Source organism: Nocardia sp. NPDC050710 (assembly GCF_040654375.1).
Lineage (GTDB): Bacteria > Actinomycetota > Actinomycetes > Mycobacteriales > Mycobacteriaceae > Nocardia.
The window spans coordinates 230,687-279,996 of record NZ_JBFAHV010000008.1 but is presented as its reverse complement, the minus strand read 5'-3'; the positions used below and the strand labels follow the sequence as shown (position 1 = coordinate 279,996).

Annotated in this window: 53 protein-coding genes and 1 pseudogene (1 of these 54 cut by a window edge); 24 read left to right on the top strand and 30 right to left on the bottom strand. The window is 64.9% G+C overall.

Features of this window, described 5'->3' with window-relative positions; genetic code table 11:
- Positions 1 to 62 precede the first annotated feature (62 nt).
- From AB0H61_RS17550 to AB0H61_RS17535, 4 genes and pseudogenes are all read right to left on the bottom strand, one after another.
- The gene (locus AB0H61_RS17550) at positions 63 to 515 is read right to left on the bottom strand and encodes a recombinase family protein (protein ID WP_357305174.1); all 453 of its coding nucleotides are present in this window, start codon (positions 513 to 515) and stop codon (positions 63 to 65) included.
- 98 nt (positions 516 to 613) lie between these two features.
- Positions 614 to 1,129, bottom strand: a pseudogene (locus AB0H61_RS17545) (recombinase family protein).
- Between the two features lie 195 nt (positions 1,130 to 1,324).
- Complete coding sequence (locus AB0H61_RS17540) at positions 1,325 to 2,071, bottom strand: SDR family oxidoreductase (protein ID WP_357305171.1); 747 nt, start codon at positions 2,069 to 2,071, stop codon at positions 1,325 to 1,327.
- A 39-nt stretch (positions 2,072 to 2,110) separates the two neighbouring features.
- A complete protein-coding gene (locus tag AB0H61_RS17535; protein WP_357305168.1) occupies positions 2,111 to 2,491 on the bottom strand; it encodes a DoxX family protein in 381 nt (126 codons plus the stop codon).
- Between the two features lie 75 nt (positions 2,492 to 2,566).
- Here AB0H61_RS17535 and AB0H61_RS17530 point away from each other — a divergent pair, with 75 nt between their 5' ends.
- On the top strand, positions 2,567 to 3,430 hold the full coding sequence (locus AB0H61_RS17530) for a sigma-70 family RNA polymerase sigma factor (RefSeq protein ID WP_357305165.1): 864 nt from the start codon (positions 2,567 to 2,569) through the stop codon (positions 3,428 to 3,430).
- Positions 3,431 to 3,908: 478 nt separating this feature from the next.
- A complete protein-coding gene (locus tag AB0H61_RS17525) occupies positions 3,909 to 4,370 on the top strand; it encodes an SLATT domain-containing protein (RefSeq protein WP_357305162.1) in 462 nt (153 codons plus the stop codon).
- 42 nt (positions 4,371 to 4,412) lie between these two features.
- On the opposite strand, the gene AB0H61_RS17520 is transcribed toward AB0H61_RS17525, so the two are convergent.
- Complete coding sequence (locus AB0H61_RS17520) at positions 4,413 to 4,631, bottom strand: hypothetical protein (RefSeq protein WP_357305160.1); 219 nt, start codon at positions 4,629 to 4,631, stop codon at positions 4,413 to 4,415.
- A gap of 11 nt (positions 4,632 to 4,642) precedes the next feature.
- Positions 4,643 to 5,050, bottom strand: a complete 408-nt coding sequence (locus tag AB0H61_RS17515; RefSeq protein WP_357305157.1) for a helix-turn-helix domain-containing protein — start codon at positions 5,048 to 5,050, stop codon at positions 4,643 to 4,645.
- A 137-nt stretch (positions 5,051 to 5,187) separates the two neighbouring features.
- Between AB0H61_RS17515 and AB0H61_RS17510 the strand changes: the two genes are divergently transcribed.
- The gene (locus tag AB0H61_RS17510; protein WP_357305247.1) at positions 5,188 to 6,054 is read left to right on the top strand and encodes an aldo/keto reductase family oxidoreductase; all 867 of its coding nucleotides are present in this window, start codon (positions 5,188 to 5,190) and stop codon (positions 6,052 to 6,054) included.
- Between the two features lie 157 nt (positions 6,055 to 6,211).
- Here the strand turns inward: AB0H61_RS17510 and AB0H61_RS17505 are convergent, their stop codons facing one another.
- A complete protein-coding gene (locus AB0H61_RS17505; RefSeq protein WP_357305154.1) occupies positions 6,212 to 7,219 on the bottom strand; it encodes an ankyrin repeat domain-containing protein in 1,008 nt (335 codons plus the stop codon).
- Positions 7,220 to 7,667: 448 nt separating this feature from the next.
- Between AB0H61_RS17505 and AB0H61_RS17500 the strand changes: the two genes are divergently transcribed.
- Positions 7,668 to 8,189 carry a hypothetical protein gene (locus AB0H61_RS17500; RefSeq protein ID WP_357305151.1) on the top strand — a complete coding sequence of 174 codons (522 nt, stop codon included), beginning with the start codon at positions 7,668 to 7,670 and terminating at the stop codon, positions 8,187 to 8,189.
- Between the two features lie 54 nt (positions 8,190 to 8,243).
- On the opposite strand, the gene zomB is transcribed toward AB0H61_RS17500, so the two are convergent.
- Positions 8,244 to 10,127, bottom strand: a complete 1,884-nt coding sequence (gene zomB / locus AB0H61_RS17495) for a flagellar motor control protein ZomB (RefSeq protein ID WP_357305244.1) — start codon at positions 10,125 to 10,127, stop codon at positions 8,244 to 8,246.
- A 390-nt stretch (positions 10,128 to 10,517) separates the two neighbouring features.
- Entirely contained in the window at positions 10,518 to 10,859 is a 342-nt protein-coding gene (locus AB0H61_RS17490) for a hypothetical protein (RefSeq protein WP_357305149.1), read from the bottom strand.
- A 443-nt stretch (positions 10,860 to 11,302) separates the two neighbouring features.
- Between AB0H61_RS17490 and AB0H61_RS17485 the strand changes: the two genes are divergently transcribed.
- The 3 genes from AB0H61_RS17485 to AB0H61_RS17475 are packed head-to-tail and all read left to right on the top strand — an operon-like array spanning position 11,303 to position 12,758.
- The gene (locus AB0H61_RS17485; protein WP_357305146.1) at positions 11,303 to 12,064 is read left to right on the top strand and encodes a helix-turn-helix transcriptional regulator; all 762 of its coding nucleotides are present in this window, start codon (positions 11,303 to 11,305) and stop codon (positions 12,062 to 12,064) included.
- A complete protein-coding gene (locus AB0H61_RS17480) occupies positions 12,048 to 12,521 on the top strand; it encodes an NUDIX domain-containing protein (protein ID WP_357305143.1) in 474 nt (157 codons plus the stop codon). Before AB0H61_RS17485 ends, AB0H61_RS17480 begins: the two co-directional genes overlap by 17 nt.
- A 30-nt stretch (positions 12,522 to 12,551) precedes the next feature.
- The gene (locus AB0H61_RS17475) at positions 12,552 to 12,758 is read left to right on the top strand and encodes a hypothetical protein (protein ID WP_357305140.1); all 207 of its coding nucleotides are present in this window, start codon (positions 12,552 to 12,554) and stop codon (positions 12,756 to 12,758) included.
- Between the two features lie 444 nt (positions 12,759 to 13,202).
- Here the strand turns inward: AB0H61_RS17475 and AB0H61_RS17470 are convergent, their stop codons facing one another.
- Positions 13,203 to 13,841: a helix-turn-helix domain-containing protein gene (locus AB0H61_RS17470; RefSeq protein ID WP_357305136.1), complete on the bottom strand. Its 639-nt coding sequence runs from the start codon at positions 13,839 to 13,841 to the stop codon at positions 13,203 to 13,205.
- Between the two features lie 152 nt (positions 13,842 to 13,993).
- Here AB0H61_RS17470 and AB0H61_RS17465 point away from each other — a divergent pair, with 152 nt between their 5' ends.
- Genes AB0H61_RS17465 through AB0H61_RS17455 form a run of 3 tightly spaced genes read left to right on the top strand, consistent with a single transcriptional unit; the run spans position 13,994 to position 16,246 of the window.
- On the top strand, positions 13,994 to 14,902 hold the full coding sequence (locus AB0H61_RS17465) for an alpha/beta hydrolase (RefSeq protein WP_357305134.1): 909 nt from the start codon (positions 13,994 to 13,996) through the stop codon (positions 14,900 to 14,902).
- Between the two features lie 4 nt (positions 14,903 to 14,906).
- Complete coding sequence (locus AB0H61_RS17460) at positions 14,907 to 15,398, top strand: hypothetical protein (RefSeq protein ID WP_357305131.1); 492 nt, start codon at positions 14,907 to 14,909, stop codon at positions 15,396 to 15,398.
- A gap of 38 nt (positions 15,399 to 15,436) precedes the next feature.
- Entirely contained in the window at positions 15,437 to 16,246 is an 810-nt protein-coding gene (locus AB0H61_RS17455; RefSeq protein WP_357305129.1) for an SDR family NAD(P)-dependent oxidoreductase, read from the top strand.
- Between the two features lie 183 nt (positions 16,247 to 16,429).
- Here AB0H61_RS17455 and AB0H61_RS17450 read toward each other — a convergent pair whose 3' ends face one another.
- From AB0H61_RS17450 to AB0H61_RS17430, 5 genes are all read right to left on the bottom strand, one after another.
- Positions 16,430 to 17,182 carry a TIGR02206 family membrane protein gene (locus AB0H61_RS17450; protein ID WP_357305126.1) on the bottom strand — a complete coding sequence of 251 codons (753 nt, stop codon included), beginning with the start codon at positions 17,180 to 17,182 and terminating at the stop codon, positions 16,430 to 16,432.
- 135 nt (positions 17,183 to 17,317) lie between these two features.
- Complete coding sequence (locus AB0H61_RS17445) at positions 17,318 to 18,187, bottom strand: metal ABC transporter permease (protein WP_357305123.1); 870 nt, start codon at positions 18,185 to 18,187, stop codon at positions 17,318 to 17,320.
- 1 nt (position 18,188) lies between these two features.
- On the bottom strand, positions 18,189 to 18,938 hold the full coding sequence (locus AB0H61_RS17440; RefSeq protein WP_357305121.1) for a metal ABC transporter ATP-binding protein: 750 nt from the start codon (positions 18,936 to 18,938) through the stop codon (positions 18,189 to 18,191).
- Complete coding sequence (locus AB0H61_RS17435; protein WP_357305241.1) at positions 18,935 to 19,810, bottom strand: metal ABC transporter substrate-binding protein; 876 nt, start codon at positions 19,808 to 19,810, stop codon at positions 18,935 to 18,937. Before AB0H61_RS17435 ends, AB0H61_RS17440 begins: the two co-directional genes overlap by 4 nt.
- A gap of 390 nt (positions 19,811 to 20,200) precedes the next feature.
- Entirely contained in the window at positions 20,201 to 20,497 is a 297-nt protein-coding gene (locus AB0H61_RS17430; RefSeq protein ID WP_357305118.1) for a hypothetical protein, read from the bottom strand.
- 308 nt (positions 20,498 to 20,805) lie between these two features.
- Here AB0H61_RS17430 and AB0H61_RS17425 point away from each other — a divergent pair, with 308 nt between their 5' ends.
- Positions 20,806 to 21,732, top strand: a complete 927-nt coding sequence (locus AB0H61_RS17425; RefSeq protein ID WP_357305115.1) for a methyltransferase domain-containing protein — start codon at positions 20,806 to 20,808, stop codon at positions 21,730 to 21,732.
- Positions 21,733 to 22,247: 515 nt separating this feature from the next.
- Here AB0H61_RS17425 and AB0H61_RS17420 read toward each other — a convergent pair.
- Positions 22,248 to 23,213: an NAD(P)H-binding protein gene (locus AB0H61_RS17420; protein ID WP_357305112.1), complete on the bottom strand. Its 966-nt coding sequence runs from the start codon at positions 23,211 to 23,213 to the stop codon at positions 22,248 to 22,250.
- On the opposite strand from AB0H61_RS17420, the gene AB0H61_RS17415 reads away from it, so the two are divergent.
- Entirely contained in the window at positions 23,194 to 23,547 is a 354-nt protein-coding gene (locus AB0H61_RS17415) for a helix-turn-helix domain-containing protein (protein WP_357305109.1), read from the top strand. The genes AB0H61_RS17420 and AB0H61_RS17415 overlap by 20 nt on opposite strands.
- Positions 23,548 to 23,913: 366 nt before the next feature.
- On the opposite strand, the gene AB0H61_RS17410 is transcribed toward AB0H61_RS17415, so the two are convergent.
- The gene (locus AB0H61_RS17410; protein ID WP_357305107.1) at positions 23,914 to 25,164 is read right to left on the bottom strand and encodes a hypothetical protein; all 1,251 of its coding nucleotides are present in this window, start codon (positions 25,162 to 25,164) and stop codon (positions 23,914 to 23,916) included.
- 538 nt (positions 25,165 to 25,702) lie between these two features.
- Between AB0H61_RS17410 and AB0H61_RS17405 the strand changes: the two genes are divergently transcribed.
- From AB0H61_RS17405 to AB0H61_RS17395, 3 genes are all read left to right on the top strand, one after another.
- Positions 25,703 to 26,461: a type 1 glutamine amidotransferase domain-containing protein gene (locus AB0H61_RS17405; RefSeq protein ID WP_357305104.1), complete on the top strand. Its 759-nt coding sequence runs from the start codon at positions 25,703 to 25,705 to the stop codon at positions 26,459 to 26,461.
- 434 nt (positions 26,462 to 26,895) lie between these two features.
- Positions 26,896 to 27,951 carry a hypothetical protein gene (locus tag AB0H61_RS17400; RefSeq protein ID WP_357305101.1) on the top strand — a complete coding sequence of 352 codons (1,056 nt, stop codon included), beginning with the start codon at positions 26,896 to 26,898 and terminating at the stop codon, positions 27,949 to 27,951.
- Positions 27,952 to 28,467: 516 nt separating this feature from the next.
- Positions 28,468 to 28,764, top strand: coding sequence for a hypothetical protein (locus AB0H61_RS17395; RefSeq protein WP_357305099.1), 297 nt, complete (start codon positions 28,468 to 28,470; stop codon positions 28,762 to 28,764).
- A gap of 267 nt (positions 28,765 to 29,031) precedes the next feature.
- Here the strand turns inward: AB0H61_RS17395 and AB0H61_RS17390 are convergent, their stop codons facing one another.
- Genes AB0H61_RS17390 through AB0H61_RS17375 form a run of 4 tightly spaced genes read right to left on the bottom strand, consistent with a single transcriptional unit; the run spans position 29,032 to position 33,566 of the window.
- The gene (locus tag AB0H61_RS17390; RefSeq protein ID WP_357305097.1) at positions 29,032 to 29,343 is read right to left on the bottom strand and encodes an antibiotic biosynthesis monooxygenase; all 312 of its coding nucleotides are present in this window, start codon (positions 29,341 to 29,343) and stop codon (positions 29,032 to 29,034) included.
- A 2-nt stretch (positions 29,344 to 29,345) separates the two neighbouring features.
- Positions 29,346 to 30,602, bottom strand: coding sequence for a hypothetical protein (locus tag AB0H61_RS17385; RefSeq protein ID WP_357305095.1), 1,257 nt, complete (start codon positions 30,600 to 30,602; stop codon positions 29,346 to 29,348).
- Between the two features lie 7 nt (positions 30,603 to 30,609).
- Positions 30,610 to 32,538, bottom strand: coding sequence for a hypothetical protein (locus tag AB0H61_RS17380; protein WP_357305093.1), 1,929 nt, complete (start codon positions 32,536 to 32,538; stop codon positions 30,610 to 30,612).
- A complete protein-coding gene (locus AB0H61_RS17375) occupies positions 32,517 to 33,566 on the bottom strand; it encodes a DUF2235 domain-containing protein (RefSeq protein WP_357305090.1) in 1,050 nt (349 codons plus the stop codon). The genes AB0H61_RS17380 and AB0H61_RS17375 overlap by 22 nt, the downstream gene beginning before the upstream one ends.
- A gap of 264 nt (positions 33,567 to 33,830) precedes the next feature.
- Between AB0H61_RS17375 and AB0H61_RS17370 the strand changes: the two genes are divergently transcribed.
- Positions 33,831 to 35,021, top strand: a complete 1,191-nt coding sequence (locus AB0H61_RS17370) for a glycosyltransferase (RefSeq protein WP_357305087.1) — start codon at positions 33,831 to 33,833, stop codon at positions 35,019 to 35,021.
- Positions 35,022 to 35,080: 59 nt separating this feature from the next.
- On the opposite strand, the gene AB0H61_RS17365 is transcribed toward AB0H61_RS17370, so the two are convergent.
- Positions 35,081 to 35,488 (bottom strand): hypothetical protein, encoded by a 408-nt coding sequence (locus tag AB0H61_RS17365; protein ID WP_357305084.1) that lies wholly within the window; start codon positions 35,486 to 35,488, stop codon positions 35,081 to 35,083.
- 232 nt (positions 35,489 to 35,720) lie between these two features.
- On the opposite strand from AB0H61_RS17365, the gene AB0H61_RS17360 reads away from it, so the two are divergent.
- A complete protein-coding gene (locus AB0H61_RS17360; RefSeq protein WP_357305081.1) occupies positions 35,721 to 36,476 on the top strand; it encodes a hypothetical protein in 756 nt (251 codons plus the stop codon).
- Between the two features lie 6 nt (positions 36,477 to 36,482).
- Here the strand turns inward: AB0H61_RS17360 and AB0H61_RS17355 are convergent, their stop codons facing one another.
- The 3 genes from AB0H61_RS17355 to AB0H61_RS17345 form a co-directional block, all read right to left on the bottom strand.
- The gene (locus AB0H61_RS17355) at positions 36,483 to 38,027 is read right to left on the bottom strand and encodes a serine/threonine-protein kinase (RefSeq protein ID WP_357305078.1); all 1,545 of its coding nucleotides are present in this window, start codon (positions 38,025 to 38,027) and stop codon (positions 36,483 to 36,485) included.
- Between the two features lie 165 nt (positions 38,028 to 38,192).
- On the bottom strand, positions 38,193 to 38,522 hold the full coding sequence (locus tag AB0H61_RS17350) for a hypothetical protein (RefSeq protein ID WP_357305075.1): 330 nt from the start codon (positions 38,520 to 38,522) through the stop codon (positions 38,193 to 38,195).
- 62 nt (positions 38,523 to 38,584) lie between these two features.
- Entirely contained in the window at positions 38,585 to 39,067 is a 483-nt protein-coding gene (locus tag AB0H61_RS17345) for a MarR family transcriptional regulator (RefSeq protein ID WP_357305072.1), read from the bottom strand.
- Positions 39,068 to 39,142: 75 nt separating this feature from the next.
- Between AB0H61_RS17345 and AB0H61_RS17340 the strand changes: the two genes are divergently transcribed.
- The gene (locus AB0H61_RS17340) at positions 39,143 to 40,579 is read left to right on the top strand and encodes an MFS transporter (RefSeq protein ID WP_357305069.1); all 1,437 of its coding nucleotides are present in this window, start codon (positions 39,143 to 39,145) and stop codon (positions 40,577 to 40,579) included.
- A gap of 29 nt (positions 40,580 to 40,608) precedes the next feature.
- On the opposite strand, the gene AB0H61_RS17335 is transcribed toward AB0H61_RS17340, so the two are convergent.
- Complete coding sequence (locus tag AB0H61_RS17335; RefSeq protein ID WP_357305066.1) at positions 40,609 to 41,592, bottom strand: WYL domain-containing protein; 984 nt, start codon at positions 41,590 to 41,592, stop codon at positions 40,609 to 40,611.
- A 93-nt stretch (positions 41,593 to 41,685) separates the two neighbouring features.
- Between AB0H61_RS17335 and AB0H61_RS17330 the strand changes: the two genes are divergently transcribed.
- The 4 genes from AB0H61_RS17330 to AB0H61_RS17315 all read left to right on the top strand — a co-directional run bounded on the left by AB0H61_RS17330 (position 41,686) and on the right by AB0H61_RS17315 (position 45,427).
- The gene (locus AB0H61_RS17330) at positions 41,686 to 42,324 is read left to right on the top strand and encodes a TIGR03086 family metal-binding protein (protein WP_357305064.1); all 639 of its coding nucleotides are present in this window, start codon (positions 41,686 to 41,688) and stop codon (positions 42,322 to 42,324) included.
- Positions 42,325 to 42,454: 130 nt separating this feature from the next.
- Positions 42,455 to 43,075, top strand: coding sequence for a CHAP domain-containing protein (locus tag AB0H61_RS17325; protein ID WP_357305061.1), 621 nt, complete (start codon positions 42,455 to 42,457; stop codon positions 43,073 to 43,075).
- Positions 43,076 to 43,318: 243 nt separating this feature from the next.
- A complete protein-coding gene (locus tag AB0H61_RS17320; protein ID WP_357305058.1) occupies positions 43,319 to 44,464 on the top strand; it encodes a hypothetical protein in 1,146 nt (381 codons plus the stop codon).
- A 258-nt stretch (positions 44,465 to 44,722) separates the two neighbouring features.
- Positions 44,723 to 45,427, top strand: a complete 705-nt coding sequence (locus tag AB0H61_RS17315; RefSeq protein WP_357305238.1) for a DUF1906 domain-containing protein — start codon at positions 44,723 to 44,725, stop codon at positions 45,425 to 45,427.
- A 19-nt stretch (positions 45,428 to 45,446) separates the two neighbouring features.
- On the opposite strand, the gene AB0H61_RS17310 is transcribed toward AB0H61_RS17315, so the two are convergent.
- Both AB0H61_RS17310 and AB0H61_RS17305 read right to left on the bottom strand, forming a co-directional pair.
- Entirely contained in the window at positions 45,447 to 45,806 is a 360-nt protein-coding gene (locus tag AB0H61_RS17310) for a hypothetical protein (RefSeq protein WP_357305055.1), read from the bottom strand.
- A gap of 160 nt (positions 45,807 to 45,966) precedes the next feature.
- Positions 45,967 to 46,725, bottom strand: a complete 759-nt coding sequence (locus AB0H61_RS17305) for a hypothetical protein (RefSeq protein WP_357305052.1) — start codon at positions 46,723 to 46,725, stop codon at positions 45,967 to 45,969.
- Between the two features lie 389 nt (positions 46,726 to 47,114).
- On the opposite strand from AB0H61_RS17305, the gene AB0H61_RS17300 reads away from it, so the two are divergent.
- The gene (locus AB0H61_RS17300) at positions 47,115 to 48,407 is read left to right on the top strand and encodes a mannosyltransferase (protein WP_357305049.1); all 1,293 of its coding nucleotides are present in this window, start codon (positions 47,115 to 47,117) and stop codon (positions 48,405 to 48,407) included.
- Here AB0H61_RS17300 and AB0H61_RS17295 read toward each other — a convergent pair.
- Together AB0H61_RS17295 and AB0H61_RS17290 are read right to left on the bottom strand one after the other, a co-directional pair.
- Entirely contained in the window at positions 48,346 to 48,642 is a 297-nt protein-coding gene (locus AB0H61_RS17295) for a 4a-hydroxytetrahydrobiopterin dehydratase (RefSeq protein ID WP_357305046.1), read from the bottom strand. The genes AB0H61_RS17300 and AB0H61_RS17295 overlap by 62 nt on opposite strands.
- 122 nt (positions 48,643 to 48,764) lie before the next feature.
- On the bottom strand, positions 48,765 to 48,941 hold the full coding sequence (locus AB0H61_RS17290) for a hypothetical protein (protein WP_357305043.1): 177 nt from the start codon (positions 48,939 to 48,941) through the stop codon (positions 48,765 to 48,767).
- Between the two features lie 156 nt (positions 48,942 to 49,097).
- On the opposite strand from AB0H61_RS17290, the gene typA reads away from it, so the two are divergent.
- Positions 49,098 to 49,310, top strand: the 5' end (the start) of a protein-coding gene (gene typA / locus AB0H61_RS17285; protein ID WP_357305040.1) for a translational GTPase TypA. Its footprint extends 1,686 nt past the window's final position; the window shows 213 of its 1,899 coding nt (coding positions 1-213); it begins with the start codon at positions 49,098 to 49,100; the stop codon falls past the right edge of the window.

Sequence of the window (49,310 nt, the reverse complement as noted above, 5' to 3'; positions counted from 1 at the left end):
ACCGGCACCACCTCCACCGGCAGCATCACCGGTCCCCGACGCCGGAGCAAGCCGACACCCGATTACCGCAGCAAGCTATCCAGACGCGGCACTAGGTCGGGCTGGGCCAGGCGACGGGATACGTATTCGAGTACCAGGCTATCGATTTGAGCTCGTGAGCGCATGATGTGGCCAGCGCACCTGTAGCGGTCATTGTGCGATTTCACGCGAGCGTCGCATACTCCGCACAGGTACAAGCCTGATCCGAGGTGGCGCCGCTCGGTCCCCACGCGGTTCGACCGCCGCGCGTCGTCGTCCAAACGCCGCTGGACTTCCAGCCAGATGCCGTCGGGAACGATAGGTTCCCACTGTCCGCGAATCGGGGCGCCCGCCAAGTCACGGACGATTTCGCCGTCCAGCATGCTCCAACCCGCGTAGCGCGGAATTCGAAGGATCCCTACCACGGTGGACGGGTTCCAGGCCTTGCCGCTTCGTGTGGGTAGTGCCGGAACGGTCTTGGGTAGATCTTGGACCATCGTGAGATCTCCGACCGGGCGAATCGATGGCTCGACACCCGATAGCGCTGCGGCGAACGCGTTGAATACCTCTCGAACAGCGTCGGATTCGGCCGGAACTATCTCGCCGTCGAGCGTGTAGCCCGTCGCTCGAACGCCTCTGGGTGGCCGGCCTTTGCAGCGTGCTGACGCTGGGCGCGGCTCTGTCTAGCGCCCTTACGTCCCATCTCGGCCCGTGCGACCGCGGCCTTGATCCGCGCATACATTCGCCCGCCGTCGGTCTGTAGATCAGCCTCGCCGTTGGCCGTGACGAGCCGAAGTCCGTTCGTCTCAGCAGCATCGATCCAGTCCTTGAGCTGCCGCGGCTGGCGCGTGAGGCGGTCGAGGTCCCAAGTGACGAGAGCGTTGAACTGTCATGCTCGGTAGTCGTCGACCATCCGGTCATATGCCGGGCGAGACTTGGATCTGTTGAACGCAGAGATCGGATCTTCGGCGTACACCTCGACTAGATCCCACCCACGAGGGGTGACAATGTCTAGACAGTCTTCCCGCTGGCGTTCGACGGCTAGGCCCTCGCCGGAGTGATCCAGGCTCACGCGCAGGTAGATCGCGGCGCGGACGGGGATGATCGGCATACGTTATTCTACTTCGGAACGTCGTCGAGTTCCGCTTCAACGTATAAGCCTCCGGGAAGAAGTAGCCCAGCGCGGGTATCGCTGCTGGCAGAGACTCTGCTGAGCCCCCATCCGGTGTCCGGGTGGGGGCTCAGGCGTTTCGACAGGGCCGCGCGTTGGCTGGTTCGGCGAGCGCGGTACGCGGCATGCGGGCAGTTACCAGGGAACGGGGCCGAGGCGGTCGATGAAGGTTGCGGTCGGTCCGTCGGCGCCGATGGTCGCGAGTTCGATGATCGGGTCACTGCCTTCGGTGACGGTCAGTTGGCCGGTGTGATTGTTGATGTCGGTGGCGGTGTATTTGCGGTTGGCGACTTCTCCGGGTGTGAGGACGTTGAATCTGATCTCAGGGAGGGCTTGGGCGTACCTGATGGTGATCATGTTCAGTGCGGCTTTGGAGGAGCTGTAGGCGAGCTCGTGGAATGTCGCGGGGGGCTGCGTCGGGTCGGTCGCGATCGTCAGGGATCCAATGGCGCTGGACACCATCACGACTCGTGGGTTGTCGGCCACTCGCAGCAGAGGGAGGAACGCGTTGGTGACTCTGATCGGCCCGTAAACGTTGGTGTCGTAGACGGAGTGAACTTCCTCTACCGTTGCCTCCGCGGGAGCCATGATGGTGCCCGCGGCGCCCGCGTTGTTGACGAGTACGTCAAGCCGGTCGGTGTGCTGGCGGACGCGGACCACGGCGTCGGCGACCGATTGGTCCGAGGTCACGTCCAGCGGGATCATGGTCACGTTGATGCCGCGGCCGGTCAGATGGTCGGCGGCGGCTTGTCCTCGTCCTGGGTCACGCGAGCCGAGAAAGATCGTCCAGCCCAGTTCTCCGAGTCGGCGGGCGGTCTCCAGGCCGAGTCCTTTGTTTCCGCCGGTGATCAGAGCCGAGGTTGGGTGCGGGGTCATGGTCATGCGGCTTCTCCTTTGTGGTGGTTGCGGTTTGGGGCCGAGTCAGGCGAAGGGCTCGAGGCCGAAACGGCCCCAGGCCAGGAACACGGCCATGGCCAGGTAGAGCACCTCGGCGATGGCCGTCGTCCACAAACCGCGCTGCACCCGCACGATGATCGCCCCGGCGAAGAGCAGGGCGGTGCCGGTCGCCGCTACCGGTACCAGGATCGGTGCGATGTCGAGCACGGCGGGCAGGATCAGCCCTACCGCGCCCAGAAGGTCCACGACCCCAAGAGCTTTCAGAGCGCCGGGGCTGAAATCCTCTGCCCATGAGGCGTAGTCGCCAGCGGCCAGAATCTTCTCTTTGGGGATCACCAGCTTAGCGCTGCTGACGAGGAGCACGGCCGCCAGCACTCCGGCAACGATCCACAGAGCGACGTTCATGATTTACTGCCTCCAATATTCATGTCGGAATGGCTTCCTGCTTCTCTGACGGGTGACGGCGAGGAAACCAGACACATGAAGGGACACGAACTGCTCGCGCAGCGCTTCGAGGAGCATCGGAGCCACCTGCGGGCGGTGGCCTACCGGATGCTGGGGTCGCTCAGCGAGGCCGACGACGCCGTGCAAGTGACTTGGCTCAAGGCGGCCGGTGCCGACACCGGCGACGTCGCGAACCTGGCCGGCTGGTTGACGACCGTGGTGGGCCGGGTGTGCCTGGACATGCTCAGGTCCCGCGAGTCGCGCCGCGAGGACTCCCTCGACGAACACGGCGCAGGCCTCGAGCCGCGACTTCGGACCGATCCCGAGGAGGAGGCCCTGCTGGCGGACTCTGTCGGCCTGGCGCTGCTGGTGGTCTTGGACAAGCTCTCGCCGACCGAACGTATCGCCTTCGTCCTGCACGACCTCTTCGCCGTGCCGTTCGCCGACATCGCCCCGATCGTCGACCGCAGCCCCGAGACGACGCAGCGGATCGCCAGCCGGGCGCGTCGACGGGTGCGAGGCAACTCCGGGTCGGGCAGCGACGACCGGATGCGGCGATACCGCGCCGTCGAGACGTTCCTGCGTGCCGCACAGAACGGTGAGTTCGAGGCGCTCCTGGCGATGCTCGACCCGGACGCGAGCTACCGCACGGACGAGGCCGCGCGCCTGCTGGGAGCAGGGACCGATCTCGACGGCGGCCGAGTCCTCGCCGCAGCGTTCTGCGGAAAGGCGCGGCCTGCCCGCGCGATCATGCTCGACAGCGAGCCGGGCATGGTCCTGGCCCCGCACGGCATGCTGATGCTGGTCATGACCTTGCGATTCGCGGGCGAGCGCATCGCGGAGATCACCGCGGTCGCGGACGACGACCGATTGTCGAGAATAGAACTCACGCTGCCATAGTCCGAGCTCGAACCTGCCTGCAAATGGTCGCTGTGGCGGCGGCTGGGGGCAGGGGGGTTGCGGGTAGAGGTTATTCGGCTTCGGAACTTGAGCCAGGCCCTGAACAGGGCGCTTGACGTGCAGATGCTTCTCACATTCCAACCGGCCATTGGGGCGTGCTGCCATGTCGGTGACCGGTCCCCGATGACGGCTGGACGACATCCAGAGCAATCTGGCGGCCCTGTCACATCAAGTGCCGCAGCGACAGACGGTCACGGGATGCGCCTTGCCATATCGTCGGGTGTCCGGGCCTGAATTGCATCGCGTGGATGGGGTACAGAAGGCGTTGATCGAGCGGGCCGTCCGTTTCGGCTGCCAGTATCGGATGGAATGCGTTTGCCGTGCGTCGGTGCGGCCTCGCCAGAACGGCCCGAGCGACGGACTACAGCGTGTCCGAATGTGGCGAGCGTGGTCAGTGACTGCCCGCTACTGTCAACGCGTGAGCGACTTGCCATCTGGCTTAACACCTTTGGAACTTGCTACCTATGTCCGCGCTCAGATCGACGCTGCTCACGCATACGCTCGGCGCCGCAAGCGCGGATTCCGGTGGCGAGCCGTTGTACTGCGCGTAGCCTTGGTTGTCTTCTCTGCCGCGTCGACGATCATCCTCGGGCTGCAAAACCTCGATCCGTGGACCGGCACCGCATTCGCACTGGTGGCCGTTGTCACAGCTTTCAGCGCCCTCGAGCCATTCTTTGCATGGCGACCCCTGTGGGTTGCCATGGAGGAGGCTTCGTATCGATTCAATCGCCTCAGGGATGAGTTGGCGTTCTACGTCGCCACAACCGCCGCCGACCAACTTGATCCCCAGCGAGTCCGCGAAACCTTCGATGAGTACCAGCGAATCTGGGAGAAGTTGGGTACCAGTTGGATCGGACTCCGCGAACACTCCGAGCGCTGATGCCTATCGGTCTCGTCGTTCTAGCCGCGCGCTCACCCGCAGTCAATTCACCACCGCGACAAAAGGCACGCTGAAGTCGAGAATCTCCGCCTGCCTCGGCTGCTTCCGCAGTACAGGATGACCGCCCCCGGGGACCGCGCCGCAACGCTCTTTGCCAAAGTTATCGTCTTCCGTCGGCAAGCGCGCGCTGTTCACCGCCGAGGAGCGGATCGCCATGACCCGCAAGGTCACTGGCGAATATTTGAGCAGACGTGCAGGCATCTGCGGCTTGATCAGGCGGTGCCGGTGTCGTAGCTCGCTCGGTTGTCGAGCACGTCGTCCATGTGTATCTCGGCCCAGCTCTTCACCCCACGCATCATCTGGCGCAGTGAGAGACCGAGTTCGGTCAACTCGTAGCAGACCGTGACGGGCACAGTCGGCGTCACGGTGCGGGTGATCAGACCGTCTCGTTCCAAGGAGCGCAGTGTCTGGGTGAGCATCTTCTGGCTGACGCCGGCCAGTTGGCGGGACAGCTCCGAATAGCGCATCGAACCACCGTCACCGTCGAGCGCACACAGGATCAGCGTGACCCATTTGTTGGAGATCCGGTCGAGCAGCTGGCGGCTCGGGCATGCCGACAGGAATGCGTCGTATTGGGCCTTGATCTGTGCCCGTTTCTGCGCCGCTGTCTGTGTTGCCATCGACCGCTCCTGTGATCCGCGGGTGCATTACGCACTTCGAAGTGCGTACTTCCTATCCGAGAGTTACACCTCCATTGTGGAGCAACGTTCAGTTGTGCACCACCAACCAGCTCGATACGAAAGGAACAGTCATGGGCATGCAGTCCACCGCGCTTCCCGGCGGTACCTGGTCCCTGGGGGATCTGACCGTCAGCAGATTCGGTTACGGCGCAATGCAATTGGCCGGTCCGGGAGTCTTGGGGCCACCGGCCGACCACGACGGCGCACTCGCGGTCCTTCGCGAGGCGGTGGACCTGGGCATCACCCACATCGACACCGCCGATGCCTACGGACCGCATATCACCAACCAGCTGATCCGGCAGGCGCTGCACCCCTACCCCGAATCACTGCACATCGTGACCAAGGTCGGCGCGATCCGTGACCGGCAGGGCGGCTGGCCCCCGGCCCGAGAGCCTGACGATCTGCGCCGCGCCATCGACGACAACCTCGAAACCCTCGGCGTCGAGGCGCTCGACCTGGTCAACCTCCGACTCGGCGACGCCCAGGGGCCCCAATCCGGCTCGCTCGCGGCGGCGTTCGAGACGCTCGTCGAACTCCAGCAACAGGGGCTGATCCGGCACCTCGGGGTCAGCAACGCGACCACCGAGCAGGTCGCACAGGCGCAGTCGATCGCCCCGATCGTGTGCGTGCAGAACATGTACAACCTGGCCTACCGCCACGACGACGAGCTGATCGACCGGCTCGCCGACGAAGGCGTCGCCTACGTTCCCTTCTTCCCGCTCGGCGGATTCAGTCCCCTTCAGTCCTCGGCACTTTCGGCCGTGGCCGCCAGGCTGGACGCGACACCGATATCAATCGCTCTGGCCTGGCTGCTACAGCGGTCGCCGAATATCCTGCTGATCCCGGGTACCTCCTCGGTCGCGCATCTGCGCGAGAATGTCGTCGGCGCGAAATTGCCGCTCTCCGATAAGGAGCTCGTCGACCTGGACAAGATCGGCCACTAGCCACCGATCCACTTTCACCGCAGCCAAAACAACAAGGCAGGAAAAGCGTCCCATCGCTACACGCCCCGACAGCCGACTACACGCCATTCGGCATGAGTGCGCCCGGGGGCCGCAACGTTTGGATGCTCGCTGTGCTAGTGCTCGGAGATGCGATTTGTCAGTGCCAGTCGCGGTTCGGGAGGCGTAGCCAGAGGTCGGGCGGTCCGACGAAGGCGCGCGAGTCGGTGAGCCGCAGGCCGGTATACGCGCAGCAGTACGCGATGGAACTGTGCTGAAACAGGTATGAGGCGAGAATTTCCTCGGCTGAGTCGTCCTCCCCGCGCGGGTAGCTGGCGGGGTACAGGCCTCGGCCGGTGATCTGGCCGTTGTGGACGATGCTGCCTTGGTTGCCGCTCTTCGGGTTGGCATACATCGCATAGCATGTTGTGCCGGCCGAAAGGAGTGTTGAGACGCCGGTCATCCAGGCGCCGTAGGCCCAGGGTTGGACGATCACGCAGCCGCCGGGGACGTCGGTCGCCCACAGCGTCAACTCGACATGGTTGGCCAGTGGATACGTCCCCATTTCCTCCTCGGTCACCGAATCCGCCGAGACAACTTCGGCGTTCAAGCGGCGGACGGCCTCGGCGATGTCGATGCCGGCGACGCAGGCGAGGCTCAGCCCCTCGTACTCGAACTTGCCCAGTGCGCTCGTCAGGCGGTGCCCCTCGTCGACTGCGGCTTGGTCCGAGGCGGACAATGCGTCAGCGATCATCGGATGCGGACCGGCCAGGCTCAGTTTGCCCGAGGACCAGCCGGCCATCATCGGGCGTGACAGATCAGCGCCTGCCTCGACCAAAGCGCGGGCGGTGTCGATGCGGTTTTCGTGAACCGCCCGCCACAATGCGGTGCGGCCCCACGACACCGCGTCGACGTCACTGACCCGGGTCGCCAACTCCGCCACTACTTCCGGGGAACCGTATTCGGCGGCCGCGTCCAGCGGCCGAATCTGGTCACGCAGTAGGAAGTCGGGGTTCGCGCCTGCTTCCAGGCGGGTCCGCACCAGCTCCAAGTTGGTCCACGCCGACCAGTAGATGCCAGCCCAACCGCCTTGATTATCAAGCATGACCGACAGTGTGCCGACACCGAGACGCATCTGGCAAGCTTCCGGCTCGAACCAATGCGTCACGGCCGCTTGCTGCGAAAGTCGGTGAGCGACGGCACTTTTGGATTGGAGGGTTGGATCGGTCGGATCTTTGGTACACATCCTGAGTGGACGTCAATGAGGTCGAGTTCCGAAGCGGAGTAGCCTCACCTTCGAAGAACAAGTAGCCCGCGGTCGAACCACCACGCGCACAGACTCATTGAGCCCCGTCCAGACATCTGGGCGGGGCTCAGTCGTACCTCTGTCAGGCGGTGATGCCGATCGAACCGCGCACTATGCGGCGAAAGAGTGCGTTTGCTATGAGCGGCTGGTGCCGTGTCCGGAAAAGGTTGATGCTGCAACCGTCACCCGGGGTGGCTTGGAGCGGCGCAGACCGTCCGGTTCGTATACCCTCCTCCAGGTCCACTTCGGAAGGGGCGATCCAGCGTGGCTCGCACTCTTCTTCGCGTCGATGGTTGTATGGGGTAGAGAGATGGCGAGTAGCGACGTCGAGCTGGCAGCTCGTTGGTGGCAGTGGGCGATGTCGGTGCCGAACGCCAAGAATCCGGTAGTGGACAAGACCGGAGAGTTCGCCGCGATCGATCAGCCGACGGATGTCTGGTTCCTGGCAGGCACCTTCGGTGGGCGAGTCGAGCGGCAGTGCACGATTCCGCACGGCCGGCCGATCTTCTTCCCGGCTTTCAATATGTTCCAGAAGGTTCCGGACGGATTTTTCGCGCGTGGCGAGGTGCCGGTTGCGCCCGCGGCGTCCGGTCACGCCGCATTGAACGGAGTCCCACTGCCCGTGCGAGCAGTGACCAACGACAAGGCATTCCGGATCACGGCGGCAGCGGGCGGTCCATTCGGTCACGCCGGCCGGTTCAAGGCCAAAGCTTGGGGCCTGTGGGTCCGTCTCGATGATCTCGCGCCTGGCGACTACGTCCTCACCTTCGGTGGCGAATACGAGCCCGGCGGCTTCTGGGTCGAGATCACCTATCAGTTGGAGATCCGCTAGCGCCGCGTCAGGACCCGGTTCATCTTCTCGATGCACGCCGGGTCGTTGCTGGACTCAACCCACGTCGCACCGCTCGATCTCGTACTCCGGCACCCGGTCGATGCGGTACTTGGCGTATTCCACCGACCGCTGGATATTGCGCCGGAATCGGTCGAAGGTGAGCGGGGCGCGGGTAGAGGCCAGCATATCCCGAGTTTCCGGGCAGCTCAGGGCGGTTCGGATCCGGGTCACCCAGCCCTCGTCCAGGAACCATGGCATCCAGGGATGCTCGTCCACCATGCCGGCATCCACGACCACCCAGTCCGAGTCGAGGTTCTTGTCATGGCCGATACGGGCATTTGGGAACCGAAAAGTGTGTGCAGCAAGCGGATACGACAGACCCATCGGATCGAGGACGCGGACATCGAGGGGCATGTTCATGCCGATCATGCCGAGGTTCACGAAGAACACGGTATGCCCGGCGCCACCATCTGGGATCGGTGTCGGAGGAGGGACGATGGTCCAGCTCCAGGACGGCGAATTGATGAGCAGACCGCCGTTCGGGCTTCTTGCGATATCGCCGACCATGGCGCGCATACGCGGGTAGTCCAGGTAGTCCTCGGCGCGGAGCGGGTGATCGTGGCCGGTGGTCTGGACGTAGTAGAGCCGCTCGTCTGCGATGCCGGAGGTGCTGATCTTGGTGTCGGTCTCGATCGCGGTGGCGTTGGCCGCGAACAGCGCCCAGCCCGCGGTTCCAGCGAAAGCTGCTGACACGATCAGGAAGGCCCGGCCGGTGCGGCGCGGGTCCGCCTGCGCGGCCGAAGACTTCAGCGGCAGCACCATGACGGGCAGCAGCAGGCAGAACAGCTGCGGCAGCAGCATCCGGCCGTGCATGAAGTCGCCGCCGACACGGATCTCGTAGAAGGCCAGCAGGACACCGCTGCCGAGCATGAGTGTGACCACCGCGACGGGGGTCCGCAGCCGCCCGCTGAGTCGGTGAATGCGTTCGCGCAGACCCGGTTCAGCATTGCGGTCGGACGCGATAGCGGCATGACCACCGATACGTCGGGACCGCACCGCCACCACCGCCGCCACACCCAGCATCACCAGCGGCACCCACAGCCAGTACGGCCCAACCAGATTCCACAGGTAGACCAACCCCTGCCGCCATTTCGCGCCGCCCGCATCTTTGGCAACAGCCGTATTCGGGTACGGCAGACCGTAATAACCCATGCGCCAGATCTGATAGGTGACCGGCACCACACCCGCCATCGTTACCATCAGTGCACGGAACATCCACGGCCGCACCCGGATCCCAGGCTGTGGCGCGCAGCAGATTATGAGCAGCGCCAGCGCGCCGACCAGCGTCATCTCCGGCCGGATCAGCGGCGCCAGACCTGCGACGAAGGCCAGGCCGAAAATGCTTGCTAAGCAAACTGTTTCGGCGCGGCTCCAGCGGATCAGCCACCACCACAGCACCGCCAGCCAGCAGATGACCAGGCTGGACTCCAGTCCCGAGGTGGCATAGTCGCGGGCGGGGGGCACCGCGATATAGACCAGAGCGCCTGCCGGAAGCAGTAATTGGGTACCGCCGCCATCCCACAACCGGGCCGCGCCCACCATCGCGAAGACGATGGCCGTGACCGACAGCGTCAGCGCGATACCCAGCACCACGTACTCCAGCCGCGCCTGTGTCAGCCAGCTGAAGAACCAGATGAGGTAGGTCCAGGCCGTACTGGTGTTGACTTCGACGCGCTCACCCGCATTGAAGACTGGGCCGTTGCCCGCCAGCAGGTTTCGCACCGTACGCAGCACGGTCAAGCCGTCGTCGGCAATCCAGCGCCGCTCCCAGCCGCCGATCGCGAAAAGCGCAGCGGTGAGCACAATTCCGCCGATGAAAATCGTGCGAAATGGTCGCTGTGTCGGCGGCGCAACCGCAAGCTCTTCGCTCACCACCATGTCGGGCGAGATTGTCAGCTTCACCTAAGCGAACCGAACGCCATTATGGGCAGGAACCATCGTGGACAGCCGGATACCGGCGACCATCCCGCCGGCTACCGCGCTCAGCAGGAAGCCGGAGGACACGAGACCGCCGCGCTGTCCGCGCTGCCAGAAAGGTAACTCATGGATCTCCCCTTCATTGGTACGGACGAACCATACCGTGCGATCCAACGAGCGGCCAAAATCTCGGGGTCAGCCATGCGGCCGGACCTACGTCGAGAACCTTTCGTGTGCAACCACTTTCAGAGCAGCAGCACCGAGCCTGCACCAGCCGGCCGGCTACGGTCGCGGGCCGATCGGCGAGCATCCTGGTGCGCGGGGATTCTGTTTTCGGTGGTCGTGCCGTGATCAGCGCGTGTCACCGGCGAAGATCTGCGGCGCGGAGTTCCGCGCGTGGGTTGTCTCGGGGTTCACGGTGAGTACGTCACAGGTGTTGATCAATTCCTGCGGGATCTCGCCGCCGTCGAAATGCGCTGTGCTGGGCACGATCACGGCGTCCAGGTCGACCGTCCGCGCCGCGTCGATCAACCTTGGGACGGGTCGATCGGTCTTCGCGCTGAACACCACGATCTCGAGCAGGTCGTAGCCGAGTCGCTTGGCGAGACTGCGGATGTGGGTTTCATCCCAGACCTGCGAGACACCGGAGACATCCCGGCGCAAGTATCCGAGTGCAATCGGCGTTGGTCTCATGACCGCCGCCTGCGTCGGCGTGGAACGTCCATCAAGGCGCGTCCCCGTGCGGTATCTGCGAGCCGCCGCCCGGTCTGGCTCAGCTCCCAAGTCTGCGGGTTACGCCGCTTGTTGATCTCTACTAGACCGCTGTCGTGCAGCGCCATCGCGGCCACCCGGACCGTTTTCTCTGTCAGAGCTGCCCTTTCGGTCAACTGGCTTATCGACAGTGGCCCAGCACCCTTCAGTGTCGCCAGCACGATGGCTTCAGCTTCGGTGTGTGGCATTCGTTGCCCCCTAGAGCTTTGTTGGCTAGCACTCGGCACCGGGTCAATTGACGGCCGGTACCGAGCGCCTGACCTGACGCTATGGTCAAGATCTGGACGCCTGAACTGCGCTGAGGACGTTTCATCGGACACTTGGAAACGCCCGAAGCGTCCCCGTTTGTCCCGTAGGGTTCCGGTATGAGCCAGCGCCTCGAATCGGCAATGCTGCGAGCACAACTGGACTCAGCGATGCTTGCCGCAGCTGTCGGCGTAGACGTGAAGACAGTGAACCGATGGTTGGCCGGTCGGATACCTCACCGAAGGACCCGACTCGAAGTAGCACGGGTCCTGAACGAGTCCGAGGAGACGTTGTGGCCGCAGACTCGGCCGGATCTGGGCGCGGGCGCACCGGCCACCGCTGAGGTTGTCAACGCCTACGCTCACCGCGCCGACATCCCCAACGATCTCTGGATGTCGCTCATACTCGGAGCGAAAGAACAGATAGATATCATCGGGTACGCATACCCGTTCGTATTTGAGCTGTTACCCGATGCGGCAGACGTCATCGCTCGAAAATGTCGAAACGGCGCCCAGGTGCGCTTAGCTTTCGCGGACCCTGATTGTGGCCATGTCGCCGAGCGGGACTCGCTGGAACAAATGAATGGCACTTTACCCGGTCGAATCCGTAACGCCTTGAGCATGTTGGGTCAACTTGCCAATGGCCCAGGGTGTCAGATCGGCTTGCATTCGATCCATCTTTACAACTCGGTGTTCAGATTTGACGATCAGATGATCGTCACTCCGTATCTCATCCGCGCTCGCGGCTACCAACATACGGCGCTGCATTTGAGACAACTTTCGCCACACGGCATTTTTTCATCGTTCGCCGATCAGGTAGAACAAATCTGGGGCACCGTAGCCCCTTACGGCCAAGGGGTTATTCATGGGAAAACGGCGTGACTACTACCGGGACCCCAACGCGCCCAAGGCGAACAGTCTGGTGCCAGGAGGATCAGCCCTGGTCACAGACGATCAGGGGGCTATCCTCATGCAGCGTCGCAGCGACTCTGGCAACTGGTCGTTCCCGGGTGGCGTAATGGATATCGGGGAAACCCTCGAACGGTGCGTGATACGGGAAACCAAGGAAGAGACGGGCCTAGATATCGAGATAACCGGCCTTCTCGGAATCTATACCGATCCCGAACACATCATCGAATATGCAGACGGAGAAATCCGTCAGGAGTTCAACATCACGTTCTACGGCCGCGTTTGCGGCGGGGAAATCAAGGTCAGCTCCGAGTCGACAGAGGTTCGATTTATTCAGTTGGAAGAATTGGCAGGACTACCGATACATGACACCGTGCGACTACGGCTAGGGCATCATACCGAAAGGCGGCCCCAGCCTTACCTGGGGTGACAGCAACGCCTTGATTTGCAAGAGTCTCTGGTGACGCTTCGCCTCGATGATCACAAAGTTTATGCCCGCAAGCCGGTATCGGACCATCGCTCGGCGCAGTGCGCTGCGGATGGTTTCGAGCGACAGCGAGGGCATCAATTCGCGCAACGGCAGATCAGCCGCAGCTCCACCGAGACCGCTCGCAGTCGCGCCGTGGCCGAGCAGCATGTGACCGATCTCGTGGGCGATGATGTGTGATCGGCATGCCATTCGGTGTCGGTCCGGTACATGATCACGTCGTTACCATCCCAGGCAATCCACAGGCCACTTCCGGTGCCGCATCCGTTCCCAAGAATGCACCGACGTCGACAGGGCACAATGTGATCGGCAGTCCCCGGTATTCTGCCACCCGCGCGACGTAGCTGTCGCGCAAGCTTTCTCGCATCCGCCTTCGCTGCGACTGTCGGTCATCTCCAAAGAGACGCGAGCCCAACCCGACCACAAGACATCCGGATCGCACAGCGCGCAGAGACGATCTCGCCGCTTGCCGCCATTGCCCGTGGGCGCGGAGAGACCAGCCCCGGTCTTCGTCGGGCACTGGCGGTGCGGGCATTTCGACTCGTCTGCCCGTTCAGTGAATCGCAGGTCCACCGCCGAATGTGTTGGGGTGAGGGGTTTGTCGGCTCGGGCGTGGCTCGTCTGTCATCCAACGGTGTTCAGTACCGCGCCGACTGCTTTGACCATCAGGTCGGTGGTGCGCTGGAGAACGTCGGTGAGTGGTTCGGTGAATTCGGTTGCGGCCCAGTATTCGAAGGCGGCGAAGTAACCCCAGGCGGCCTGTGCGGCGGCGTAGCGGATGGCCAGATCGGCCTCGTCGCGCGCGAGCCGGAGGGCGAGTAGGCGCCGGATGTGGTGTTCCAGACGGTGGATCTGTTGGAACTCACCGGTCCGGACATCGGGTTCGGACGTCATCAGTCGGACACGCCGTCGGATGCGGTGCTCTTCGCCCGGATGCGTGACGGCCGCAATGACGATCGGTGCCGCCGCTGTGACCGCGGCCAGCAGTTCGGCTGGCGTGACCACGCCGGTGTCGGCGGTCAGCAGGGTGAGGGCTTGGGTGTCGACGTGGTCCCAGACGACCAGTTGTTCCTTGGTGCCGAAGTAGCGGTAGATCGTGCTTGCCGAAATTCCCGCTGCGGCGGCGACCTGTTCCACCGACACCTTGCGGTAGCCGTCGGACTCGAACAATTCCAGAGCCACATCCTGGATCTCCAGCATCGCCTGGATCTTCCGGCGCTCGAGCAGGCCGGGTTGTTGTGGTTGGTGGACGGGATCGGGCACCCCGAAACGATACGTGAATGGCTGACAACGACTTGCGGGGCGATCCGAGCAGCGCTAGTCTCTGCAAGTGACTTTCAGTGGGAAAGTGACATTCAGTGGTGGTGGGTCGCGGTCAGGCCGCCGACAGCGGACAGCGCGAGACAGGAGCCGGGGTGGGCAGAGATTCCCTACTCAGCGTCGAATCGGTGAGCGAGCCGGAAGCGGAACGACGCGACCTCGTCGTCAACGGACGCCGGGTCGCTTTCGTGCAGGCAGGCGACGGTGAGCGAGTGTGCGTTCTCATTCACGGCCTGGGCGGGTGCTGGCGGCACTGGGCCGCGACGATCCCGGCATTGGCGCGCACACACCGGGTAATCGCGGTCGATCTGCCGGGATTCGGCGATTCCGAGAAACCGCGCGCATCGACCATCGGCAACGCCGTGGCCGTGATGGACGCGCTGAGGGTCTCGTGCGGGGTCGAGCGGATCGACGTGGTCGGGCATTCGTTGGGCACGTTGGTGGCCTGCGAGGCGGCAGCCCGGCTCCCGCGGACGGTGGACCGGGTTGTGCTGGTCGGGGGTCCGATCACCTCGGTGCTGGCGCTGTTCGACGCGCCGATCGCCACGCTGCGCCGCGACCCTGGGCTGGCGAATTTCCTCGTCGAAGCGGCTACCGCGGGTCTGCCGCTTCCCGCCGCGATCCAGGCGCTGATCACCCGAACGCCGTGGGCGCGCAAATTGGCGCTGGCACCCTATGTGCCGCACCCGGACGACATCTCCGAGGAAGTATTCGGCCACTTCCTGGCCGGTGTGGGCGGTCCCGGCACCCTCTCGACTCTGCGACAGGGATTCGGCCACGACTTCACCGCCGCGCTCACCCTCACCCGCCCGACTCTGCTGATCGGCGGCGAACTCGACCGGATCACCCCCGCGGCCGACTTGCGGCGCTTCGCTGCCGCCAACCCGGCGGTGCAGCGGGTGGAAATCCTTCCTGGCACCGGGCATCTGCCGATGCTCGAGCGGCCCACCCGATTCAATCGGCTCGTCGCCGAATTCCTTTCTCTCGCTCCCGAATACAGGTGAACTCATGACAACGATCCCCGCCAGCGTCGCAGCCGACCTGCACCGTCTCGTCGAATCCGAAGAACTCGGCTCGTCCTTCTTCGCTGCCGCCGCCGACCGCGCCAAGTCCACGCGTCACCGCGACGCCTGGCAGGCCCTGTGCGAGTTGGAGATCCGGACCCAGGCGGGTGTTACCGCCTTCCTCGAACGCGCCCAGCCGCATATTCCACCGAGCAACACCGTCGCGGACACGGTCGGCCGCATCGGCGGCAGCGGATTGCCGCTATTGCCGTACGGACTGCAATTGCGCGCGGTCCGCGAAACGACAACCCGCTACCTGCCCGCCTTCCATCGCCTGGCCAGCTACTACGAAAACACCTCCGAGGCAGCGTTTTTCGACTACGTCGTACGCCACGAACTCGCCATTATCGAATTCACCAGCCACGCCCTCGCCGACGCTCCCGCCGCCCTCGACCCCGTCCTTCGCCTACTCGACCAGCCGGTCCCACGCACCTGAACCGGCTGGCCCGCACCGGACTCGCGAGAGGATGATCGATGGAATACGAAACCGCCGGCAGTGACCTGGAACGGACAGCCCTTATCACGGGTGCCAGCAGCGGTATCGGTGCCGCCTTTGCGCGAATACTCGCGAGGCAGGGTTGGCATGTTGTGGCAGTGGGGCGCGATCGCCGCCGCCTCGACACACTTGCCCGCGAGATAGGAGCAGAGGTCCTGGTCGCGGACCTCTTGGACGAGCATGACCTCGGTGTTGTCGAAGACCGCGTCCGGGATCGGGTGCAGCTGCTCATCAACAACGCCGGTTACACCACCTACGGAGCCTTCGCCGACCTGGAGCTGCAACCCGAACTCGGACAACTGGTCTTGCATGCGGCCGTACCCCTACGGTTGTGTCACGCCGCCGCACAAACGATGCAACGCGGTGGCCGCATCCTCAACATCGCATCCCTAGCAGGAATTGCCGCGGCTCCCGGCCTTGCCTCCTATGGCGCCAGCAAAGCAGCACTGATCTCGTTGAGCGAGTCACTGCATCACGAGCTGCGCGACAAAGGAATCACGGTGACCTGCGTGTGCGCCGGATATACCCGAACCGAACTGCAAACCCGAGCCGGAGTCGACGCCTCAGCACTGCCGTCGATGATGTGGACCGACCCAGAATTTGTAGCCGAGAAAGCCCTGCTCGCAAACGAGCGAGGCCATGCCATCGTTTCCCCCGGCCGCATCAACACCCTGACGGCAACGCTGCTGCGACTCCTGCCGCGCTCTCTGGCCCGGCATGCGGCGGCCAGCACCTACGCAATGGTTGCTCCCGTCGGACAGGATGAACCAGCCAACAGGATGCCCTGAGCCGCACCTCGGGCTCGTCCGCTCGCCAGTGCGTCGCGCCCTTCCTGCACGTCATAGTCGGCTCCGACAAGTACGCACCTCAGCATGAGCGAATGTTCGTCTGCCGCTGTTGTTCCGATTTCATCGGCAGAGGTTGTTCGGCTTCGGAACTCGAGTGCGTTGCACCGTCGGCTGCGGCACGAATCAGCCGTGCTCGGTGCGCGGCGAGCTTGTCGGCGGGTCAGGAGCAGGTGACGTCGGCGTCGCCGGGGATCGGACCCAAGGCCAGGTCATCAAGGCCCAAACCACCAGCAACACCACAGCCACCGTGCCCAGGTACCAGGGCCACGGTCCGAGCACATCGAGTAGCGACGGCGTCGAGGGTTTCCGGTTGACGAAACCGTAGTTGCTGTCGGCGAGAGAGTTGAAGACGAACGTGATCGCGACCCACGCGACGGTGACCGCCACGGTGAACCAATAGCTGCGCCAGTCCGGACGCATACCTATGCCCCAGGTCAAGTAAATCGCGGCCCAGACCACGGCCAAGTGGATCGCCCAGAAGGCCAGGAACTCGTAGTGCGGGAAGTCGGGGCTCTCCAGAGCCGGTGATATGAGCGCCTGCGTACTCAGGGTAAGACACCAGTAGTAGGTCAGCGCGTATGCCCAGTGTCGGTGTGACCACAGCGCGTAGCCGGCGACGAGGGTCGCGAGGTCGGTCAGGCGCAGTGGAACCGAGCGGCCGAGAGTCGGAGGGAACATCGTGGCGAGGTAGATCGCCAGATACAGCGCCAGCGTCACCGCCCCGAAGGTGCGGCTGAAACGCCGTGCGGCGTCGGCATTTCGATGTGTCCGTCCGATGACGACGACCTGCACCGCGCCTACTGCGAAGACGGCGAGCACAATCCAATGCGACAGCCCGTAAGCGGAGAACTCCCGCTGCGCCGTGGGTGCGTCCACCTATCCAGTTTAGTGGCGCGGCCCCATGGGTTTCGGGGACGCGCAGCGGGGCGAGTCCACGTGCGTGCCGATATGTCCCGCCGGTCCGTCTGCGTTCACCCGGTCCAGGTCAGCGCGGTTCCACGATCGCGTCGATCAGGCCGCGACGGCGGTGCGACGGCGGGCTGCGGCGATGCGGCGGCCGATAACGCCCTGGCGCGGGGCGAATAGGTACACCGCGGTGAAGGCGACGCCCTGGACCACGACCACCATGCCACCCGGCGCGGTGTCGAGGTGGTAGCTGACATACAGGCCGATCACCGAGCACAGGGCGGAGATCGAGGGGGCGATCAGCAGCATGCGGCCGAAGCGATCGGTGAGCAGGTAGGCGGTCGCTCCGGGAATGATCAGCATGGCCACCACCAGGATGACTCCGACCGCCTGGAGCGCGAGGACCGCGGTCAGGGCGAGCAGCGCGAGCAGCGCGGTGCCGAGAAGGCGAGGTCGCAGGCCAATGGCGTGGGCGTGGGTGGTGTCGAAGGCGTAGAGGGTGAAGTCGCGTCGTTTCAGGATGAGGGCGGCGAGGACGATGACGGCGAGGACGGCGATTTGGATGAGTTCGTCGCTGCTCACGCCCAGCAGGTTGCCGAAGATGATGTGGTTCAAGTCGGTATTACTCGGCGTCACCGAGACCAGGACCAGACCGAAGGCGAACAGGGTGGTGAAGACGATGCCGATGGCCGCGTCTTCCTTCACTCGACTGGTGTTGCGGACGATGCCGATCAGTGCGACGGCGAGGAAGCCGAAGACGACCGCGCCCACCGCGAAGGGCGCGCCGACGATGTAGGCGAGGACGACACCGGGCAGCACCGCGTGCGACACCGCATCGCCCATCAGGGACCACCCGATCAGCACCAGCCAGCAGGACAGCGTCGCGCACACCACGGCCGTGACGAGGCTGGTGGCCAGCGCCCGGACCATGAACTCGTAGCGCAGCGGATCGACGAAGAACTCCACGAGGGACATGTCAACCCGCCTTCGGGAGCGCATCGCGCTCCAGCACATCGAGGCCGAAGGCCAGTGCCAGCTTCTCCGGGCGCAGGACCTCGCGGGAGTCGCCGTGCGCGAGCACTTTTCGCATGAGCAAGACCGATTCGTCGGCGAGGTCGGGCAGGGCGTGCAGGTCGTGGGTGGACACCAGGATGGTGGCTCCGTCCACGGCGAGCTCACGCAGCAGCGTGGTGATGGTGGCTTCGGAACGCTTGTCCACTCCGGCGAACGGTTCGTCGAGCAGCAGAATCGTTGCACCCTGGGCGATTCCGCGCGCCACAAAGGCGCGCTTGCGCTGTCCGCCGGACAATTGCCCGATTTGACGGTCGGCCAGGTCGGTCAGTTCCACTCGCTCCAAGGCGTGTGCGACAGCTTCGCGGTCCGCACGACGGGCGCGGCGAGTGAAGCCCATGTGGCCGTACCGTCCGGTCATCACCACATCGCGCACCGAGAGCGGGAAACTCCAGTCGACGGCCTCGCTCTGCGGCACGTAGCCGAGCGTTCCGGCGCGACGCGCGACCGCGGGATCGGCCCCGTCGATGCGGACCGTGCCCCGATCGGGGCGCACCAGACCCATGATGGTCTTGAACAGCGTCGACTTGCCGGAGCCGTTCATGCCGATGAGTCCGCACACACGTCCCGGGTGCAACGTCAGATCGACGCCGTCGAGCGCCTGCACCTCGCCGTAGTGCACTGTGACATTACGGATTTCGATGCTGGGAGTCATGACCGGGCGCCCGTCAGCGCGGCACTGATGGTCTTGGCGTCGTGCCGGATGAGATCCAGGTAGGTGGGCACCGGCCCGTCCGCCTCCGACAGCGAGTCCACGTAGAGCACACCGCCGAACCGCGCACCGCTCGCCTCGACCACGCGCTGCATGGGGGCATCGGACACGGTCGACTCGCAGAACACGGCGGGCACCCGGTTCGCGCGGACGAAATCGATGGCCGAGGTGATTTGCTGCGGCGTGGCCTGCTGTTCGGCATTGACCGCCCAGATGTACTTCTCGGTGAGCCCGGCATCGCGAGCCAGATAGGAGAACGCGCCCTCGCAGGTAACGAGTGCGCGCTCGTTGGGCGGCAGCGTGGCGAGGGTGCCGACCAGTTCGTCGTGGATCTTCTGGAGCTCGGCCTGGTAGGCGGCGCCAGCGGCGCGGAAGTCGGCGGAATGCTCCGGATCGAGGTCGCTGAAGGCGCGAATCATGTTGTCCACGTAGGCCTTCACATTCAGCGGCGACATCCACGCATGCGGATTCGGCTTGCCCTGGTACGCGTCCTCGGTGATCGACATCGGCGTCACGCCCTCGCTGACGACCACATGCCGTACGTCGACATCCTCGACGAACTGTGCGAACCATGCCTCGAGGTTCATGCCGTTGTCGAGGATGAGATCGGCGGTCGAGGCCCGGCGAACATCTCCCGGAGTCGGCTCGTAGCCGTGAATCTCCGCGCCCACCTTGGTAATCGATTCGACGGTGAGATGTTCACCCGCGACCTGACGGGCGATATCGGCGAGCACGGTGAATGTGGTCAGCACCACCGGCTTCTCATTCCGGTTCGCGGACTCGCCACATGCGGCAAGCGTGGCAGTCAACGCGATGACGCCGAGTAGCGCGGCGAACACGCGAGCCGGAGTGCGGAACAACGGGTGGAGCAAAACCTTCACACGACGAATGATAAATTTCGGCTCACCTAAATTTCAAGTTCAAGGACTCCGAACAGCGCTGGTGATTGCCGTCACACAGGGCCTAGCCGCGACGACTTCGCCAACCGCAACTCGAGCGCGGGCAATCGACCGGGACGGAGTGTGGCATCGCATAGGCGAGCCCGAGGTGGGAGGCCGCGGCCCGGTTTGGCGGGCCCAGCGCGGAAGTCCAGGCAGAAAACGTGGCATCAGATATGCGGACTTCGGGTGGGGTCCGGGCGTGGCATCGGGTTGAGCTCGAAGTGGGAGGTCGCGGTATTGGGATTGCCCGACCTGGATCGGGCCTCATTCTGGTCGGAAGGCGCCGAACTGGTGCGGGTCCTGCTCCTCGACGATGTGATCGAGGGTGACCTCGAACTCGGTTTGCCCGGTCTCTGACGCCATGGCCCATGGTCGCTCGGTGGTGATGGTGAGCGCCGTCCGCCCGTCTGACAGAACCCGTGTACTGAGGACCTCGCAGCCCAGCGAGACACGCACTGGGTAAGCCGTATCCGGACGCAGGCTCCAGTCCGGGGTGAACATCGGTTCCTTGTCGATGAACAGGTGCTCTGCACCATGCATATCGGTCAGCCGGACCTCCACCACGCCAGGCTGTGGCTCGTCGTCAACCCACCGCAATGCCTGGCACCAGACTTTCTCACGAGATCAGCATTTCATGGAGCCCGCCGCCGTGCTCATCACCAGAAGGTATTCGGCTTCGGAACCTGGCTGGGAGCGCTGACGGGACCGTATGCCCGCGCTGTCACCGGTAGCCGTATAGAACGCGTAAACCGATATCGTATGGCGCAGGGGATATTCGGTAGTTTGTTGAATCAAATGACAAGAAGGGCACGCCTGTTCAGGACGGAGACCGGTAGTGGGTGGCGATCTGCTGCCCACTCGGGGACTCCATGCTGCGCAGTATCAACCACTCGTCGGGCAACCTCCTCGCCGATCGCCGTGCGAGCTATGCTGCGGCGCTCGGCGCCGAGCACGCCTTCTCCGAGGCCGCCGAACTCATGGCGCAGGCACTCGAACTGGTGCCCGGCTGGGTGGCGGGCTGGCACCTGTTGGGCGGCTACCGGGCGGCGGGTGGCGACATATCCGGGGCAATCGCGGCGTGGCACGAGCTGCTTACCTTGGATGAGCACGGCGTGTTCGCGGCGCGGCTGAAGCTCGCGGCGCACGGAGCGATCGTCGATGTGCAACCGCAACCTGCCTACGTCCAGACGCTGTTCGACGACTACGCGCCACGATTCGAGGAGTCGCTGGTCGGCAGGCTCGCCTACCGGGTCCCTCAGCAGCTGGCGACAGCGATCGAGCAGGCGAGCTCGGGGCGCGGCTTCGGCCGGGTCGTCGATCTCGGGTGCGGGACGGGGTTGATGGGGCAGCTGCTCAGACCGCTGGCCGACCGGCTCGAGGGCGTCGACCTCTCGGCCGGGATGCTGGCCGAGGCGCGTCGCAAGGGCATCTACGACCGGCTCGAGCAGGACGACCTCACGGCGTTCCTTGCCGACGAGGACGAGGCGTTCGACTTGATCGCTGCCGCGGATGTGCTCAACTATGTCGGGACGCTGGAGCCGGTGCTCACAAGTGCGGCGCGAGCGCTGAGTCCCAATGGGCTGATTGCCTTTTCGCTGGAAACCCATGCGGGCGACGAGCCGGTCCGGGTTGCGACTTCACTACGGTTCCAGCACACGCCGACGTCCGCGCTCGCCGCTTGCGAGGAGTGCGGACTCGATGTGCGCGTGTCCCGGGCGACATCCCTGCGGCTCGACCGCGGCGAGCCGGTCGACGGGATGATTGTCGTGGCGGCGAGCCGATGCGATCGGCGTTGAGCCGCAACTGCCGGAAGATCGCCAGCCCGCAGTCGTGGCAGAAGGGGCCGGGCTCTTTGCGGAAGCGCAGCGGCACGATCAAGCCGAAATGCGAACGAAAGGTAGCGCGCGCCGCGGGCATGACCCCGCAATGGACGCACCGCATATCTGTACCGGGCTGCGACGCCGCGTCCTCACACCGCATGTCGGACGTAGTCACCTGATCGATCCCCCGGGATGAAAGTGGAACCGCTGTATTCAAACATCGCACATGAGTACAGCGACATTCGCTGCCGAGAGTTCGCCGCCCACCACCTCAGCTGCTCGCACATCGGCAGAGAGTGCGTTGGATGGGGTCGAGTTCCGGTTCAACGTATGAGGCTCTGGGAAGAAGTAGCGCAGTCGGCGTATCGCTTCTGGTAGAGACTCGGCTGAGCCCCATCCGGAGATTTGCGGGCCTCAGTCGTTTTCTTGGCCGGCGGTCGTGGCCGTTCCGAACCGCGCACTAAGCGGCAGAATAGGATGTTCACAGTCGCTCAACGGAAGTCGGCTGCATGGTCTTCGGCCCACTGCGCATAAGTCCGTGCGGGGCGACCGAGGATGTCCGCGATTGTGGTCGACACCGACTGTGGTGACTCAGCTGCGGCCTTCCATCCGTCCAGGATCGCCTCGGCGACGAAGGGTGGCACGGTTTTGACCAGTTCTTCGCGCGCGTCGTCGACGGAGGATTTCTCGATGGCGATGCCGCGGCCGAGGGCCTCGCCGATGTGTTGCACTTGGCGACGCATGGTGACCGCCTCGGGGCCGGACACGATGTAGGCGTGGCCGTGGTGGGTCGGCTGGGTCAGCGCGGCTACGGCGAGCGCTGCGACGTCTTTTTCGTGGACGGGTGCGGTCTGCGCGTCGGGATACGGCAGGCGGATGACGCCCGCCTCGCGGATGGCCTTCTGCCACAACCATAGAGTGTTGGTTGCGAACATGCCGGGGCGGATGAATGTCCATTCCAGATTCGATGCCTCGAGGGCGGATTCGACCCGCATGTGCATCCAGGCTGTGGGATTGCTGGTGGGGTCCAGGTCCACGACGGCCACCGACGATAGCAGCGTAACATGTTGCACACCAGCGGATTCGGCGGCCGCTACGAAGCCGTCGATTCCCGCGGGCTTGGCGTAGAGGAACACCTTGTGTGCGCCATCCAGTGCGGCGGAGAGAGTTTCGGGGCGTTCCAGGTCGGCCGCGACAACCTCAGCTCCCGGTGGAAGTGTCGTCATGTCAGGGTTGCGGCTGGTCAGACGGACTTGCGCGCCAACGGAATTCAGGCCGTTCGCGACGTGGCGGCCAATATTTCCACTGGCTCCGAAAACGACTGTCAACATGGCCAGAAGAGTAGGGCCGAGAATTTGCCTTTGGTAAGTACCTACCTGCAGGTAAGCTGCCGGGATGGCGGTAAGGTCGCAGGTTCGACGCCCCACCGCGTCCGGTGTGAGTGACGTACCTAACATCGAATGCTCGGCGCGTGAGCTGGTCGATGTCACCAGCCGCTGGGGCGGCCACATTCTGAACGCATTGCAGGATGGGCCGTTACGGTTCTCCGAGTTGCACGCTTCGATCGACCGGATCAGCGACAAGATGCTGTCGCAAACGCTGCGCATCCAGATCCGTGACGGGCTGGTCACGCGCACCGTGGAACCCACCACACCGCCACGGGTGAGCTACGAGCTCACCACCCTCGGATACGGCCTCACCGAGTCGCTGCAACCCTTCCTGGCATGGGTCCGCGTCCATGCCGCCGAAGTAATGGCCGCACAACAGCATTACGACCAATGCCACACCTGACCGAACGGTGCACATTCACACAATGTCTACGCGAATGTGCGATACGTTCGGCCGCAACAGCCCAGGGTCACTTGCTCAACCGCACTACAGGGCGTCCGGCGCGGTAACGGAGTAGCGGTTCTCGCCTGCAGAGGTTATTCGTCTTCAGAACTCAACGCGCCGGCAAGTGATGGATGTCCCGGTGTGATACGGATCCAATGCGGCTGCCTTGCAATGCTTTCTGGCGTAGCGGGCCGTTCACGGTCTCTCTGTCGTGGGTGGTTTACGAATGCACGGGTACCGGCTGATGTCAATGGGGTCGAGTTCCGGTTCAACGTATGAGCATCTGGGAAGTGGTCGACGGTCCGCGGCTTGCGAACGAGACCGCTAGAGGCCGGTTGCGGACTTGATGGCCGCGGCAGCAAGTGCGGTGCCGATTGCGGTTGCCGCGCCCAGTGCCCAGGTCCCGAGCTTTGCCAAATGGCTCATGACTTTTGGGCCATCACCTTCGTCGGCGGCCGTCGCGGCGGCTCCGACCTCGGCAACGGCTGCGTCCTCCTCGCGAGTGGAGGCGAGACCTCGCAGATGTTGGCGAAGACGCTCGAGCTCAGCTGCGAGAGCTGGTAGATCGCTTGATTCGTTGTCGTTGCTGAATGCGTTCCAGGTCTGTTGAAACTTGACGTGGTGCACATGGGCATTCGGGCCCTGGATTGCCTGGCCGGATGACTGATACTTATCGCCCATCACTATCTCCTGAACGTATGAGCGGGTGCGTTCGTCGTAGACCCCTTGTAGGTCCACCAGCGCCGAAGCATAACGGTCGACGGCTTGCTGATCGGGCAGATCCAGGAAGTCTTCTTCGAACAGCTCGAACTCGCCGTGCAGGACGGTCTGCAAGGTCTGGTCCGGCGGGATCGGCCGAGGTCGATATTCGGGCGGTGGCCATCCTTGGGTGGCGTGCGGCCGCTCGGTCAATGTGATGGTCGGGATCGCGATCCCCGCGAGCAAGCCGTCAGCGTAGGTCGGGTATGGCCCCTGGAGGGCGACCGCGACGTTCGCGTTCCGCAACAGTTCGTAGCTCGCGTAGGGATCTACATTGTGGGGAAGCGTGAGGCAGTCGTAGTCGGCATCGGTTTCAATCCATTCGCGCAGCCCGCCTGCCATTTCGGAGGGGAGATTCTCGAGCCCGACGAGCACGCATGCTCGTTTCGCCGCGGATGGGCGAAATTTTGGCGGATCGAACTCGTGCATAAAAGTCTTGAACGCCTTGAGGACGTGACGATGCTCGCGGACCTCACGGAGATACCAGCGAGATGAGAACCGTTGCTGGGCCAGTCGCGCGGAGAGGGCGGAGGTCGGGATCGTGTCCTCGACGAAGACCAGAAGCGGAGTTCCGGTCTTCACGGCAAGGTTGATCTCATAGAGGATGTGCGGGGACGTGCCGTCGGCCCGGCGACTCAAGACTGCGATCATGCCATCGCTCGCATTGAGATGTCGCTGGAGCTTCGCGCTGTTGACTGCGTCGGAGGGAGGATCGAGGCTGAGGCTCAATCCCTCACTGCGGATCAGCCTGGCGAAGAAGTCGACGACCGCGGCGTCGCGCTCTCGGTAGCTGTGTGCGAAGTAGACGATGCTCATCTGACCGCCGAAGGGTTGCCGTTTCCACCGAATGCTAGACGAGCGGACGGCCGGAGCGGGTTAGGTATGTACGGCAAGTCGACGTGCCTATCGACGGGGGCGCCGACAGGCGGTTCAAGGGATTGTTCGGCTACGGAATGCGGTCGTGAATGCCAGGCCGGATCCCCGAAACCTCTCGCCGATCGAAATGTCGTCTGGCGTCCTGTCTGCTCTGATCGCCCGGCGCGCAGAACGACGAAACTCACGGCGGCATCTCGGCCACCGGATAATCATCGTGCAATTTTCCGTATGTTCGGTAGGCCCAGATGATCTCGGCCAGTTGATATTTGGTCGCCTTCCCTACGTTCCTCCGGAGGATCGATTACCCGCATTACGCCGCCACGTCCGGTCGATCTCGTGGCCGTCTTTCCCGAGCTGTCACCACTGGCGCGCACCGCGATGACCGAATTTTGGTTGCTGCGACCACAAGGTTGGAGCAGGAAGGCGTCTGGCCTGCGGGTCCGCTGGAAGCCGGCTTGTCGTGTGCAACCATGATCGAGTGCAGGTCTTGATGCCCCTTCCCGACCGCGATTTCGATGTCACCGAGGTGGCGGTTCCGTGGCGGTTGCTGCGAGATGCGGGCCATACGGTCACCTTCGCCACCGAGCGCGCCGGCACACTGCCTGCGGCTGACCCCAAACTGTTGACCGGGGTGATCTTCGGACAGCTGGGGGCCGACCCCGAACCCCGGGCGTTCTACGAGGAACTCACCCATTCGGCCGAGTTCGCCTCGACCGTCGCGTGGAAGGATCTGGACCCCACCGCCTTCGACGGGATGATCCTGGCGGGTGGGCATGCGCCGGGGATGCGTCAGTATCTGTCCTCATCGGTACTTCAGGAGCGCGTCGCCGAATACTGGGCATCGGGCAGACCTGTCGGCGCCATCTGCCACGGGGTCGTGGTGCTGGCCAGAACAATGGATGGCACCGGACGCAGCGTGTTGGCAGGTCGCCGCACCACGTGTCTGCCGAAATATATGGAGCGGACGGCCTACCTGAGCACGGCGTGGAAACTGGGCCGCTACTACCGCACCTACCCGGCCTATGTCGAAGACGAAGTCAGATCTGTCCTAGGTGACCGCGGTGTGTTCGAGCGAGGTCCTTTCACCCTTGTCGCTCGCGGCACCGCCGACGATGACACCGCCGCGTTCGTGGTGCAGGACCGTAACTATCTGTCGGCGCGGTGGCCCGGTGATGCGTACCTGTTCGGCCGTCGATTCCTGGCGCTGATGGAGGCATCCCACCACCCGGACGCATAGGCGTACGGGTGGACGAATGCCGTCACATGGCGACCCTACCGCCTCCGCACTCGACCGGGTCAGTGGTGGATCACCTCACCGAGCCGTGGCAGCACGAGACGCCTCCAACTGCGTTCTGCAGCATTGCGAACCATCTTCTGTCGACGGTCTTCGATGTCGAAACCCGTCTACGTCAACAGAAGTCGCGTGCCACGACCCTGCGGGTGCATTGTCCAGTCGACAATCCACCGGGCGGGGTGCGCGGCCTGCAGATGTATCCAGCTGTAGGTCAACTGTTCACACGGCCGGGCCGCCAGCACTTCGCAAACAATCTCATCGATCGATGAGTCCGGGATGGTGAATCGGAAGCGAAGTCACGATCCGCATCGAGACGGCACCCGGGCCTGCGTGGTGGTTGTCCGAGGGGACCGATAGATTTTCGCGAACGAACGAGGATGGAAATGGTTGTGGCTGACGATGCTTGGGCGAGCCTGCTGGCGGACCTTCCGCACGTGTTGTTCCCGGAATGGGATGATGACGAAGAGCTGCTCTGGCCCGAGAATGGCGATAGCCTCCAGGTGCATGACACCCGGACTGGACAGCAGATAGTGTTCTGGGCCGAGGACAAAGGCCTCGATATCCGAGTGACTGTGCCAGCGGATGAAACGGCGGCTGCCCGTCTGAGGACAGTGCTCGAATCCCAGCGAACGAACTCCTTCGCGATGGTTCGTGACTATGAGTCCGGTCGTATGGTGCCACTCGAGGAACCGTTATGGAGCCCCGTCGAGATCCGGGCTGGCGGTGATCGAGCCGTCGATGAAAACCGCGCGCACTGCGCCGATTACGCGCGGGAGTGGAGAACCGGATGGCGCCACGGCGCCGACTCTCGGAACGAGGTTGCAGCAGCGATCGTGGCGGTGTTGCGTGACGGTCTGGGTACGACACCCGAGCAACTACGGGTGACCTCTTACAACGACCGAGGTCCGACCACGACGCAACGTATGGGTGGGGTCGCGTCCAGCCGCCCGACTTCGTCCGGCTTACCGGCACGGTGCTCAGGATGGGACGAGTTCGTCACCCGGTTCGAGTGGATACTGACCACGCTGCCTTGGTTGGGCAATGTCATCCTGTCCGTTCGGGGGAAGAGCACCCAGGACGCTCAGTTCATGCAGTTCTGCAACACCGGGGGAAATGTCGACACCGAGTGCATCCTCTGGGACCAGGCCGGTTTGGAACTTCACGAACTCGACCGGCGTATGGGCGCGCTTGGATGGCGTTGGGCACCAGATCATCTCGGGAGCCGCGAGGATCCGGTCTGGCTGGGCCCGCCGTCCGGAAGGCAAACCAGACACCCGGCCATGAGTGACCTGGCAGTCCTGACGATGACGACGCTCCGGGACGTCGCCGGAGTCGAGGATCCGAGCGGGCTCGTGTTCGAAGCGTTCTCGAATGCCCGAGGAGTCGACGACATGTCCTATGTAGGGGCTGAGCTCGGCATCGATGCCGGATGAATCGTGCGAGCGCCGAAGGAACGCCAGCATGCATAGGGATTACATAATCGGCATTCCAGAGCGATCGTGCGAACCGCCTCGATCGAACACGCTCTCACGAACAGGTTGTTCTCACTGCCGATACCTGCCGCTGGCTCGGTGATCCGCGCTGCCGCGTCGGCGTTTGCGAAACAGCCCACGTCCGAATCGCCGACCGGAAAGCTCATCAACGCAGCCCCGATCCGCAAACACTGTTCACCGAGTTCTGGAAGCAGAGCTTCCATGATGTCGGCCTGCGCGGTGGCCGGATAAGGGTTCTGGACTGGTGAAGTTGCGTATTCAACTGTCGCGAGCTGTCGATGGTCAACTGTCGGGTGACCGGAACCGAAGCCCACCTAGGTGGGATCGAACCACTTCAAGGGTGCATGGTCGTGCACCCTCGGTGCCCTTTCGGCGCGGTCCGGCGTCAATGAGGCTGGACCGCGTCACCACGACAGCGGGACCGCCTCGCCGTGCGAACACGAAGGAGCACCCCATATGACGACCGATCAGCACTCGACCCGCCGCACCCGCCGGTCTCTCCGCGCCAGGGTGGTTGCTGCGGCATTCGCCCTGCTGGGCGTGGGCCTGGTGACGGCCAGTGTGGCCCGGGCCGATCAGGAACCCAACCCGCGCACCTGCTCCTCGCCCAACCTGGCGTGTGGCCAGCAGCCCGATCGGCCCCCCGGCGGCCACTCCAACCTCACCCCGGACGGCGGCAGCCAGAACAACCTCACCCCGGGCGGCGGCATCAACCTCACTCCCGGTCCGTCGACCGGATTCCACGGCCGCTGACCATGGTGTCAGCGTGTGGCCCCGCCGCACTGGCGAGGCCGCACGCCGTCCGGTCGCCGTGCCGTGCCGGTCGAGGTAGCCCGCAGCGCGTTGAAGTGCGGGTTCGCGGGTACGAATGACCCCCGCCCGGTTCCTGGGCTCGAAAGAGTGCGTCGCTCGGGTGAGCGAGTGCGCTGTTTCGATACAGCATCTGCCGGATGAGTGCTGTAGCCACTGGTGAGCGGTTCTCGCGTCGATAGTGGGTGTCGGTCCGGCCGACGACGGTTTTCATCGGAGCTCCCCGTTCTTGACCGCGATGACCGACAGGGGCGCTACGACCGGCGGTTGGGCGAGCAGTTCGGAACCCTCGCCCAGGATCAGCTTCGCGGCCTGCCCACTCATATGGGCCTGCTGCGCCTCGGGTGAGGTGAAAACGTCGACCAGGTAGAACGTGGACGGATCGGTGGCCGAACGACTTGCCAGCCACACGGGCGTCCCGTCCTCGGCCTGGATGTGCGGCAGGGCGCGTTCGAGGATATCGACGAAAGCATCGGCCTTCCCCTCGGCAGCGGTGAAGGTGACCAGGATGGGTGTGGCCATGATCAGGCCTCGAGCGTTACCTCGGTCCACATGTCACCGTTGACGGCGATCTTGCCGGGTACGACATCGGGTGCCACATCTGCTCTGATGACGGTGTGATCGTGACTCGTGAGTGAATCGACGAGCGATTTCTTCGGTATGGTCTTCGCCCATCGTTTGACGAGCCCGAACGGTATCATCGCGTAACCTTGTGTCTGCCAATCCTTTTCGACAAAACGCCGCGGCGTGGCATTGTGCGAACCGTGATGTCCGACCTTGTACAGGGCGAGGCGGGAAACGAGATCGACGTTCCGCGTGTCGGACAGTACGTGCTCCCATGCCCCCTGCTGCGCGTCTCCGGGAAATAGCAGCCGGGTTCCGGAGATATCGAGGACGAAGAAGATGCTGGTGTTGTTGACCGCGTTCTCGAGAATCGAGGCGGCCCGTAGTAGGCGGTCGTCGTCATCGATGAGTTTATCCAGCTCCAGATCCGCCTTCGCTCGAGGCAGCCTGCCCGGCAATGGATTCCGCGCGATATAGCGCGGGTTGAACAGCAGTGTGGGCCTGCCGTCGGTCTCCGCCGAGGTGCCTGCGCGTACCAACGGCCACGACTGCTTCGCCGGCGGATCCATTCGCTTGAGGAATCGGGCATCGCGGGGAGGCCCGAGGATGTGTGCGACGAGCCCGACGCGATCCACGGCGATCTTGTTCGCTGTTTCGTCCTTGCTCGGCAAGAAACGCACCCGGTGGGGTGCGGCGAACCCGCTGTGATTGCGACCCAACAGACGATCGGTCGCGGCGGCGTTGCCCCGCGAGTTCAGCGCGAATCCGTATGCCTGTTCGACGATCGCCGACATGTGACCGTCGCCCAGTTCGTGGACGCGCCTGTCGATGAGTCCGAGCAGGCGATTGGCGGCGTCGTCCTGTCCGCCGCGGATTCGTCGCGCGTCCTCGTCCGCGGGGTCCTCGACGAATGGCACCCACACCTCGTCCACTGTGACCTGCTCCCATTCCTCGCAGGCGAATCCGGTGATGTGATCGGCGTGGTGATGGGTGGCGACCACGATGTCGAGATGCGGTTGGTGATGGGGATCGGCCTCGGTGAGGTCGGCGATGATCGCCTGCACGGAGTCACGGATCGGGCGCGCCTGGCCCTGACTGTGGACGCCGCAGTCGACCAACATCCGCCACGTTTCATGCTTGTGCCGGACTGTCACGGTGAAGGCGTCACCGAATCCGACGTTGTACATCCGGACGGCAATCGTTGTCGGCGTTGACATGTCGTACCTACTCACCTGTTTGCGAGTGGATCGCGGCGAAATCGAGGCGATGGATCGCATGCTCGGTAGTCCATGCGCTCAGCGTGTCGTCGGCTTCCAGTTGGTCGAACCATTCACACATCGCGGCGAGCCGCAGCTTGCCCGCTCGGTGGAATGCGGCGGCGGCGTCGTCATCGGCCAAGGACTCGTCGCTGAGCGGCAGCGGCTTGGCGATTATGTAGTCCACGCTCCCGTCGGCGCTCACGACGAGCGCGGTGGCGGCGCGGATCACCGGTTGCCTTCCCTGCGTCGAGTTTTCGAGATCCGTACGGCGCTGAAGGAGTTGGATCGACAATTCGGGCCGCGGTAACCGATCACCCGCCAATCGGTAGGAGACGTGGACTCCTTCGCAGCTGATCGGGAAGGTCGGATCGAGCCCGAGTTGGGGCGCGTTCGCTCGCGCCCACGCGGTGAGGTCCGCGGCAACCTGCGAGAAGACGGAACGCCTCGTCCGGGGATCGGCGAGACCGGAGGTGCCATTGCCCTCGGGTATCGGGGGTGTGCGTAATTCGCCCGGATTGCCTATCGGGTCGAGATCCTTCGACGCGGACAGAATGACCCTGGACAAGTCCACCGGGTGATCGCCGTCGCCGAGGTTCAGCCGGGTATCCGGCTGATGCCAGACCAGAGCTTCGTCGGTCAATGAGGTGACACTTTTCGGCCAGATGCCGCGGCGTCGAAGCGCCTCTACGAGAGTACTGCGGAGGTGCTGCCGATCCTCGGGGTAGAGGCCGCGATCCGCGGTGACGATCGCGCGGACGACATCGCCGAACGTGACATCTACCACCGGGAGGTAGTCGAAACTGCGCACGACCATCCCGAGAATCCGGTCCGCGGTCTTCACCGCCTCGTCGGCGATCCGCGATACGAGATCCGGGTGCAGGTGACCCGGCGGGAGCACTCCGGTTCCTCCGGTAGCGATCCGCAGCAGGTCGGCGATCCCGTGTTGGTACGCGTCGAGGTACGCGTCGAACACCGCCGCCACGAAACACGCACCTCGTTCGTGTGGCTCTTCGGCCGCGCGAAATCTGTCGGGCGTTCGGTTCCGGTCCTTGATCGCCGAACGCAATGCCGCTCCGCGCCCGGTGGATTCACCGAACTCCCTGGCCAGATCCAGCAGACCCGCGCTGTTCTCCAGTTCCCCCGATGTCGTCGCGATTGCCTCGAGTACGACATCTCGGTGTGCGAAGTGCTGGAACAACGCAATCAAGTCGGCAACGGCCTCGTGCCAAGCGAAGACATCCCGGTTGGTGGATTCGTTGTACCGTCGCCTGATTCGATGCACGATCGCGTGCGTCACCTCGTGCGCGATAATGTCACTCGACAGGCACGTGAAGATGACTTGGCCGGGGAGATTCGCGCCCGGATTTTCGGCATCGGCCTGGTAGTAGCCGAACAGTACGGCGCGGCGGCGAGGATCGAAATAGGCGTTCTGTCCCTCGAAGGCGTGGGGGACCAGGCGAAGGATCTGGTCGCCGTGCCACCGGAATCGGCGTCCCATGAACCGTTCGAACCGCTCGATGACACTCATCGCGACCGCGTACACGACCTGTTGGTGCGCCCGGGGATCACTCTCTATCGGACGAATTCCGTCCTGCGCCAACAGAAACGGATCGTCGAGGTCGATAGGCTCGTACCACGTGTCACGGCTGGCGTCGAAGTCGACCACCTGCACGAGGCCGCCGTCGGGGCCCGGTCCTCGGATACGTTCGAACGGGATGTCCAGGGTGAGGAACTGTCCCGACAGCCGCGTCGACATCGGGTCGAATGCGAAGGTACGCAGTCTGCGTCGGGCCGGCGGGCAGATTCCGCTGTTGCCGTAGACCGGTGTTCCGGGGCCGGGCACGGGAGTACCGGCCTCGGTCGCGCGCTCCGCTACATCCGTAGTCTCGTCCATTGCTCGTCCTCCCACAGGATGTCTCGGGGGATTTGTTTCCCATAGCTGGTGTCGGCCTCGCACCGTGACCGCACGCTCGCGTGCACCCGGGCGCCCGAGGGAACCGTCCGCCGGCGGTACGTGAGCAGGGCCCAGATCCACCCCATCCGGTGCACTTCGCCCTTCGCATGCGCGGGGCCGACGGCGCAGGTGTCGAGGTATGCGTCGGCCTTCAGCATCAATCCGGCCTCGAGCGCACCGTCGGTGATCCATTTGAGTGCGATCTCGGCCAGTTTCGGATCGTCCTCGAATGTTCCACCGACGTCGGAGTGGACACCGGCGAACCAGGCCTCGGTGAGAACCGGCCGATTCCCCTTGGGTGTGACCAGATATTCCTCGTACGGACGGCGCTTCTCATCGATGGAAACGGCGTGCCATGCCCGCACCACATTGGGAACCTGCCGGGTGAAGGGCCATCGAAGTTCCCAGCGGAGCAAACCAGCCGCCTTGACCGTGTCCCATACGCCGAGATATTCGATCGGAATCGAGAAGCTGTTGTCCGCGGACTTCGAGCAGAAGGTGCGGGCGTATCGGCGAAGTTCCGGCCAATCCGTGGCCTTCCGCGTGTACGCACTGACAACATATTGGACGAGGTTCTCGCTGCCCGGACGTAAGAGGCCCGGCTCATGCAGCAGTCCGGCCAGGGCTCGGGCGGTGTATGCGCCGCGACTGAATCCGAAAACGAATACCCGGTCGCCGACCTGCCAGTGCTCTATCAGATAGGAGTAGGCCTCGGCGAGATTCGAACGCAGCCCGCTGCCGACAGCCAGTCCGAGCATTCGCGAGAACCACCGGGCCAGGGGCGACCACGCCCCTCGTGCACTGAACGTGCCGACACCCGGGTCGTAGTAGGCGATCTGCTTGGCGGAATCGCTCAGGTCCAGCATTTCGAATAAGCGGACCACATTCGTGCTACCGGTGGCACGGAGCTGATTACCTGTCCCGTCGAGACAGATGACGATGTTCTTACCCGTGGATCCGATGGACACGCAACGAGTGTGTGCCCGTTGAGCCGGAAAGTATCGAGTAGTGCTGTACCCGAATTTCACATCGATCGCCGATCGGCTTACCAGCGCCCGTTGGCGTTATGCGTAGTCGACGATGTGAGATTGTCCGCCCACAGCGGACCGGAAAGGGAATCTCCACTTCATTCCCCCTCAACATATATCGCACCCGGGGGCTTGCGGCAAGACCCGGGCTGTGCTGCAGAATCGCTGGCCGAAGCCGGAATCTGTCGAAACGGGAGTAGCGATATGCGTGTGTTGTTGTCGACGTATGGGTCGCGCGGGGACGTCGAACCGATGGTGGGCCTGGCGGTGCGTTTGCGGGAATTCGGCGCGGAGGTGCGGGTGTGCGCGCCCCCTGACTTCGCGGAGCTGCTGGCGGGTGTCGGCGTCCCGCTGGTGCCGTTCGGTCGGTCGGTGCGCGCGTTGGTGACCGGGGCGACGCCGGCGGCGAGCGCGTCCCGGATCGCGGCCGACTTGGTCGCCGCGCACTTCGACATCGTTGCCGCGGCGGCCGAGGGATGTGATGCGCTGGTGGCGTCCGGCTTGATGCCCGCCGGCGCGCGGTCGGTGGCCGAGAAACTGGGCATCCGCTACGTGTACGCCTGCTTCCATCCCTTCGAACTCCCGTCGCCGCATTACTCGCCGTCGCAGCGGCCGGGCCCGCCGTTCCCACCGGACGCCGACAACCGGACGCTGTGGGACCTGGACGCCGAGAAGGTGAACGCACTCTACGGCGCGGCGCTGAACACCCACCGGGCAGCGATCGGACTGCCACCGGTGGACAATGTCCGCGACCACGTCTTCACCGACCAGCCGTGGCTTGCGGCGGACCCGACCCTGGGGCCGTGGCAGGAGCTGACGAATCTCGACGTGGTGCAGACCGGCGCGTGGATCCTGCCGGACGAACGCCCACTTGCGGACGAGTTGGTGGCGTTCCTGGACGCAGGCGCACCACCGGTGTACGTGGGCTTCGGCAGCATGCCCATGCGCGCCTCGAAGGATGTCGCCCGGGTGGCCGTCGAGGCGATCCGCGCGCAGGGCCATCGCGTGCTCGTGGGCCGTGGCTGGGCCGACCTGGCCCTGATCGACGATCGGGACGACTGCTACGCCGTCGGCGAGGTCAACCAGCAGGCACTGTTCGGCCGGGTGGCCGCCGTCGTGCATCACGGCGGCGCGGGCACGACAACGACGGCGGCCCGGGCCGGCGCGCCCCAGGTGGTGGTACCCCAGCTGGTGGATCAGCCGCGCTGGGCCGCCCGGGTGGCCGAGCTGGGCATCGGTGCGGCACACAACGGTCCGATCCCGAGAACCGAATCCCTCTCTGCCGCACTCGAAACGGCCCTGGCCCCCGAAACCCGCGCTCGAGCGACCACGGTGGCCGCCACGATTCGTACCGACGGGACGACGGTGGCCGCGAAGCTGCTGCTCGGTTCGTGAGCCGAATCAGTGACGTCTACGATCGCGCCCAGCACTGCGGTGATCGGGCGCGCGAACGTTCAGTCCCCGCCGCTGCGCCACATGCGGAACAGCCGATCGATTTCTTCGGCGACGGCGTCGTAGGTCTGCCAGGAATCCGGGGCCTCATAGCTCGAGTCGAGCGAGGCGATGACCGGAATGCCCAGGTAGGCACCGAGATAGCTTCGGTATGCCGCCTTGGTGAACGCATTGCCGGTGTCGTTCAGCATGAATGGGTCTATCTCGCCACAGCAGTCCGAGGACAAGTACTGGCCGGGCGTCACCGATCGGTCGCGCAGACCGCGCCCGCGCGTACTCTGGTCCTCCGTCGCCAGATCGTGCAGTACCAGCCACGCCATGAACATCGCGATGTGTGTGCCCGCGGCTGCCAGCGGAAGTCCCAGATCCACAACGGAATCCGTGTGCCACCCGGCGTCGTCATATGTCATTTACGAATCTCCCCTCCCGAGGTAGACCCTATCGCGACTCGAAGGGCGAGCGGCGCATCATCGCGGTGTCGTCGGTAATGGCACCGGCGACTCGTGTCGAGGTGAAACCCGCTGAGAGCCTTTGGGTCTATGTGGGAATCGGTTGTGGTGATTCCGCTGTGGGGTGAGGGCCGGTCGAGTACTCTCCGATTCGGTCGGGCATTGAGCGGCCGACCAGTTTGGCGGAGGTACTTTGCGCGCACGAACGATATGGTCCGGGGTTATCGCGGCGCTGGCCACCGCCCTGTGTTCGACAATGCTGGCCGCACCGCTGCATGCGGCGCCGGGCGGCGGTATGTCGAGTCCCGATCCCGCGCCGCTGCAATCGACAAGCCTCACTTTGACGACCGATCGACCGGGCTCCGCGACCGGGCTGACCGCTCGGATCGACTTCCTCTCCTCACGGCCGTGGGTGCGGCCCTATTCGGTGCGGCAGATAGGCGTTCAGTTCCCGCCGGGGTTCGGTGTCGACTTCGCGGCAGCCCCGGTGTGCCGCGCCTCGGATGCCGAGCTCTATCTGCGCGGTGCGCAGGTATGCGCGAACAGCATTATCGGGACGGCGACGGCGAAGGTCGACTTCGGCTGGCCGAATTCCGATCGAGTCGGCGCCCCGTTCGAGCAATTCATACTCGGCGACGGTGAGTTGATTATTTTCGAGTACAACCAGCTCGGCAAGTCCGCCGCCGACGGCTTCACGGTGTTTCCGTTGATATTCCGGACTCCCCTGAACGGCGCGGGCTTCGTGATGTCGATCCCGGAGGCGCCGACTTTGGCGCTCCCTGACATGCTCTGGGCGTTGAAATCCGTGGATCTGACATTCGACGGTCGCGGGGTGTTTCGCACACCGGCGACCTGCGCCGAATCCGGAACATGGCCTATGACAATGACATTCAGCTACTACATGGGTGTCGAAGAACGTATGACGACTCGGATTCCCTGCCGTCGCTGATCGCGACTATCGGCCCCTGGGGTACATGCTGACGACGGTGCCGTCGACATCGGCGGCGAGGTAGGCGCCACCGTAGTCGTCGGTGAGGTAGACCAGAAGGGTGGGTCGATCGTCGTTGAAGGTCCAGGCGGGGTTGACGATTACGTAGCGCAGTGTCGGTTTCGGGACCCCGAGCTTCTCATCGGCCGTGCGGAGAAGGGTGGGGAGGATATTCCAATCGATCGAGCTCAGGCGGACAGTGGCGGTTTCGGATAGTTCGCCTCCGGCGCCTTTGCGGCTGCCGACACCATTGCGGTAGACGTATTCGTCGTAGAGGGTGGGTTGATCTCTGACGGGGGCTTCGGCGTTGACGTAGGTCGAGTAGAAGGTGACCTTGGTGAATTCGGTTCCACCGGAAGCCTTTTCCAGTGCCGCGATCGCCTGTCGGACACCTTCCGGGGTGAGCAGATCCGTTGCGGCGGGGGAAGGGCTGGGGCCGACGGAGGAAGGGCCGGGGCCTGCGGAGATCGCGCTGGTTTGGGGACGGCCGGTAACGGGGGGATTGGTCGGTTCGGCCGCGCTTCTGGTCGATTCGGGTCGAAGCGCCACCATGGCGAGCACCACCGCCGTCATGATGGCGACGGCACCGCCGATCAGTATTCCGCGCGGAAATGGTTTCGGCGCCGGGTGATTCGCGGAAATCGGCGGAACCGGAACTTGGACCTGGACCGGAACCGCAGATGCACCGGGTGCGTTGACTACCCGGGTCAGCATTCCGTCCACCTGTTCGGCGGGCGGGCGATGATTCGGGTCGGCTGCCAGCAGCGCCTGCAGGATCGGGGTCAGCGGACCGGCCTGGCGGGGATGGGGAACCGTGCCCTGGAGGACGGCCGCGAGGGTGGCGACGGTGGTGTCGCGGCGCATCGGGTGATAGCCCTCCACCGCGACGAAAAGGACCAGGCCCAGCGACCACAGATCCGACGCGGGGTTGCCTTCCTGGCCGCTGAGGCGTTCCGGCGCAACGTAATCCAATGACCCGAGCAGGTTCCCGGTGGCGGTGAGACTGGTCGCGCCATAAATGGCTGCGATGCCGAAGTCGGTTAGCACCGGTGAACCATCTTCGCGCAACAAAATATTCGCGGGTTTGATGTCGCGATGCAGGACACCGACCTGATGCGCGGCGCGCAGTCCCGCGAGAATGCCGCGCCCGATCTGCGCCGCATGGGCCGGACTCATCGGGCCGAGGGCGAGCTGCTCGGCGAGGGTGCGTCCCCGTACCAGCTCCATCACGATCCATGGGTGTGCCGCGGCGGGCGAATCCACAATGTGGTGGACGGCCACCACATTCGGGTGGCCGATGCGGGCCAGCGCTCGTGCCTCCCGTAGCACTCGCTCCCGCTGTACGCCCGGCGCGCTCGACGCATCGTCACCGTCGGCCGCGCGCACCTCCTTCAGCGCTACCTCACGGTGCAGGGCCAGATCGTAAGCCCGCCACACCGTACCCATACCGCCGCTGCCGAGCGGCTCGAGCAACTCGAAACGCCCGTCGACCACTGTCCGCCCGGAAATCACGGCGCAAGCCTATGTGTATCGCCGAACCCGCGCGAGATGCAGTATCGCCGCCTCCTCCGGCGGAACGGCCCCGCCCAGGATGCCACCACCGAATGGTCGCTCTCGGCGGCCGCGACATCGAGGCTTGCGGGGTGATCGGCATGCGTAGCGGATTCATTCCCATGGTCAGCGCCAGGCGGTGGTCCAGCGTCGTTTTGCCCAGCGGCGCGTGGAGGGACTCACCAGGATGGCGGGGAGCAGGAGGGCGGCGCAGACGAGCATGCCGATCAGCAGGAGACCGGCCAGTAGTTCGCCGATGACCTGGAGTGCGGCCGGGATCGCGAAGGCGAGGGCGACGGTGGCGAGGGTGATAGCGGCGGCGTAGTGCCCGGACAGGGCGATGGTTGCGGCAACGGTGCCGAGGGCGGCCGCGATGATCAGGCCGAGTACGCCGACCAGGTAGTTGTCCCAGGTGAGCCAGGTGAGTTGCGATGTGCTGCGGCGCTGATATCCCACCGTGCGGAGCCTAGTGGGATGTGCCGCGAACACATCGGAATCCGCGAGATTGTCGCCCCGAACTAGCGGACCTCGGGTGGCCGGGGCCAGGGGTTGGCCTCGATATGTTCGATGGATTCGTTGAAGCGGGCGACCAGTTCGCACAATTGGGCGATATCGGCCGCGGACCAATCGGCCACTACCGCGCCGATGCCTTCGTGGCTCTGCTCGCGGTCGGAGGCGAGCAGTTTCAGACCCTTTTCGCTGGCGCGGACCTTGCGTGCGATGCCACCGTCCGGGTCCGGTACCCGGTCCACCAGTCCCTGTTTCAGCATGGCGCCGACCTGGCGGTTGATGGTGGAGATGTCGAGTTGGAAGGCGGCCGAGAGTTCGCGCAGGCTCAGCGGCGCATCGATCTCCAGCCTGGTCAGGATCACGAACGCGGAGCGATCGAGCTGGAATCCGGGGCGGCGCAGTAGCGAGGCGGGGAAGTGCCGGGAGAGCAGGGTCAGCTCGAAGACGAGGCGCCGCAGCGCCGCGGTGTCGTCGGGATCCTGGTCGGGCATGGCACCCACTATGTCGTCTGGATCACGTCGATAGCAAATTGTGCACCATACACACCATATGTAGCGTACACATTCATGTCTGTTGCCGCCGACGCGTCCGACACCGTCTCGAGTGCCGATTCCCGGCGTCGCCCCGCGCCCGCAGTGCTCATCGCGGCGCTGGGCATGGTGGGTGTCGTCGTCTCCCTGATGCAGACGCTGGTCATTCCGATCATCCCGTCGTTGCCGGCCCTGCTGCACACCTCCGCCTCCAACGCCTCCTGGGTGATCACCGCGACGCTGCTCGCGGGCGCGGTGGCCACCCCGATCAGCGGTCGGCTCGGTGACATGTTCGGCAAGCGCCGGGTGCTGTTCGTGAATCTGCTGTTCCTGATCGCCGGTTCGCTGATCTGCGCCAGCTTCTCCTCGCTGATCCCGGAGATCGTCGGACGCTCGCTGCAAGGCGCGGCGGTCGGCGCGATTCCGCTCGGCATCAGCATCATGCGCGACGAATTGCCCACCGAGCGAGTGGGTTCGGCGATGGCGATCATGAGCGCCACTCTCGGTGTCGGCGGCGCCATCGGGCTGCCGATCGCGGCGTTCATTGCGCAGAATGCTGACTGGCACATGCTCTTCTGGAGCGCGGCCGGGATGGGTGCGCTGTGTGCGGTGCTGGTCTTCGTCTTCGTGCCGGAATCGCCGGTGCGCACCCCGTCGCGGTTCGATTTCGGTGGGGCGGTGGGACTTTCGATCGCGCTGCTGGCACTGTTGATCGCGATTACCAAGGGTGCGGACTGGGGTTGGGCCAGCGCCTCGATTCTGACGCTGTTCGCGATCTCGGCGGTGGTCTTCGTCGGCTGGGCCTATTTCGAACTGCGGCAGCAGGCGCCGCTGGTGGATATCCGGGTGTCGGCGCGCCCGCGGGTGCTGTTCACCAACTTCGCCTCCATCGCGGTCGGCTTCGCGCTGTACGGCATTTCGCTGACCTTCCCGCAACTGCTGATGGCGCCCGAGCAGACCGGTTACGGCTTCGGACTCTCCATGGTCAACGCCGGATTGGTGATGGCCCCCACGGGACTCGTGATGATGCTGCTGTCGCCGGTCTCGGCGCGGCTGTCGGCGTCGCGCGGACCGAAGGTCACGCTGATGCTCGGCTCGGCGGTGATCGCGGTGGGCTACCTGTGCGCGGTGGTGCTGATGAACAGCGTCTGGGAGATCATGCTGGCGGCGGCCATCGTCGCGGGCGGTGTGGGTCTCGCCTACGCGGCGATGCCCGCGCTGATCATGGGCGCGGTGCCGATCACCGAAACCGCCGCGGCCAATGGCCTGAACTCGTTGATGCGCTCGATCGGCACGTCCACCTCCTCGGCCGTGATGAGTGTGGTCCTGGCCCATCTGACCATGACGCTCGGAACGCATGTGCTGCCCTCGCGCGACGGTTTCCACACCACCTTCTTCATCGCGATGGCCGCGGCCGTGGCGGCTATCGTGCTGACGGCCTGCATCCCGATGGGTAAGAAGGCCGCGGCCTGATCCCGGGCGCGGCGCCGCCTGAGCGAGGCTCAGGGGGCGTCCGCGACGGCCTCGGTATAGCGCCGCGCCAGGGTGCGCAGGTGGCCGACCAGTTCCGGCGGGCCGTCGACGCGGAAGTCCATCATCAACATGCTCAGATAGATGGCGATGGTTTCCAGCGCGTCCGCGCCGGTCAGCAGGATGCAGCTGCCGTCGTCCACCGGCTCGACCACCCCGACGGCGGGATTGATGCGGGCGATCACGACCTCGGCGGGGGCCATTACGGTGACCCGGGCGTGCACTTTCCAGCCGGTGCTGGCGACATCGCGCATGACGAAGGCGACCAGATCCTGGTCTGGCAGGGCGCGCGCGGCGAACCGGCGGCTGCCCGTCGTGGCACGCAGCACCCGGGCGACGGGAATCGCGCACCAGGAATGGGTGTCCAGACCGTAGGCGACCAGATACCAGCGCCGTTGCCAGTTGATCAGCCGGTAGGGCTCGACCTCGCGCACGGTGGAATCCGCTGTGCCTGAGTCGGTTTCGATGTGCACGGTGGCGCCGTCGCGAACGGCGCCCGCGAGGGTGGTCAGTACCGCGGCGGGCACCGGGGCGTCGGGTTCCCTGGACCCGGTGGTGGCCGGTCCGATGGCGGTCGCGTTGCGCAGTGCGATCACCTTGCGCTGCAACCGTTTCGGCAGGATCTGTTCCAGCTTGGCCAGTGCCCGCCCGACATGGTCGGTGATATCCGCGATCCCGGTGGAGCCGTCCTCGGCCAGTCCGATCGCCACCGCCACCGCGACGGCCTCGTCATCATCGAGTAGCAGCGGCGGCATCGTCGACCCGCGACCGAGCCGGTAGCCGCCGACCGCGCCGCGCTCGGCGTGCACCGGATAGCCCAGTTCACGCAGCCGCTGGATGTCGTTGCGCAGCGTGCGGTCGGTGACGCCGAGGCGTTCGGCCAGTTCTCGTCCGGTGTGCGCACGGTCCTGAAGTAGTGACAGCAGGCGCAGCACGCGGACTGTGGTGGGCGTCACATAAACCTCCGATTCTTATTAGGAACGAAAATAGCCTAATGCCCACATAAGCTCATGTCAGCAGCAAGAAATAAGCATTCGAAAGGGACTGACATGAACGACATCGCCACCACCGCGACCACTGTTTGGCGCGACGTGCTGTCCGCCTCCTACCGCGCGCTGGAGAGTGTTGTCGCCGGTGTCCGCGACGACCAGTGGCACCTGCCCACCCCGTGCTCGGACTGGGATGTCACCCAGGTGGTCCAGCACGCGGCGGGCGATCAGCTGGCCTATGCCATGTCCCTCGGCATCGGGGTCGGCCCCGATTACAACCCCTTCGCGCCCTCGGGAGAGATCGACGGCAGCGCAATGGAATTGGTGCGTGCCGCGATCGAGCCGACCGCCGCGGCGTGGGCCACCGTCACCGATGGGACCGCGACCGTCCCCACCCCGCTGCCGCACGGCGACCTGCCGACCCCGGTGGCCGCGGTGATGTGCGCGCTGGATGCCGCGGTGCACGCCTGGGATATCGCCATCGCCACCGGCCAGCCCTCCCCGCTGAACGACGAACTCGCGGGCCACCTGCTCACCGCCGCCCGCACGGCCAACCCCGCGCCGGGTGGCGGCCCGGAGGCGGAGATCGTCGAGCCGCTGCGCCAGTGGGGCGCCTACGCCGCCGTCGTGGCGGGCGAGCCCGAGGACGGTGCGGTCGAGCAGCTGCTGCGTTACCTGGGCCGGGATCCGCGCGCCTGATGTAGTCCCGGGGTCCGCGTACGCACGCCGGCGGCGACGCGGATCCTCCCTCGGGGGAACCGTTCGGCCCGCCCGTTCGTCCAATCCTTAGTGGCCGAGAGGCGGCCCGTGGTGGAGGAACTGGGGGGTCATGACCGAGAACGCGGTGACCACCGCGCCGCGGCGCTCGCGCTACGGCAGGTGGATCGCGCTGGGTGTGCTGGTCGCGGTGATGGCGGCGGGTGCGGCACTGGGGGTGCGCTGGTGGCACTGGCATTCGCCGCGGGCCGCCATTGTCGGCGAGAGTCCGGCCGAATTCCCCGCGATCGACCGGTCCACTCTCGATCCCGCCCAGGTCAGGCTGGTTTCGGTGCTGGAACGCGAATTCGCCGCACCCGGCGACGGGACCGATTACGCCGAGGGCGTGCGGGAACCGTGGTGCGCCGACTTCGTCAGCTGGGCCATGCGGGAGGCGGGTGTTCCCTTGGCGAATCCGAACTCGGGGTCGTGGCGAATTCCCGGCGTCTACACGCTGGAGGAGTACTACCGGAGCGTGGACCGTTTCGCGGTGATCGATGCCGGTTATCGGCCGCGCACCGGTGACGTGCTGTTGTACAGCGAGAACAGTCCGTTCACCCAGCACACCAATATCGTGCTGACCGTCGACGACGGCGTGGTGACCACGATCGGTGGCAACGAATTCGGTGAGGTGCGGATCCATCGATTCGCCCTGGCCGAGATTCCCGGGGTGGTGGGTATCGGACGATTCTGAAAATCCGTTGTCGCTCAGCCGAAATGGTTGACGCGCGGGTGTCGGCGAGTCCTCGGCAAAGACATACCATTAGGGGTGACAGCGCCCGGCAGCGCTGTCACCCGGAGCCCTGTCCTGCTACCCCCTCATCAGCAGGACAGGGCTCCCTCGGCGAACCCGACCGCACCGGCTGGAAACTTCTGTCGCGTACCGTGTCCGATGTCCCGTCCACAGGTAAGGGTTCCGGAACAGCCGATGCAGCCGATGACGCAGTCGACCGACGAAACCAGCAGTGATCCGGCCTGGATCGACTACGCCGATTTCGGCGAACGCTTCGTCACGCACGCGGTGACCGAGGAGCGGATCATTGCCGCGGTATCGAGCATGGCGGGCCGCGGCGTAACCATCGGCCCGTTCTCGATCGGCCCGGCCGGTCTGGCCGGATTCGTGGCCGAAGGCAAGGTGGGCGAACCGGTGGTGCTCCGCCACGACCCGCACGTGATCTTCCAGGTCACGGTGCCACTGTCGCTCACGGTGAAGGTGTTGCTCGGCGGACGCAAAATGCGGCTTTCGGCGGTGGTCGAGATGGACCTGACTTTGCACGCCCGCACGGCGGACCCGCTGCTGATCGTCATCGACATCCCACCGCTCACCGCCCGCGATGTCAGTTTCGTGCTGCGTGCCCAGGCCGTCGATGCGGCCTGGGAGTGGCTGCTCGATCCGATCGCGGGCATGGTCCAGCGTGAGGTCGCGGGCCGGGTGAATGCGATGCTCGCCGAACCGGAGGCGGTGCGCGGCCGGGTTTTCGATATCGAGGCGATGGTCGGCGGCACCCGCTCCGCGCATCGGGAACAGGCCGAATTCGACTGGATCGACTACGGGGAGTTCGGTCGCCGTTTCTTCACCCGCCTGGTGACCCGGGATCGGGTATTCGACGTGGTCGAGCGGATGGCGGGCCGCCCGATCGAAGTCGGCCCGCTGCGGACCGGGCCGGGGAACCGGGCGACGGTCACCGTGCAGGGAGCGATCCGGGTGCCGCAGCTGGTCGATCACGTCTCCTCGGAGCTGCCCGCCGAACCGGTGACCTTTGATCTGACGCTGCCGGTGAGCCTCGACATCACCGTGGATGTGCTGAAGGCGAATCGATATCGCGCCGATGTCGAGGTGCCGCTGGTGCTGACCGCGCGCGCGGCCGATCCACTGCTGCTGGTGATCGATGTGCCGCCGCCCGCGCCGGACGATATCCGGATGTCGTTCAAGGCGCACGGAATGCGTGCGGCCACCCTCGGTGCGCTGGCCGGGATCAAGAAGCAGGTCATTACGCAGGTGGTCGGGGTGGTGCGCCGGGAGCTGGCCGACAGTTCGGGCCGGACCATCGATGTGGCCGCGCGTATCGACAGTGTTGCCTGACGCGTAAACCCGTGTGGCAAATGTGAAACATGTGTCCCATGGGTCTAGCGGTTCCCATGTGAATGTGGTGAAATTAGTTCACGATCGAGGCTCCCGGCGCGCAAGTGAACCTTGGGGAAGGTGCGCCGGGCACGCTGTGGCGTGAGCGAGGGTCCGGAGTCGGCGGCGCGACACCAGCCACGAAGGACACCGCGAACACCGCACTTCAGCACTTCCGGCCGGGTGGGGGTTGCGTGAAGGAGTCCTGCGATGCGTTCCATGGATCTGTCCCGACGTGAACTGTTCGCCTTGACCGCGGCGGCGGCCGTGGCGGGCGCCACCGTCTCGATGCCGTCGGCATCCGCCACCGGCACCCTCGGCACCCTGATCGATTACGCGGGCGGGGTGCCCTCCGCGGACGCGATCCGGGAGGCGGGCCATATCGGCGTGATCCGGTACGTGTCGGATCGCCGCCCCGGCGCCGAATGGATGGAGGGCAAACCGCTGCGCGCCGCCGAGGTGGACGCACTGCATGCGGCGGGTCTGACGATCGTGTCCAACTACCAGTTCGGCAAGGGCTCGACCGCGGACTGGCGCGGTGGGCTGGAAGCGGGTAAGCGCCACGCCCAGCGCGGACTGGAACTGCACCGCGCCGCGGGCGGACCGGACGACCGGCCCATCTATGCCTCGATCGATGACAATCCGTCCGCGGTCGACTTCGCCACGATGATCGCGCCCTACCTGCTGGGCTGGGAATCGGTGGTCGGCAAAGCGAACGTCGGCATCTACGCCAACTCGCCGACCATCGACCTGGCCCTGGCCGCCGGACTCGGCTCCTGGTACTGGCAGCACAACTGGGGGACGCCGAAAGGCTTCGTGCACTCGGCCGCGCATCTGCACCAGTTCGAGATCGACAAACGCGCCGTCGACGGCGTCGGCGTCGACCTCAACTCGGTGCTGAAGCCCGAATACGGGCAGTGGTGACGGCCGCGATCGGCCGCGTCTAGGTCTGGGTGTGGCAGACGGGGGCGACGCGCAGATCCGGCTCGTCATCCGGGACCACCCGGAGATTCGGCCGCGAGTCCGGCGCGTCGTGATCGCCCAGCCACGAGAAGAGCGACCAGCGGGACAGCCCGGAGAAGGCCGAGCCGAGGCTGACGAACGACCCCGACGAGATCGCAGACCCGAACGACCCGACCGAGCCGATCGATAGCACCGACCCGACGCTGCCGATCGAGAGGACCGAGTACGCGGAGCCGATCGACAGGATCGAGCCCTCCGATCGGAACGACAGGATCGATCGTCGTGATCGCCTACTCCGGATCGAATGGCCAGGCCGCACACTTACCTCGACAGACGCCATGTCATCGGTCTACCACAGCCCGCGGACATCTATATCCGATCACGGTGATTCATCGAGGTGTGTCGGAGTAACTCATCGGGTGGGTCCGCTCAGACGACGACCGCCTGCCGCCGAGGTGATCATGGCGGCAGGCGGTCGGCCTGAAATGCGTTGCTGTGGATCAGACGGCGAAGAATCCGAGCGTCGGCAGGAACGAGCAGGTGCGCGGCTCGGCGTCCGGAGCCTGGGTGGTCAGCGAGCCGCCGATCACCGCGACCACTCGGCCGGAGCCGGTGTTGACGATGGCCGACAGGGTGGCGGGGCCGCCCGGGTTGATCTTCGCCTCGTCGGTCAGCGCCTGAACGCCGGACTGCCGGGTGTCGAGGTTCAGCCACTGCACCGTCATCGGCGGGTTCTGCACCTCGGTCGGCGACTTGGTGCCGAGCGCGGTGAAGACGAAACCGGCCTGACCGGCCTGCGGTCCGGGCGGCGGTAGCTGGGCCGGGCCGGGCACGGCGAGCGCGGTGCCGACCGAGTCGGAGGACGGGCCGATGCAGCCCTTGCCGATGGTCGGGTACAGGAACTGGGCGATGACCGGGCCGTCCTGCGGGACCTCGGGACCGCCGCCGCCGCTGCCGTCCAGGAAGGTGATGATCCGTTCCAGGGTCGACTTGATCTGCGGCGGCAGGTTCAGGGTGGCCAGCAGAAGCCGGGCCTGATCGAGGATGGCCGACTGCGGGCTGCGACCCGCGATATCAGCCGGGCCTGCGATCGAGCCGACGATGGCCGGCGCCAGCGCCGCCAATGTGTCGACCGGGACGCCCTCGGGCACCATAGGGATATTGCTCGAAACCGCGGCGGGCGCGGGTGCGGGTGCGGCGACTGCTGTCGGCGCGGCGAGCGATGCGCTGGCCGCCATTGCGAGCGCGGTCAATGCCATCCGCGATCCTTGGGTGCGAAGCACTGGTCGGGCCGTCCTTACCTTCGGGTACATCTGGAGCGATGCAAAAAGCCATCGTTTCGGGGTCACTCTAGGGACATCGCCACCGACTTGTACAGCCACGGTGTCCTGCGGGTGTTGTGGACGCTCAGTGTTAGCAGAAATTAGCGCATTTTGCCTGTTGCTGGTGTTAAAGGAGATGTAAATGTTATCAGTGATAATTGGTCCGGAACGGCACCCCACGCGGTGACACGAGCGCTCTCGACCGCATCCGTCCCTGTGCGCCGGGGTTCGTCTGGCTGACCGAGCGTCCCGGGGTTGCGGTTAATGTAGTCGGAGCCTTCAGCTCTTGTCGCCGAACGCCCGAACATCCCGGCGGGTCGTCGCCGATGACCCACACCGACTCGAAAGCCTGCGATTTGAACCGAGAGAGCGCTCGGACGGATGCCCGTCCGGCCGCCGCACCCCTGCGACTGGCTGTGCTGGCGCTCGCTCTATCCGTGCTGGCCCGGCTGCTGTGGATGCTGCTGTCGAAGAACGGGATGAATCTCGTCGATCTGCACGTCTACGTCGGCGGTTCGGCCGATCTGCTCACCGACCGGCTGTACGACTTCACCTATGCGGAGAAGACGCCGGACTTCCCGCTGCCGTTCACCTATCCGCCGTTCGCGGCCCTCGTCTTCTTCCCGCTGCACTATCTGCCCTTCACGGTGGTCGCGGTGGGCTGGCTGTTCGCCACGGTGGCCGCGCTGTACGCGGTGGTGTGGATCAGCTTCGAACTGCTACTCGGCAAGGAACGGCTGCGGACGCCGGGCTGGCGCACCGCCGCCGTCGCCTGGACCGCGGTGGGGGTGTGGCTCGAACCGGTACGGACCACGCTGGATTACGGCCAGGTCAATGTGTTCCTGGTGCTCGGCGCGATGCTGGCGGTGCGCAGCTCGCGCTGGTGGGTCTCCGGCGGTCTGGTCGGCATCATCGCGGGTATCAAGCTCACCCCCGCGATCACGGGGCTGTACTTCGTGGCGCGGCGGCGCTGGTGGACCGCGCTGTGGTCGGCGGTCGTCTTCGGTGCGACCGTCGGCATCAGCTATCTGATCAACAACCACGAGGCGACGCGCTACTTCGGCACGCTGCTCGGCGACGCCGATCGGATCGGGCCGGTCGGCTCGGTCTGGAACCAATCGTTGCGCGGCGCGTTGAGCCGCGTCCTCGGCCACGATGTCGAATCGGGGCCGTGGTGGATCACGGCGGTGCTCGTGGTGGCGGTGCTGGCGTTCTTCGCTTGGCGCGCACTGGATTCCGATGATCGGCTCGGCACGCTCCTGGTGGTGCAGCTGTTCGGGCTGATGGTCTCGCCCATCTCCTGGTCGCACCACTGGGTGTGGCTGCTGCCGACCGTGCTGTGGCTGGTCTACGGCCCCATGCGGCAGGCGCCGGGGGCCCGCATGCTGGCCGGCTACTGGTTGGTGACCATGCTGATCGGCGCACCATGGGTGCTGTCGTTCTTCCAGCCGACGATCTGGGAGATCTCCCGGCCGGGCCTGCTCTCCTGGCTGGGTGCGGTCGATGTGCTCGGTGTGCTGGTGTTCTACGTCTGGGTCATCCGCTCGGGGCGTCTGCTCAGACGTATTGCGGCACCAGTCGATCTATCTCACGAGCCAGCGCCACGTCCCGCTCGGTGAGACCGCCCACCGAGTGGGTGGACAGTGCGAAGGTGATCGTGCGCCAGCGGATATCGATATCGGGATGATGGTCGGTGGCCTCGGCGACCTCGGCGACCGCGCGCACCAGTTCGATGCCCGCGGCGAACGAGTGCGCCTTGACCGAGCGGATGAGGGTGGGCCCGGTCCGGGTCCAGGCCGGCAGGGTGGCGACGGCGGCAGAGATCTCGGCTTCGGTTAGCAGAGGAGTACTCATAACCCGGTTGTACCCCTTGCGGTCGGGTTTCTCCGCGTTCCCGCGAAAGTCCACGGATGACCGGGAGTGCAGCAGCGGCCCGAGGAGGGCGGGCGGACCGGATAGTTCGCGGTGGCGTGCGGTCAGGCCGCGCGGGCTTGCTTGAGCGCTTTTTTGAGATCTTTACCGCAGCAACCCGCGGCCTCGGCCTTCTTCATACGCATAATGACCACGGGGCATTTCAGGCAGCGCGTCTTCTTGCGACAGCACTTTTTCTTGGGTTTCAGACTTGAAACCTTCTTGGCTTTGACCTTGCCCACGATGGTTAGCATACCCTTAGTCGAGTGCCTGGAACGCGGGGGTCATCGGATTGCCGGTAGGGTGTGTAGCTGGCCGCAATGCCCGGTGAGTTTCGATTCTCCACCTGTTTGCAGGGGTCGGCCGGCACCTATACCTAACAGCAGGAGGATTCAGGCGTGTCGTCTGCACGCGATTTTCGCAACGTCGCCATCGTGGCCCACGTCGACCACGGTAAGACGACGCTGGTCGACGCCATGCTGCGCCAGTCCGGCGCCTTCGCCGAGCGCGCCGAGCTCGTCGACCGGGTGATGGATTCCGGCGATCTGGAACGCGAGAAGGGCATCACCATTCTCGCCAAGAACACCGCCGTGCACCGGCATCACCCGGAC

Coding starts and splice junctions, on each gene's coding strand:
- AB0H61_RS17380 (WP_357305093.1), bottom strand. CDS start 32,538: ATGGACGAGACTACGGATGTAGCGGAGCGCGCGACCGAGGCCGGTACT.
- AB0H61_RS17535 (WP_357305168.1), bottom strand. CDS start 2,491: ATGAACGTCGCTCTGTGGATCGTTGCCGGAGTGCTGGCGGCCGTGCTC.
- AB0H61_RS17550 (WP_357305174.1), bottom strand. CDS start 515: ATGGTCCAAGATCTACCCAAGACCGTTCCGGCACTACCCACACGAAGC.
- AB0H61_RS17370 (WP_357305087.1), top strand. CDS start 33,831: ATGCGTGTGTTGTTGTCGACGTATGGGTCGCGCGGGGACGTCGAACCG.
- zomB (WP_357305244.1), bottom strand. CDS start 10,127: ATGGTGGTGAGCGAAGAGCTTGCGGTTGCGCCGCCGACACAGCGACCA.
- AB0H61_RS17365 (WP_357305084.1), bottom strand. CDS start 35,488: ATGACATATGACGACGCCGGGTGGCACACGGATTCCGTTGTGGATCTG.
- AB0H61_RS17410 (WP_357305107.1), bottom strand. CDS start 25,164: ATGAGCATCGTCTACTTCGCACACAGCTACCGAGAGCGCGACGCCGCG.
- AB0H61_RS17305 (WP_357305052.1), bottom strand. CDS start 46,725: ATGGCATTGACCGCGCTCGCAATGGCGGCCAGCGCATCGCTCGCCGCG.
- AB0H61_RS17400 (WP_357305101.1), top strand. CDS start 26,896: ATGGAAATGGTTGTGGCTGACGATGCTTGGGCGAGCCTGCTGGCGGAC.
- AB0H61_RS17345 (WP_357305072.1), bottom strand. CDS start 39,067: ATGCCCGACCAGGATCCCGACGACACCGCGGCGCTGCGGCGCCTCGTC.
- AB0H61_RS17530 (WP_357305165.1), top strand. CDS start 2,567: ATGAAGGGACACGAACTGCTCGCGCAGCGCTTCGAGGAGCATCGGAGC.
- AB0H61_RS17340 (WP_357305069.1), top strand. CDS start 39,143: ATGTCTGTTGCCGCCGACGCGTCCGACACCGTCTCGAGTGCCGATTCC.
- AB0H61_RS17320 (WP_357305058.1), top strand. CDS start 43,319: ATGACGCAGTCGACCGACGAAACCAGCAGTGATCCGGCCTGGATCGAC.
- AB0H61_RS17440 (WP_357305121.1), bottom strand. CDS start 18,938: ATGACTCCCAGCATCGAAATCCGTAATGTCACAGTGCACTACGGCGAG.
- AB0H61_RS17420 (WP_357305112.1), bottom strand. CDS start 23,213: ATGTTAGGTACGTCACTCACACCGGACGCGGTGGGGCGTCGAACCTGC.
- AB0H61_RS17460 (WP_357305131.1), top strand. CDS start 14,907: ATGACAACGATCCCCGCCAGCGTCGCAGCCGACCTGCACCGTCTCGTC.
- AB0H61_RS17490 (WP_357305149.1), bottom strand. CDS start 10,859: ATGAGACCAACGCCGATTGCACTCGGATACTTGCGCCGGGATGTCTCC.
- AB0H61_RS17315 (WP_357305238.1), top strand. CDS start 44,723: ATGGATCTGTCCCGACGTGAACTGTTCGCCTTGACCGCGGCGGCGGCC.
- AB0H61_RS17455 (WP_357305129.1), top strand. CDS start 15,437: ATGGAATACGAAACCGCCGGCAGTGACCTGGAACGGACAGCCCTTATC.
- AB0H61_RS17295 (WP_357305046.1), bottom strand. CDS start 48,642: ATGAGTACTCCTCTGCTAACCGAAGCCGAGATCTCTGCCGCCGTCGCC.
- AB0H61_RS17540 (WP_357305171.1), bottom strand. CDS start 2,071: ATGACCATGACCCCGCACCCAACCTCGGCTCTGATCACCGGCGGAAAC.
- AB0H61_RS17515 (WP_357305157.1), bottom strand. CDS start 5,050: ATGGCAACACAGACAGCGGCGCAGAAACGGGCACAGATCAAGGCCCAA.
- AB0H61_RS17500 (WP_357305151.1), top strand. CDS start 7,668: ATGGCGAGTAGCGACGTCGAGCTGGCAGCTCGTTGGTGGCAGTGGGCG.
- AB0H61_RS17480 (WP_357305143.1), top strand. CDS start 12,048: ATGGGAAAACGGCGTGACTACTACCGGGACCCCAACGCGCCCAAGGCG.
- AB0H61_RS17425 (WP_357305115.1), top strand. CDS start 20,806: ATGCTGCGCAGTATCAACCACTCGTCGGGCAACCTCCTCGCCGATCGC.
- AB0H61_RS17300 (WP_357305049.1), top strand. CDS start 47,115: ATGACCCACACCGACTCGAAAGCCTGCGATTTGAACCGAGAGAGCGCT.
- AB0H61_RS17395 (WP_357305099.1), top strand. CDS start 28,468: ATGACGACCGATCAGCACTCGACCCGCCGCACCCGCCGGTCTCTCCGC.
- AB0H61_RS17390 (WP_357305097.1), bottom strand. CDS start 29,343: ATGGCCACACCCATCCTGGTCACCTTCACCGCTGCCGAGGGGAAGGCC.
- AB0H61_RS17485 (WP_357305146.1), top strand. CDS start 11,303: ATGAGCCAGCGCCTCGAATCGGCAATGCTGCGAGCACAACTGGACTCA.
- AB0H61_RS17330 (WP_357305064.1), top strand. CDS start 41,686: ATGAACGACATCGCCACCACCGCGACCACTGTTTGGCGCGACGTGCTG.
- AB0H61_RS17385 (WP_357305095.1), bottom strand. CDS start 30,602: ATGTCAACGCCGACAACGATTGCCGTCCGGATGTACAACGTCGGATTC.
- AB0H61_RS17310 (WP_357305055.1), bottom strand. CDS start 45,806: ATGGCGTCTGTCGAGGTAAGTGTGCGGCCTGGCCATTCGATCCGGAGT.
- AB0H61_RS17445 (WP_357305123.1), bottom strand. CDS start 18,187: ATGTCCCTCGTGGAGTTCTTCGTCGATCCGCTGCGCTACGAGTTCATG.
- AB0H61_RS17520 (WP_357305160.1), bottom strand. CDS start 4,631: ATGCCTGCACGTCTGCTCAAATATTCGCCAGTGACCTTGCGGGTCATG.
- AB0H61_RS17325 (WP_357305061.1), top strand. CDS start 42,455: ATGACCGAGAACGCGGTGACCACCGCGCCGCGGCGCTCGCGCTACGGC.
- AB0H61_RS17510 (WP_357305247.1), top strand. CDS start 5,188: ATGCAGTCCACCGCGCTTCCCGGCGGTACCTGGTCCCTGGGGGATCTG.